The sequence below is a fragment of the Candidatus Methanoplasma cognatum genome, assembly GCA_009777615.1.
In the GTDB taxonomy this organism is placed as follows: Archaea; Thermoplasmatota; Thermoplasmata; order Methanomassiliicoccales; family Methanomethylophilaceae; genus Methanoplasma; species Methanoplasma cognatum.
This window is the reverse complement of record WRLM01000005.1, coordinates 57,672-115,086: the sequence shown is the minus strand read 5'-3', so window position 1 is coordinate 115,086 and position 57,415 is coordinate 57,672. Positions and strand designations below refer to the sequence as shown.

Here is a 57,415-nt window from a genome sequence, read left to right as displayed (position 1 = left end):
TTCTTTGTAATTACCCAGGGCATACTCGGCGTTCCCTTTCAAACGCCTCACCGCCGGATTCTTGCCGAACTCCCTTTCCTTCTCGATGAACATCTGTACCGCCTCCCTGTACTTGCCGTCGATGATCATGGACGATAAGACATTAACGAAATTCTCCGCTCTGTTGTCTGCTACCATCATGTCCTTGTACGAGGAGTAGGACTCCTCTCTCTTCACCGAAAGATTCGCCTTCGACAGGGTGTTCATGGCGTCGACGTTCCCTGGGTCCAGCTGAAGTATCCTGTTGCTCAGCCTTACGGCGTCCTCGCTCTTTCCGCCGGCGATCGCGATGTCCTTCATCAGAAGCAGCACCCCCACATTATCTGGGTCTGCTTTCTCCGCTTTCTCCAGTTCTGCCGCCGCTTTGTCCGCCCTCCCTGTCTTGAACAGTATCCTCGCCTTCTGACGCCTGACGTCTGCATTGTCTGGATTCTTATCGACCCCGTTCAGGACCGTCCTCAGGGCGGCGTTTATGTTCCCACTCTCGAACTCTATCTCCGATTTCAGAACGAATGCGCTCGGATCGCCCGGATGGGAAAGGAGGACCTTGTCCACCACCGACTCTGCGTCCGCATAGAAGGAGTTCGAGAACAGCACCTTCGCCCCCATGACATATGCCGCAAGGTCCGCGTTCTCGCTGTCCAGGTATTCTTTCGCGCATTGCGCCGCTTCCGCTTTCATTCCCAGCGCCGAATAGGTTTGGATCAAGCCTCTCATGACCAATGGGGAAACAGGGTCCAGTGCTTCCGCGTCCCTGTACATGGACAGCGCTTTCTCAAAGTTCCCTCCGGAGTAGAACGCTTTGGCCGCCTCGCATATTATGTAAACGCAGTTCGCGCTTTTTGTGAGGAGGGAGGTGTACATCATCTGAGCGGAGTGCCAGTCTCTCTCGTCCATGGACATCCTGGCGGATGCTAGCACATACTCCGAATTCTTTTTCTTGTACTCTTCGGACCTTATCATCGCTTCGGTGGCCTCGTCCCTGCTACCTTTGTACCAATCCCTGTAGATCTCATACAGCTTCTGAACGGGATTGGAGCCGGTGTTATCGCCGAAGGGTATCTGCTCCCTGCCGGCGGCCAGCAGTTCGATGTTCTGCCTGTACATCCAGCCTTCCGCCGGCTCCGCCTGCTGGATGAGCTCATAGAACATAGGAAAAGCGGGGTCGCTGCATCTTGCCCTCATCAGTTCCTTCTTTGCCTTCGGGGTATCGCCCGCCTCCATCGCTATCTTTGCCCTCACGCATCCCAGCATGGGGATGTTCTGAGCGTGCTTCACCGATTCCGCCATCTCTTCCGCCTTATCCCACCTGTCGACACCGGCATAGACAAGGGCCGCCGTCAGCGCCGGCATGCAGTCATTAGGCCTGCTTTTGGAAACAAGCTGGTCGATGAGCGGCTCCATCCCGCTGCTCTGCGTCTCGAATAGTTTCTCAATGAGCAGCGAAAGTATCGCGGAATTAGCGGATCTTTCGCGTTTTATAACGCTATTGGCGATGCCGATGAAAAAATCGCTCTTCTGCGATGCACTGTCCTTTTCGGAGTTAAGCCTCTTCCAGACGTTTACTTCAAAACTATCCTGGAACACAGGTTCGTGCATCATGTACCAGTATCTTCCGCAGAATAGATAAATCTAAGTCTTTTCCTTTAAAATCACGAATGCTTTCCTAACCCAGCATTACAGTTAAATATCAAGTACAAAATAGGGGAGGTCCGTTGCAACTGTAATCTAGCTGGTCAGGATTCAAGCCTTCCAAGCTTGCTACCCGGGTTCGAATCCCGGCGGTTGCACTCACTTTTACCCACCCAGCATCAAAAAGGGGTGCAACCGGCCTGTTTCACCACACCTCCTTCGCTTCTTATGAGGCTTTGCCTGACGCCAAAGGGGCAGGGAATCGCAATTCACTTGGAAAAGATACAACTGGTTTTGGAAAGATCCTGATTTCTTTACTCGAGAGAATATTTCCACTTACATTCTTAGAGAACCATTATTATTCATCGGCCAAATGACTTTTTCTTCCCGTTCAATTATTAATCTAACTCTGTGAAGATATGAATCATAATCAATCCTATCTATATCAATAAGTCTCCACAATTGAAGTTTTTCAGCAATCTCTTTACACAGTTCTGCAGACTTTTCGTCACACTCTTTCCCTTCATGAACCATGTTCTTTCTTATTTCATAACAATTGTTAATGTCTCTTGCCAAGAGTAACGGTATATACTTGCCACACAGTTTTGTCTTTCTCCTTACAGGTCTCCCATTTTGGTCTACGCCAATAAGTGAATTTATTGATTTTCTTGCACTGGGTATCCCATTGTACGATCTAAGATTTCTTTTCAAAAATAGCTCTATTTGTACCCAATATAATATAAAAGCCACATCATAGTTTTTTACAGACCATTGATATAAGGCTTCAAATTCTCTTTGATAAGAGACAGTATTTTTTGATTCATAAAAATGTTCAGCTAGTTCTACTATGGGCGCAATTGTGTCTTTATGAAGAAACTGCTTGTTGAAGAGAATGTTGTTAAACTCATCTCCAAGAATTGCTTTTGAGCATGCTGTTGCTCTTCCTATGGACACATGTGATCTAACCAATGGAATTGAATTACCTCTTTCATTCCTCATCGGATCTAAATCTGTGATCTTGCACGAAAAACATGTATGACCTGTCAAAAGAGCAAAGGAAAGTAAAAGTGAATTTACGATGCGTTTTGCTATCTCATAATCGTCTGTTTTCAAAATAATTGTTCCTGATGATGTAAAAGTAACATCGATCGGATTAACGTTTTTTGAAAAAGTATGTGATTCGATTGGATTGGAAATGAATTTTTCTACAATGTAATTAACATAGTCAGTATCATCATCTTCAATAACTCTCTTCCAACTGTTGAACTCCTCCAAATAATTTGACGAATAGAAAAATACAATAGGATACATAATATGATATAATTTTGAATCGTCTGAATCGTGAGTTACCATAATTCATTATAATCGATTATGTAGAAATATAATACTATAGTCGAATGGGGATGCCCCTATTCGACATTAGATAGATGTTCAAACCACGCTGTACAGGATCCGACCTCTTATTTCAGAGGCTCGAAAGTCAGGTTAAAAGAGATACTTCAATTGAAACCATAGTTCCAAAAGTCTTATTTTGACGGCATCAAATTTCTCTTGTGTTATAATGCCTTCATCTGTTGTGGAAAAAGTTCTCTGAGGGAGGACACGGAGGAATAGTTTAAGAGGATGTGACTATTTGTGTGGAGGAAACCTCACACTTTTTTATTTATTAACCATATTATAGTATGATGTGCAACGACTACATAGAGAAGATGGAAAAGCTCGCACATAAAATTGGTAAGATTAATCGTTTTAACTACAACTATTTTATTAGAAGATATGACAACCAAATCAAAGATTTATGTGAAGGAGCAAGCAAATTCAAATATGAATGGAAAGACTCTTCTTCAGACTGCAGAATGGGCATTTTTTATCAATTAGGTACCGATTCGAAAAATGAAAACGAAGCAAGAGTCCTATACGATATTTACCTAGAGAACCATTCTTTTCATGAAAGACGCAGTTATGAACAATATAACGAATCTCAACCCCTGTTTCAAGCCTTTCCTGAACTATTTGAAAAGATAAGTAAACAGGGTAGCGGCGAATACCTTCCTAGAAATATTTTTGATGATTGTGAATTGAGAGGAGGGAAATATGTGGACGATGGGGTTCGTTTTGGACCATTTATCGGAGTTAGTTACAAAGGACATTGCTTTGAATATCTTGAAAAGGATAAAATGATCCAACACATCGAAAAAACTTATGGAAACAACTATCTTTTACACATCGACCCATACTTTGTACACAATCTTTCAGATATTTCATATTATAAGGAAGCCGCTGTTATTCGCCCAATAGATCCAAAATGTATAAGTAATTTCAGACTACAAAAGAAATACACAGGGGGAGAGTACGATTGTTCACAAAAAAATGAAAAATTAGAAGACTTGCCTGAATACAAATCTACTTTTCAAAGCCAGAATGATGCGCGGCTTGAAGTTATTATCAAGACCAAGAACCGTAATGATATGGAAATGTACATCGAAGAAGTACATTTAGATAATTTCAGACAACGAGTAATCGGGAGATTTATACACTGTATCATTAACGATGCATATGGTAAAGATCTCGGAAATATGAATTTAAATCATCTCGATTTTTCTATTAATGTGTATCTAGAAGACAGAGCAGAACAGAGATGGATCAGCAGGCTATCCAATGGAGAGGACATTGTTAAAGCAACATATCGTACTCATGCGCTGAGGTTAGATGGCATTCCTTTTTTTGGTCTGATAACATGTGCGTATTTCTTCATTAAAAAAACATGTCTGGCTTTAGAATGGATTTATAATCAGTTTGGAATGGATATTTTGAATCTCAACCTAGCAAAATAAAAAATTAATGCCAATCTATTTGGTTTAAACAATCAATAAAATGATCCTTAATCATTCCTCTTCTTCTGATATTAAAAATTGATAGTGAAACATTATGCCCTCCCGTTTGTTCTGATGACTTTGCTTCTGATGCAGATTATTTTCGGTATAGCCCTTATTTCGCAAAGGTCACAGTCTTCCTCACATTTCTCGGGGTCACAGTGTGTGGCATTCTGTCTCTCTATCTCATCCATCATTGAAATCAATAAGTCACAGAGCACATCTCTCAGCATCTCTGGCAAATCTTCCTCTGAAAAACCCTCTAATTCTTCTTTGTCTTCTAAACAAATGAAGATATCTCCTGCCATTTTTCCCGATTGAAGTGCGAGAGTATCTTCAGATCAACGTATACGTTGCCTTCTGAAAAAGACATGATTAATGTCTTTTGCTCTTCATCGTTGTCTCCGATGTTCATCTGTCTGAAGTATATTCCTATCTTCTTGCCTAAGTTTGTTTCTACACTTGTTGCCATGTTTTCATGTTCCTTTCTGTTGTTTTGTTAAGAGATTTTCTAATGAGTTTTTGGATTTGATGCCTCAGCAACCACAGCTTACATGCCTGTCAAACGGTCAGAATTCCATCTAACCGAGTCGCTGAGAACACCCAAAAGTCTATGGTGAAACCGATTGATTTCGAATTATTGTAAAAATGCAGAATTGACCCTTATTTAGAAAACGCTGGCTAAGGGGGGTGTGAAACCCGGCGGTTGCACTCACTTTATCATAGCCAGCATCCAGATGGGTGCAACCTGCGTGTTTCATTATACTTCCTTCGCTCCTTAGATTACATTCGCTTGTGATTTCCTGCAGTAGTAGCCTTCGGTGGTCTTCGTTGAAGAGTGTCCCATCAGAACGGAGACGGCTTCGATGTTGAGGCCCTTGTCCAGATAGTTCTGACCGAAGCCTCTGCGGCAGTCTCTGAGCTCAAATTTCTCGCCTATTTTTACCTCGATTTTTGACTTGATCTTCCTGAAACTGTTGCCCGAAAGATGACCGTAACCGTCCGAAAACGAGAAGAATAGCGCCTTTGTTTCAGCGGAGTGGGACTTCAACCACTTGCTGCGTAGCAACAGGTATTGAATTATGAAATATGGGATTTGCGTTAGAAATTCTCGAGAGAAAGTTCTCCCTTTATGTCATAATGGCCGTCAAAGAGAACCCAGGATCGAAAAAGACAGAGATAACAAAGTTAGAGGGTGGAAATGAAAGAACGAAGTTCCTGAGGATCAATGACGTGATCGGAGAAGAGAATAAACAACACAATGCAATGAGGCTTTACCTGACGCCGAGGGGGCAGGAGGTCGCAAGCCACTTGGAAAAGATACAGCAAGTTCTGGAAAGAGTGAACAAACAGGAAGATATTAAAGAATGAGTCTTCTCATTTGCTTTTTCCAGAACCATATTTAGCATTATGGGCAATAATAGGCTCAATTATTTTTCCATATGAATTTTTTATTTGCAACAATATCTTGCTAATTTCATCAATTTCTTTAGGAGATCTAGCTTCTGTTATGTGATTAGTCAGGCTTTCGTATTGCTCAAGAAGTGTGTCAGACCATTCGACATCCTCCATTTTTGCATCCTCACAGCCATATTCTTCACATAAGTCATTATGATACTTGGTCAATAAATGATATTTTTTTGTAATTTTGAGAATTTTGATTGCATCACCGATGGTTTCAATGCTTAAAAATCGATCATCGTTCAAAGTGTTTCTGGTTATCTTTAAAACACTCCCCTTGTGTTTCAGTAGTGTCTCGCTTGAAGTGATTCCAGACATACTATGCGTAAATTCGATAACTATGCGTAAATAATCCAGTTGAAATAGGCCCTTTTCGTCTTTTTTTACGAGAGTATTTACAAATTTTTGTGGAATGTGTGTCAACACCTTTTCGCTAATTATTATCCTCGACCATATTGCTTTCTTAGATTCGAGCTCAAATGCCTCTATGAATGGTTTTCCCAAAATGAAATCATCAATGTAGCATTTCCCATACGTAATTGCCCCCCTTAGCAACAAATTTGAATGATCCATTATTGAATTTTGAAGATGTGCTAGTATATTGATGGTCAGGGTAACTCGCATCTCGTCCCGCCCATCTCCTTCTAACTCTACCGAGATGAAAATATTATCCGTAAACATCCTTAATTTTACTTCGTAGCTTACTGTACTTCCATCAGCCATAGTTAATTCGGGGTCAAAAAGAGCTTTAGCAAACATCCACCCTTTTCTTATTGAAGCAAATAGTTCTTTTTCACCATTTATTTCAACAAAATCCTTGTATCCCAGAACATCAAGATGAACGATTAAGTAGTCTTTTGAGTCTCTGTCAAATATTTCTCCGAATGTAGCATCATCATTGAAGAGGTCCTCATCTACTGTTTTTTCAGACATTGTTACACCAGTTCGGATCAACCGTTGTCATGTTCCTTTAGAAAATCCAATCCAAGATTAACTTTGCCTTTGTCTTTCTCAGCCCACCATGTATATTTTTCATACTCTGGACCAAAAAATGTCTCTTTCTTCGCTCTGTCCTTTTTCTCAAATTCGGATAAGTTAAACATTCCCCAGATGTTTCCACATCTTCTGTCGTTCGGCAAGCCTGTAAAATGCTTTAGAAGCGAGTCGGAATCATCTGTCACAAAGTACACTGGCCCGATCTGAGAAGCCATATGCAGAACCAATTTGTCTTGATATGATAACTTCCCGCTATTTCCTCCATAATCTCCTGTTGCTGCCTCAATAAGAAACTTTGTCAACAAACCTGTTATTTCTGCAGAAACGTAATTATGATCAGAATACCCAGGCCGCTCGGATTTCATCGTAACAGACTGCTTTTTCGAACCTTTTGTTGAGAGTACCTGTAAAGTTCCATGTTTTGAATCATGTAAAACAATATCGGCATATAATTCGCCTTCTGCGGCAATTGGGAAATGACTTGCTAGATTGACTTTTGGACATGTTATTGTGATTGAATATTTCAGAATGAAATCACGTAAAACATCTGTAGCTTCTTCCCTTGATAGACCTTTTTTTCGTGTTGCCACATCAAAATACTCACCTATTACCATGGGAGAAATGTAGATGTACATTCCCAGATACTGGTCTAAAATGTAGTCAATACCAGGTATTAAATCTGGTCTATCTCCAGTTAGTTTAGCAACAATAAGGTTTGAGTCGAGGTAGCATGATCCAAAAATTGTGCCCATGTATCTTCTTCTTTCTTTGAACCATTCCATAAATGTTTATGACTTTTTTAACAGATAAAGCTATTCGACTCGAGTTATAATGATATCGTGTAGTCTAATGAACCTTAGTATTGCTTATGAGCAAAAGGAGTTCTGCAATCCTTCAGATCGTGCCTCCTCGTCCTTGTCCTGTGTCTGTAAGATTGCTTTCTCTCGTACCTCCGAACACCCATACTCTTATCGGAATTTAAGTTTGGGCAGTCTTGTTTCCTGAAGATCAATGAATTGATCGAAGAACGAATAATCATCATCGGGAAGAGAATAAACAACATAACTCAATGATACTTTACTTGATGCCAGAGGGGCAGGAGATCGCCAGACACATAGAGAAAATACAACAGGTTTGGAAAGACCCTAGTCGTTGAGACAGCGAATATCACAAATCATAATTTATTTCCCATTTATTTTACATTTATTTTCCCCAATTAAATTCATAGATTCTTATTTGCTGGCTATTTTAACTACTGCTATAAAATGGCATTTGCTTCTCGTTTGTTTTACGTTTATTTTCCCGATATTTTCGGATTGATCTTCAGATTTGTATATCATTTCATCGCACCAAAAAATACCCATGAACCAGTCTTTTTGGAACCTATTCTTCTAACGGTACCCTTTTCGGTAAGCAAAGAAATGATGATGTGTGTCTGACGTGTAGTAAGCTTAAGTTCTTTGGACATCTTGATAATAGTTATTCTGACATCGATCGAAATTAGTTCGCAAACTCTTATCTCATTCTCGGTGAGTCCGTGAGTGAGTTTTATGGGCATTCTATCGGGTACTTCCTCGATGGTCAATGTGTGCATCAGCGGCCGTTTGAATGTGACCTTGAAGAACCCTGTCGATTCAAATACCGAAGCTTCCAGTCCCGCATCCTTCATAAGGTCTCGATCTCATGTGGCCTTATCCGGGGCAAGTCACCCGATAATGATTCCAGCATAATAAAATTCCCATTTTTTTCCAATAATTATTCCCATTTTTTTCCAACAGCTTTTCCATCACGTTGAAAGGGCCTCTGCATGTGAACATCGCCGGAAGTATGCATGTTCCTGCCAACGGCTGAGGCATGCCACATATTATATACGACTAATTTAATATTGAATATTAAATTAGACGGAAATTGACATGTACTTAAAGAGGCACCTGGAAGACGTAGTAAAAAAAGCATCGGCGATGTTTGGTTCCATACTTGTGACCGGGCCAAGGCAGGTCGGTAAGACCACAATGCTCCGGGAGGTCACAGAAGGCATCAGATATGTCTCATTAGATGATCCGCTTCGTTTGTCGTCAGCTGTCAACGAAAGTATCACTTTCTTCAAGGATTTCCCGCCGCCGGTGTTCGTTGATGAAGTGCAGCGCGCACCTTCCCTCTTCATTGTAATGAAGATGATCATCGATGAGAGGAAGAAAAAAGGCCTGTTCTACTTATCCGGTTCGCAGCAGTTCCGTATGATGAAAAATGTGAGCGAGTCGCTTGCCGGCAGGATCGGCATCCTTAATATGCTGGGGTTATCGATGCGGGAGATGTCCGAGATCCCATTCAACCGACCGTTCTTACCGACCGAAGATTATTTCATTGAGAGATCTGAAACATATAGGCCTGTGGATCGGGGCCACCTCTGGGAGACCATACAGAGGGGATGTCTGCCGGAGCTTTTCATGAACAGGGAAATGGATTGCCGGATGTTCTATTCATCTTACGTGGCCACATACATAGAGCGGGATGTGAGAGATCTGATAAACATCGAAAACGAATTGAAATTCATCAGTTTCATGACAGTTATCGCCGGACGTACCGGCACCGTGCTTAATCTGTCGTCGGTGGCGAACGACGTGGGGATAAGCGTGCCCACGGCCGAACGCTGGCTGTCCGTGCTCAGGGCATCCAATATCATCTACCTGCTTCAGCCGTACCACAACAACATCACCAACCGTACCATCAAGGCGCCTAAGCTGTATTTCCTTGATACGGGCCTGGCCGCTTATCTCACGCGGTGGAATACGCCGGATGTCCTACGAGACGGCGCCATGGCAGGCGCTTTCTTTGAGACATATGTAATTTCCGAGGTCTTGAAAAGCTATTACAACGCGGGCATCTCGGACCCACACCTGTATTATTACAGAGATAAAGAAGGTAACGAGATCGATCTGATCATAGAGGAGAACGGCCTCCTGCATCCGATCGAGATCAAGAAAAACTCAGACCCAGGCAAGAAGGACATCAGAGCGTTCAGGATCGTAGACAGACTCGGAAAAAGGGGGCCGGGCGGCATCATTTGCACATATGACGACCTGCTCTCGCTCGACAGCAGCGATAAGATAATCCCTATCGGCATGATATGATCAATATAACAGTGCAACTGCCATGCTGCACTCACTCTCCGGCTCCTGCGAATTAGTATTTTTGCTGGCCTGCATTTATTGGAGTAACAATTCCCATTTTCACTGCATTTAGAGCAGTATTTCCGTACTTTTGATATTGCTGCAAACGGCCATTTTACGGATAATTAAAGAACATGGAATAAATATACATCTTTGTGCGGCCCAGCACATAAGATCTGGTGAAAAAATGAAGATAGCTTACCTTGGACCTGAGGGGACATTCACAGAACAGGCGGCGGACTTTTTCGTAAGATCGACAGATCATTTGGAGGCATTACTTTTTCCGCTTTCTTCTATAGAAGATGTCTTCGAGGCTGTTGAGAACAATAAAGCGGATTACGGAGTAGTTCCGATCGAGAATTCGATCGAGGGGGCGGTGAACACGACCATCGACACGCTCATCTTTGACTCCAAGCTTTTCATCTCGAAGCAGCTGACTCTGCCTATTGTGCAGAATCTGATGGTCGGCGAAAAGAACGCCGGCGGCAAGATCACAAAGATACTGTCGCACCCTCAGGCATTGGCGCAATGCAGGAAGTTCATAAACAAATCCTATCCGGACGCTGTCGTTGAATTTGTCAGTTCTACGGCTGAGGCCGCGAAGCTCGCCGCTTCCTGCGACGGAGAAAACGGAGAGATCATTGCGGCGATAGGTTCTAAGGTCTCAGCTGATCTCTATGATCTCACGACCATCCACGAGAATATCCAGAACAATAAGAACAACACAACCCAGTTCATTCTGCTGACAAAAGCTAACACGTCGCTGCCGAAGGCCGGCTGCAGCACATCAATCGTGTTCTCGACCGAGGATAAACCCGGAGAGCTCTACAAGATCCTGGATATCTTCGCAATATGGGATCTGAACATGACGAAGATACTGTCGCGCCCGACGAAGAACAGGCACGGAGAATATGTGTTCTTTATCGAGATCTCCGGATACGAGAACACTTCCGACGTTTCCGACGCGCTTACCATGATAAAGAGAAAAACGAGCTTCTTCAAGAATATGGGCTCTTACCATACGATCAATATGGGGTGATGTTCAATCGTGCTCGGAGGGCGGATCGCCGAGTATGTGATCGGATAAGGACGATTGCCTGCTTTTCGTTTCAAATCTTCGCAGATATTCGAGCACCTCGTCCATTTTATAGAGCATATTGTGCTCTTTGCAGACGTCTATAAAGATATCCGTCAGCCGGGCGTTGTTGGGGCTGTTGCAAACGTACGAATCCCCGAAACGATCAATGTACTTCTGCTTCACGCCGGGGAAGAGTCTGTCGATCGAATGATAGAAGTATTCTCTGTCGCCCTCTCTCAATGTCACGCCGAAACCGAAACACAATATTCCGCGGACCTTTGCTTCAATACAGTAATCGAGCAGCCCCCGAAGGTTCTCCTCAGAGTCATTTATGAACGGAAGTATGGGACATAGCCAGACAACTGTAGGTATTCCGGCTTCTCTCATAGTTTTTAAGACTCGGAAGCGTTCAAAGGTTGTGGAAACGTTGGGTTCTATCTTTCGGCATAATTCCTCGTCGTATGTTGTAAGGGTGACCTGCACCACGCATTTGGCCTTCTCGTTGATCGATTTCAGGAGGTCCGTGTCGCGCAGTATGCGGGAGGATTTCGTTAAGACGGAGACGCCGAAACCATATTTCTCGATCACGGAAAGGCATTGTCTGGTCATCTGCAGATCTTCCTCCAGATGGATGTACGGGTCGCACATCGCTCCCGTGCCGATCATGCATTTGTTCCTTTTCCTTTTCAATTGGGATTCGAGGATCTGCGGGGCGTTGCGCTTTACCTCTATGTCCTCAAAATCATGATCCATGCGGTAGCAGGCGCTGCGGCTGTCGCAGTATATGCAGCCGTGTGTGCATCCCCTGTATATATTCATCCCGTTGTTGGGGGAGAGGATCGTTTTGTAGTCGGCGTAGTGCATTTTGGTCATACCTTCTCTATGTAACGATTAGACAAATCGTCTATACTCTAATAATTAATACCACGTCTAATATCTCCCTTTATGAAGTCCCCGGTACCTGCCGTCAAGAAATTTTTCATTGGTGTGCTTGTAGGCATCGCATCTACGGTACCGGGCGTGAGCGGGGCGGTCCTTGCCGTCTGCTTCGGGATCTATGAGCGGCTTATATCGGACATCGCGGACATTGCCCATAAGATCAGGGAGGACTTCGGATTCCTGATGGTCGTAGGAGTGGGCATTGCCTTCGGCATTGTGGTCTCCTTCAAAGGGCTCGATTGGATACTGGAACATTACTTGGTCGCCTCCATGATGCTGTTCACGGGGATGATACTGGGACAGCTTCCGGAGCTGTGGAAACACACAGAACGGGAAAGCAAACCTTCTAAGACGAACGTCTTGGCATTTGCGGTCGGCATTGTCATAACCTTGCTGTTCTTGGCCATGGCCATGATGGAAGCGGAAGAGATAAAACTCTCACACGATGCGGTGTCGTGCCTGTGCATGGTCCTCATCGGCATGATCTTTTCCGTATCTCATCTTGTTCCGGGGATAAGCGGTGCCACGATACTTTTGGCCATGGGCCTGTACCCCCAGCTGATAGAGACGATAGCCTCGTTCGATGTCGTTCTGATGGTACCGCTTGTGATAGGAGTCTTCATCGGCTTGATCGGTTTCTCCAAGGTCGTAAGCTATGCGCTTACCAGATACCGCAGGTCCACCTACCTGATGATATTCGGGCTGACGATAGGTTCCGTCTTTGTTATATTATATGAGGCTGCGGCCGCCGGCCCCGGCGTCACGGACATCGCGCTGGGTACCGTTGCGTTGGTCGGAGGCATAGCGCTGAGTCTGTTGTTCTCAAAGCTGGGTAAGGAGACGTCAAAGGAATTCTCCATCCGATGAAAAGGAAGAAAAAAGGACAACGGGGCGGATGGAATGGGATAGAACCCCGTTTTCCTGAAGTATCCTGTGCTTCTTGGGGATGCACTGTGATCTTCAATACAATCATGGCAAGGAGAATATATAAAGAAAAGCGGGGGAGGTCACCGAAAGTACCCGAAAGTACAGAAAATGAAAGATCGTCACTTTCTTTTGTGCCTTACCTTGACTGCTATCCCTCTTTTGAGGTCCGCCATCTCCTTGCCGGACATCATCGCGACCCCTACTGCTATGACATTCCCGTTCAGAGTGACAACTGCTTCGTCGCCCGGCCTGAGTCCGGGGTCGGCATCCTTCACACCGACGGCAAAGAGGTTCCCTTTCATCTCGAAATCCGTCATCTCAACGATGTTCTTGCCTGTCCCTGCGATGATCTCCGCGCCCTCTATCGTAAGGGATACCATGCCCCTCTCCGGCGTAAGCATCCCCAACTGGATCTTGTCCTTGCCGTCAGGACTGTTCCTCAATATCTTCCAGTAAGGGAATTTGCCTATTGCGTAGCTTCCGTCGCTCATCAGAGCATCGGCGGCCTCCTGCCCCAGCTGGAATGCCAATATAGATCTCACAGAACCTATCCTCTCGACAGAATAATCGGCAGGTTCCATGCCTTTTGCGGCCCTTCTCAGCGCCTCATCCAGATTCTTCAGCGATGCGGGGGAGGTAGGATCTCCGACGACGGTCTCCTCCATATCTGCCAGATCCTCGACCAGTTCCGCCGAATCACCCAAGTGGCATATCACCTTGTCATAGCCCTGCGAGAGTATGCCGGACACCATCGACCTTATCATCTCCCGCTCCTGGCATTTCCATTCTCCGGTGACCGGTATGTCATATGAGTTGGCAGGATAGAATATATCCAGCTCCCTCGGTACGATGCCGAGAGGGGATGTCACAATGACCTCGTGCACAAGGGTGTCGTGCTGTGCCGTGTGTATCGCCGATGCGAACGCTTTGTGTGTCTTCGAGATGTGGTAAGGCTTCTTCGCCGAACAGGGAAGCAGCAGCAGTATACGCTTATGTTCCGGCTTCCTGTATCTTTCGGAGATCTTATCGCGGTATATCATAAGGTCCGGTCTTCTTAGAGCCTGGGTCGTGTTGCACGCGAACCTCGTCCCGACGGAGGAACAGCATTCCTCCTGATACCTGTAGCCGACTTCGTCGAAGATCCTCAGTGCGGCGACCGAAGACGGCGACGACGGCGCCCTCTGATCGACCAATTCCCTCAGCCTTCCCGCTTCCGTGAACGCGATTATCTTTTCGCACTCCTTACTTAGGTCGGCGATGTTCTCATCCGAAACATCGCTGCCGGCGCGTATCTCTCCTTCCGGGATCAGACGGATCATTTTGGAACCCGCCGCTTTTGCCAGAGAATCGTCGAACACATCCGCCCCCATGTACGTCAGTAGCGCGACCGTGGAGGGCTCGGCGATACCGATCATGCAGAGGAGTCTGTTGTATCCTATTTTCTCCCTTATTTTGATCACGGAATCGATGAGTTTTCTCGCGTCATTCCTAAGTTCGAATGCGTTCGGCACCACGATCACGTCGGAATCATCTGGGATGTCATGTTCGCTGCTGAAAGGAAGCCTTACGACGCACACTCCGTCTTTGCAGAATGGCGCCGTGTCCTTTCTTGAAGATACTGAAGTGAGCAGTTTTTGGTCGATGGGGATCTCTGAGCCGAAGAAACGGAGTGTCCTGCCTTCGGCTCCGGCCGAAATGCGGATGTCGGGGTCGTCGGAACCTATTATGAACGGCGTCTTTATTGACCGGTCCCCTCTGGAATACTCGCACGTCCTTCCTCTTTGAGACCTTCCGATGACACTCAGCATGACCCCTCGATTCATCGCGCGTTAATTAATATTGCCTCAAGGAGGGCGTTAGCGATACTGCTGTGACAAGCATCGCTGCTGCTCCAAAGAACAAGGCAGCCCCTTTTGCTTTGCCTTTCCCGACTCTGGCTCCAGCAGACGCCCCGCTTTCATTAAAACGCGACCCGCGAAATTAATGAGGGCCGGTCCGTTCAGATGCTCTCCAGCATATCCAGTATCGCTGTTGCTTTGTACAACTTTCCTTTCCTTTTGCCTTCCATAACATCCAACACATCATTCCACAGAAGGACGTCGATCAACTTTCTTGCAGTGGGCGCACTTACGCCCGTCCTGTCCGCGATGTCCTTTGCAGTTATGAAGGGGTTCTCTATCAGCATGCCGCCGATCACGTCCAAAGCACTGCTCCTCTCCCTAAGCGCCAGCTCCCGCATCGTTTTCTTATATGACTCCAGAGAATCAAGAAGCTCCATCGACCTCTTTGTTTGAGAGTCTAATGCATCAAGGAAGAATTCCAGCCAACCCTGCAGGTCTCCGTCTGTGCGCACCTCGGTCAGATGACAGATATACTCGCCCCTGTGCTTATTGAAATATTCGCTTATGTAAAGAAATGGGTTCTCCATTATACCTTCTCTGTAAAGGAGGAGCATTATCATCAGCCTCCCTATCCTCCCATTCCCGTCCATGAATGGGTGTATGGTCTCGAACTGATAATGGGAGACTGCTATCTTCCTGATTGGATCATCATCATTTTCGTTCATGTAATTTATGAGGTCGTCCATCATATATTGTATGGCAAATGGCGGGACCGGGACGAACTCTGCCGTTTCCAGCGTGTCTTTTCTGCCTCCGACCCAGACCTGACCGCTTCGATAGGAACCTGGCTGTTTACCGCTACCCCTGACCCCTTTCAGCAATGTCCTGTGCATCGACAGCATTATCTCCTCGGTTATCGCGCCCCTTCCGGAGACTGCTTCGATCCCGCTGCGGAGTGCTTCTTTATAGTTCCGCACCTCTTGATTGTCCAACGCTTTTTCTCTGTCCCTTTCTTTCTCTTTTTCTTCCCTGAATATATCGGACACCGTGGACCTGGATCCTTCTATGGCGGAGCTGGTCGTGGCCTCCTTTACTGCAAATGCGTTGAGGATCACGACCCGTTCTTCATCCGGGATGCCGGATATCCTTCCGTCCAATTTGGACACTGCGGACACCGTGCGGAATGTTCTGTTGGTCAGACCGTCGGCCTTTATGTCAAGAGGCAAAGTGTTAGGTCTGAAATAACAGAACTGTCCGTTGTCAGCCCATTCGATCCGTCCCGCCTTATCGCTGTGAAGGCTGTTCTCATCCATAGGGCCGCATGAGTTTGTGCATATAAATCCTTATTTGAAGAAAAATTCACTCAATACTTTTTCTCAAGCGATTTTAAAGAAATTTTTACTCCAATTTTTTCTTGAAATTTTTTTGAAGAAAAACTTTTTCCAATATAATGTGCGTAAAAAAACTTCTCAAGGACAGCTTTCTCAAAATTGTGTGAATATTCCGGCGGGCAAATATGACCAAGGAAGCCTTCGTTGCTCTTTTTCATCACAAAGAAAAAGAGTTATATTATAAAGTTCGGATAAGGAAACATGGACTTCTATGACAAGGACCTTGTTTCCATACGCGACCTTGACCGAGAGCAGATAAATTATCTGCTTGACCTTTCCGAAAGGATGATACCTTACGCCAAAGGCGAGAAGGTGAAGAAAGTGCTGGACGGCAAGGTGCTCGGCAACCTGTTCTTTGAACCATCCACCCGGACAAAACTGTCATTTGAAAGCGCGGCCGGAAGACTCGGCTGCACGGTCATAGATGTTTCCGAGATGTCCATGACCTCCATGTCAAAAGGGGAGACTCTTGCCGATACCATAAAAATGGTGGACGGGTACTGCGACGTCATCGTCCTGAGGCATCCTCATGAGGGTGCCGCCAGGCTTGCGGCGAAGTTCTCCGAGAACCCGGTGATAAACGCCGGGGACGGGGCCGGCTCCCACCCCACGCAGACGCTGCTCGACCTTTTCACCATGCGGTCCGCCAAAGGATCCCTCGACGGCCTGAACATAGTTTTGGTGGGGGATCTGAAATACGGCCGCACCGTCCACTCACTCGCCGAAGCGCTGACGATGTTCGGCGCGAAGTTAACGTTCGTAGCGCCGGAATCGCTGCAGATGCCTGCGGACACTTTCAACCACATCGTCGAGAAAGGGTGCAGGCCCGCGAAGACGCATGTCCTGGAGGATGCGATAGGGCAGGCCGATGTACTCTATGTGACAAGGATACAAAAAGAAAGGTTCCCGGACCCCGCCGAGTATCAGAAGGTTGCGGGGACGTACAGGATAGACAACGCGATACTCCGCGAGGCGAAGAGCGACATGATAGTGATGCATCCGCTGCCGAGGGTCGACGAGATCATGCCCGAGGTGGATTCCACTCCCCATGCGAAATACTTTGAGCAGGCGTTCAACGGGGTGCCCGTAAGAATGGCCCTCCTCTGCGCCATACTCGGAGGTGACATCGATGGATAACAAGATCGCCGAGACCAAGATACCGCCCATCAGGAACGGCACCGTCATCGATCACATCGCCAGCGGTCAGGCTCTCAACGTCCTTAAGATACTGGGGGTCAACGAGCATAACATCGACTCGGTGATAAGCATCGGCATGCACGTCCTGTCTACCAAGACCCAAGGATGGAAGGACGTGATAAAGGTGGAGGACAGGGAACTCGACCATGTGACGGTGGGGAAGATAGCGCTTATCGCGCCGGACGCGACGATATCCATCATAAGGGATTATTACGTGGCAGAGAAGTTCAAGGTCAGGCTGGACGACCATATCATAGGGCTGGCCAAATGCAGCAACCCCAACTGCATCACCAACAGGGGGGAGCCCGTCATTCCGGAATTCATAGTGGGAGAGCGCAACCCCCCTAAGCTCAGATGCGTCTACTGCGACAGGATATTGACAAACATCTCTGAGAACCTCTTGTGACATGAAGATCATTATAGTCACCGGGATGCCGGGAGCCGGCAAAGAAGAGTTCCTTTCGGTCGCAGGTTCGATGGGGATCCCGTTCGCGCGTATGGGGGATGCGGTAAGGGAAGCGTATCCGTCGTCGCCGGAATGCGGCATGGGATTGAGCGTAGGGCAGTTCGCAAGTGCGGAAAGAGAACGGCACGGAAAGAACATCTGGGCAAAACGGACCATCGAGCGTATGAGCGGCGGCCTGTTCCTTGTGGACGGTTGCAGGAGCATGGACGAGGTCAGGTCCTTCAAAGAGCTCAGCGGGAACGTCCGGATAATAGGGATACACTCCCCTCCTGAAGTAAGATACGAAAGGCTCGTGAAAAGAGGGAGGGAGGACGCCCCCCAAAGCAGGACGGAATTCAGCGAAAGGGACTCCAGAGAGATATCATGGGGATTGGCCGAGGTCATTGCCCTGTCCGACATAATGATCATCAACGATTCAAGCCTCGGTGAGTTCCGTTCCGCATCCGAAAGGATACTGAAGGAGTTCAGATGAGGTTCACGACCATGCGTCTCTGCGGCGGAGAGGCCCTGATGGCGATATCGGCGGACGACCTCGATCTTGATATCGGCAAGGTCTCCGCCGTTCTGGAGGGAATGGGATGCACCATCAGACAGAAGGATGATATGATGGTCATCTTGGACTGGGAGGGACTGGAGACAACGATATACCCCCAGGGCAAGGTGATGTTCTTCCCCCTGAAGGACCGTTCATTGTGCATCAGATACGCAACGGATATCCTCGAGAAGCTGATCTGAGCTCCACCTTACTTTTATATCCTTATTACGTATGTCCCCTTCATGGAATTAATTACCCAGATGATACTTTCTGGCATATTGTCGGCGGCCTTGTCGATAGTTGCCTATAAGTTCAGGATGCTGACGTCCTCAGGGGCGATAGCGTCGTTCTTGGTCGGGTACGTTGTGGGTGTGTTCGGTTCCGTCTATTGGCTGATACTCCTTGTCGCCTTCACGCTTGTCGGTCTTGCCGCGACGAAGATGAACATCAGCGACAAAAAACAATACGGTCTGCAGGAAGGCGATTTCGGAGAGAGAACGCATAAGAACGTTCTGGGGGTGGGTTTCCCGGCATGCCTGTTCGCATTCCTCTACGGATTCATGCATTTATATTTTAACAAGGAGTACGACCTGGCGATGACCGCTGCGTTCATAACCGTCCTCTCGGTCGCCGCTGCGGACACGGTTGCGAGCGAAATAGGGATCAGGGACAGGAAGGTTTGGCTCATAACGACCTTTGAAAGAGTTAAACGCGGGACGGACGGAGGAGTGTCCGTACTCGGGACGCTGTCATCCATTGCGGCAGCGGCGTTCACAAGCATTGTGGGGTGGCTGCTCATCTTCGGCGGCCTGGGCGCCGACGGCATCTACATCCTAGTACCGATAACGATGGGCATCGCCGGGAGCTTGATCGACAGCGTGCTCGGCGCGACCCTTGAGAGAAAGGGAAGGATCACGAAATACACCAACAACTCCGTCAGCGCGCTTGCCGCCGCATGGCTCGGAGTGGCCATCATCCTGTTCCTCTGATGTATACCCGAAACTAGTTCTGAGTTTTTCTGACGGCCCATAATGCCGTTTATTTCTCCGAGAAAAAGGCAGGCGGAGTGCGATGGGTCTCCACTTGCATTGGCAATATTGCAATGGTTTTATGCTGAGTGCCATATTTCTGCCTAATAAGTGATTTAAAAGACCAATGGCAGGAGGAATTACACAAAGGGCGATATTCATCAGATGCTGTATGCAACATAATTGCGCTCAATTTTTATTAGATCATCCTTTGTCAGTAAACCCGCATCATATGCCTCTTGCAGACTGTGGAAATTTCCGTCTTCCCAAACTAGAATTCTGTTTGAATTTCCATAGTAGAACGTTACTCCACCTACGGTCTCGCTGCCTGTTGCAGTAAGATATCTGCTCAAACTATAGTCCATCATTACCGCTACGCAGCCATCATATATTCCGCAACATCCAAGGAGCCACACATCGTCCGCCGTCGCATCGGGGTTGATATGCTTTACGTGAAAATCCAAATAATCTTGTTTTATCTTCATTTCTACGTCTTTACCCAATGGCGTAGGTTGGTCCCATTCCATCTGGTCACTATCCTGCGTATTGTCACTCTCCTGTGTGTAAATCGCTGCTATGGCAATGGCGGCGACAACCGTTATTAAAACTAGCGAAAAGATCAATATTGTAAACTTATTCATAATAACTTTTCACATCCTGCTGAATTTCCGGTAAATTTACATGATATCGACCATATATATCATCGACCGATGCGAATTTCACACATATGCGTGAAATGTGTAGATCACGTAAATATCCAAAAAAATTGGAAGAGGGCATCGCCCCCTGTTTATCCTTAAAGTTTACAAAGTTTCAGGAGAGAATCCCACTTCTTGTCCACATCCGCCTGCATGCTCTCAACGACGGGCGCCCACTTCTCCTCTTTGAGGTGGCTGAATCTGCCCTGGGAGTTGATCCACTCGGTTATCGGCTTCTTCTCCGCCTTGCCGTCGGCTATCCTCTGGCTTTCCGCTGACAGCGTATAATCGGTGCCGTTCTCTACCTCATAGAGAGGCCAGACGCAGGTCTCGACCGCAAGTCTCGATATCGCGATGGTCTCGTCTGAGGGGAATCTCCAGCCTCTCGGACACGGCGTTATCGCGTTGATGAACGAAGGCCCGGACAGACTGAACGCCTTCTGCGCCTTCTGGACCATGTCCCTCCACGCGTGGGGCGCGGCCTGGGCGGCGAACGGTATCCCGTGGGCGGCCATTATTCGGGTCATGTCCTTGGGGAACTCCTTCTTCCCGGGCATGACGCTGCCGGCCCAGGATGTCGTCGTGGACGCTCCTTTACCGGTCGCGCTCGACCTCTGGATGCCTGTGTTCATGTACGCTTCGTTGTTGAAACAGACATAAAGCATGCTGTGGCCCCTCTCCATTGCGCCCGACAGCGCCTGGATACCGATGTCGTATGTTCCTCCGTCCCCGGCAAAGGTCACGAACTTTATGTCCTCTTTCACTTTGCCCTGTCTCTTAAGGGATTGGTATGCGGACTCCACCCCGGCGCACGTTGCCGCCCCGTTGCCGAACGCGGTGTGTATGTACGGAGTGTTCCACGAGGTGTACGGGAATATCGTCGTCGATACCTCGAAGCACCCTGTGGCGCATGACACCACGACGTCCTTGTCCGTCCCCATAAGTATCTGTTTTGCGATTATCGATTCCGAGCATCCGGCGCACAGCCTGTGGCCGCTTGCCAGCCTGACCGGTATCTTGCTTAGGTCCTTCAATGCCAATGAGCTCATTCTTTCACCCCCAGGAAGTTTATCCTCTTTGCCTTCCCTCCGGCCACGTCCTTGAACATCGACACGAAGTCGGAGACCATTGTGTCCACTCCTCCGAGACCGAATACGTAGTTGTACATCTTCGGCATGGATTCGTTCTCCAGGGCCGCAGCGACGACCTCGGGGAACATCGGACCGTATGCTCCGATGCTCAGGTGCTTGTCCATGACAATGACCGTCTTCTTCCCTTTCATGAGTTTTGCCAGCCCTTCGATCGGCCAGGGTCTGAAAAGACGGGGCATCGCCGCTCCGACCTTCAATCCTTCCTTGCGGAGCTGGTCGATCGCTTCCTTCATGGTCCCGAATGACGATCCAAGAACAATCGCGATGCATTCCGCGTCCTCGCACTTGTATTCTTCAATAATGTTGTATCTTCTGCCGGAGATCTTCTCGAACTCCTTGAATGCATTCTCCGTTACTTCGAACGCATTGTCCATCGCCACGACCGACTGGTATTTGTGGGCGAAGTAGAACATCGGTCCGTCCAGAAGGTTGTGGGATATGGGGTTCTTCACATCCAGAAGCGGATAGATCGGCTTGTACTCTCCGACGAATTTCCTGACGGCCTCGTTGTCGAGGGGGGATATCCTTTCTATTGCGTGTGTGAGTATGAACCCGTCGAGGTTGACGAGTCCGGGGAGCTGGACATTGGGGTGCTCGGTTATCCTGGGGGCGATCACCGACATGTCATACGCCTCCTGGACATTCTCCGCGAACAGCGATATCCACCCGCAGTCCCTCGCCGACATGACGTCGCCGTGGTCATTGTGGATGTCTATTGGTCCGCTGACCGCTCTGTTCGCGACCGCCATTATCAGCGGGACCCTCATGGCCGCCGCTATCGGCATCATCTCCCACATGTAGGCCAGACCCTGCGACGCCGTCGCCGTGAACGTTCTGGCTCCGGCGGATGCGGATGTGGTGCACAGCGTAAGGGCGCTGTGCTCGGATTCGACGCAGACGAACTCCGTCGACACTTCCCCGTTCGCTACGTACTCGGCGAACTTCTCGACTATTATGGTCTGAGGCGTGATGGGGTATGCGGCGCAGACGTCGGGATCTATCTGTTTCCACGCAAGCGCGACCGCCGCGTCTCCGTTTATTGCGATATGGTTGCTCATGATCACTCCTCCTTCATCGTTATTATCTTCTTGGGGCAGACCTTCGCACAGATACCGCAGCCCTTGCAGTGGGACATCTTTATCCCTATGAATTTGCCGTCCTCCACGATTATGCTGTTATCGGGACAGTACACCCAGCAGGTGAGACAGTCTATGCATTCGCTTTTGTTCACAACGGGAACGGAACTTCTCCAGTCCCCTGTGTGGAATTTCTCGGAACTTCCGGGTTCGATCACGCGGTCTCCGATCACCATGTCCTTGTAGTTAGCTATGTTGGCCATCACTGCACCTCCTCAAATGCTCTCTTGAGCGCTTTCAGGTTCTGCTCTATCGCCTTTTCCTGAAGCTTACCCTCGAATTTTGTTCTGATATGGCTCTCCAACGCCTCGTAGCGGATGATCGGCCTTACTTTTACCAAAGCACCGAGCATTGAGGTATTGACCATGGGGCGGCCTATCTCTTCCAGAGATATCTTCGTCGCGTCCACGGCATGACATTCTGCGTTCGTGCCTATGGCCTTCTGAAGATCGGACGAAGAACCGGAGTAATTCGCGATTATCGTCCCTCCGCTCTTGAGGCCTTTCCCGACGTCTACCTTGCCTATCAGCGTCGGGTCGATCACTATGACAATGTCGGGATCATAGACCTGTGTGTGGATCCTTATAGGGCTTTCCGATATCCTTGCAAATGCTTTTATCGGGGCCCCCATTCTTTCCGGTCCGAACTCCGGGAAAGCCTTGACGTATTTCCCGGCGTTGATGGACACCTCGGCGAGTATCTCGTTTGCCGTGACCACGCCTTGACCCCCTCTTCCGTGCCAACATATTTCTGTATCCATGTTGAATCAACAAAAATACCGAATACCTGTATCTGATTTAAATCATACGTTCATTGCCGAAGAAGCAAAGAAGTGATTTACTTTGCTTTTGACCTTTATCGCATTTTTTTCCAATAATTATACGAATCATGCTTAATTTTTTTCGAATTTCGAATTAATTCGAGACCGCGCCGTACGACCTCGTAGTTTTGTAGTTACCAAAAAATTGGTTGGCTCAAAAAAAGATATTATAATAAAACCGATACCGTTACTCAGTTGTAGGGCAACGGTCCTGCGCTGAAAAACTCCTTACAAGAGTGTAATTGCCATGGACAAGAAGATAGTGGATATCAACGAACTGCGCGTGGATGACTTACCTTATGTCGGCGGAAAAGGAGCGAACCTCGGCGAGCTCACCTCCGCCGGTTTCCCGGTCCCCGGGGCATTCGTTCTTACGACCGTTGCCTATGATCATTTCCTAGAAAGAAGCGGGATCTCAAAAGACATAGAAAAGGAGCTCAAAGGCATAGACAGGTCCTCGGACCAGAGCCTCACCGATGCTTCCAAACGGATCAGGGCTCTGTTCGAGACCTGCGGAATACCTGACGACCTGAAAAAAGAGATAGCCTCCAGCTACAGGCTGATAGTCCCCAAGGGTGAGATCGGTTTCGTGGCCGTAAGATCAAGCGCGACGGCCGAGGACCTCCCGGACGCAAGCTTCGCGGGCCAGCAGGAGACATACCTGAACGTTGAGAGCGAGGATAGCCTGTTCGATAAAATAAGGAAATGCTGGTCCTCCCTGTTCACGGCCAGAGCGATAGCCTACAGAGAGAAGCAGGGATTTGTCCACAGCGCCGTGAAGATCGCCGTCGTCATACAGAAGATGGTCAACTCCGAGGTGTCCGGGATAATGTTCACCGTGGATCCCCACAGCGGGGCAAAGAACATCATCATCGAGGGCGGATACGGCCTCGGCGAGGCAATCGTCGGAGGGGAAGTGACCCCCGACACATACGTCATCGACAAATCAAAGATGACCATAACCAAGAAAAGGATATCCAGCCAGAAGTGGAAATATGTCAGAGGGCCGGACGGAGGGTGCCTGAAGGAAGACGTTCACAACGGCGATGACAAAAAACAGAAGATGGAGGACGCCCGCATACTGGAGATGGCGGAGATCGGCCGCCAGGTGGAGATACACTATCAGAAGCCCATGGATATAGAATGGTGCATCGAAGGGGGCAAAGCGTACCTTGTGCAGGCGAGGCCCATAACGGCCGTCGGAAACTCCGGAACCAAAGGAGAGAACGACGCCTCCAGCGAGGACATACTCCTCACCGGGCTCGGCGCAAGCCCTGGTTTCGCCACAGGAACGGTCAGAATATACGAAGAATCCATGAGCCTTGATGTGGTGAAGGACGGGGATGTCCTCGTCACGAAGATGACAATGCCGGACATGGTCCCCGCCATGAGCAGGTCCGCCGCGATCGTCACCGACGAGGGCGGGATGACCTGCCACGCCGCGATAATATCAAGGGAATTGGGAACGCCCTGCGTCGTAGGGACGGGGAGCGCGACCGAGGTCCTGAAGGACGGGGATACGATAACGGTCGACGGAACCACCGGCACCGTATACAGAGGCGCGATAAAGAAGAAAGAGGAATCCGGCGGCCAGACCGCGGACGTGATCTCGGCGGAGTTCGTCCCCATCACGGGGACCAAGGTCATGGTGAACATGAGCATGCCTTCGAAGGCCGATGAGATCGCGAAACTTCCATGCGACGGCGTCGGCCTTATGAGAAGCGAATTCCTTTTCACAAATTACATTGGAGAGCACCCCTGCGCCGTCATAGACGAGGGAAGATCGGAAGAACTGATCGACAAACTTGCGGAAGGCATGTCGAAGGTCGCGAGGGCATTTTACCCCAGGCCGATAATCCTAAGAACATCGGACTTCAAGACGAACGAGTACCGCGACATGAAAGGCGGCGTTGACTACGAACCGAACGAAGAGAACCCGATGATAGGATGGAGGGGATGCTCGAGGTACATATCCGAGAATTACAGGGAAGCGTTCATGTGCGAACTCAGAGCAATAAAAAAGGTCCGCGACGAGCTCGGACTGAAGAACCTGCACGTGATGCTGCCTTTCGTCAGGACGATATTCGAGGTCGAGGACATCATCGCCATGATGAACAGCGTCGGCCTGAGAAGGAGTCTGGACTTCAAACTATACTTCATGGCGGAGATTCCCGTCAATATCTTCATGGCCGAGGAGTTCTGCAAGTACTGCGACGCGTTCTCAATCGGGTCCAACGATCTTACCCAGCTCATACTGGGATGCGACCGCGACTCCGATATACTGGGACGCATGGGCTACTTCGACGAGAGGAACCCCGGCGTGAAGGCTGCGATATCCCAGCTGATCAAGATCGCTCACAAGAACGGAAAGACCGTCGGAATATGCGGACAGGGTCCTTCGGTATACCCGGAGTTCGCAGAGTTCCTCGTTGAGGAAGGGATAGATTCAATCTCGCTCAACCCGGACACTTTCGTGAAGACCAAGAGGAACATAGCGTCGGCCGAGCAGAAGATATTGCTGAAAGGTCTCAGGGAGCTTAACGAGAAGCAGTGATCAGTGATCAGGGCTATTAGCATCCGACCCGCTGATGAGTCTCTCATTCAGGCCGTTGGCCTGCTCCTGCGGGAGCAGCATGGTCGTTACTTCCATGAACGGGTGCTTAGACCCGTCTATTATTCTTATATCGCCGAGGGTCTTGAGGCCCCACTTCTCCGCCGTCTTCTCCAGCCCGAGCTTGGCGTTAAGATCGTTCGGCTCAAGCACGATCGCGTTGAAAGTACCGAGACCCAGCTTCTGTGCGGCCAGGATCCTGTGGTGGCCGTCGACCACCAGGTACCCGTTCCTCCTTTTTATCACGATGAGGGGTTCGTTCAGCCCTCTTTTGATCTCATACTGACGGCCGATAAGCTCGTCCATGTAGACCTCCTTCTGGGTTGGTATGAGCTCGCTTATCGGAACCTCCTGATTGGATATCTTGAGTCTTATCCCGTTCTGCTGTTCCAGCAGGTTCTTCACAGACATCACTTTGGCCGGCCTCGATCTTTCTATCTGGGACCTCACCACGTCTATGTTTGAAATGATACCGACTATCTTCCTTTCCTCGTCCACCACCGGCAGGTTCCTGAGTCCGTATCTGAAAAGTATCCTGGTGGCGTCCTCGATCGACATGGACGGAATGGCACAGAGGGTCCCGCGGTTCATTATCTCCCTCATCTTAGCGTCCGGCCTGTCCATGACCCTTAGCAGCTCCTTCGCCGTGACATATCCGAGCAAGTACTCGTTCTCCACTATAGGGAAGCCGTGGAAACTCGATTTGATTATCTTTTCCCTGACCTGCCTGACGGTCATGTCCGGTGTCACTGTCTGGACGTCCCTTATCATATAGTCTGCGACTGTCGGCGACGGCATCTTATCGGTACCCTATCTTACAGGAGAATGAAAAACCCTTTGCTTTGACGGACATGCGCGTCATATTCAGGAACAAAGGACATCTTGCGGAATAACGTACGATATCAAACGTTTCGACTTGACGCGGTCGTCGATGCGATCGAAGGTCGCCGCAAACGGTCTGGTCCTTTGACGAGAACGCAAACCGCCTGTCGGATCCGGCATAGTTATGACTGTGATACAAATTATTCCTATGGAAAATGTGGTAAAATTGCTAATTATTCGTGTGGAAAATGTGTGCCAGCAAAAATACCAATAAGCAGAACACAATTTATGTTCATAAAAAGGCTTGCAAATGGCGACTTCTGAAATTGAAGAACAGCAGGGCCCGCAAACCTCCGCTGCTTGAAAGCGTAAGACAATGCGGTAAGACGTATATACTCAGAGAATTCGGAGAACGGGAATACGAGGATGTCGCCTACTTCACATTCTTGGACGACCCCGTCATCTACAACATATTCCAGACGGGTCTCAAACCGAAAGGATGCCCGAAGTTTTACCATTGGGTCGAATATAATTATATACATTGAACATGTTACGAAATAGCACTAAATATATGATTCGTAATATGGGGGAAAATAATGAATGTTAAAATCATTTTACTGGTCTCGGTTCTGATCACATTTTCTGGAATGTCGGTGATCGCGTTCGACGATGTCTCCGACGGTGCTGATCCTGCTGATGCAATAACCGATGGCACCGGGGATGCCGAACCTGTAAAGTACATAGCGGCACTGGGTTATGCTCCGGCGCTTACTGTTGCAATGGTGGGCGAGATCGACAAGATAATCGCCGTTACCACATATTCAACATATGAATACACAAAGGACGAACGTTTGAAGGATCTTCACGCAAAGGACGTAGGAAGCATATATTCTGCTATCAACAACGATTATGTTCTGACTTGGCTCCTCCAGTGGGCAGAAGCCAATAACGTTGACAAGAACGACATAGGCATAATACTGACAGGATATCCTAACGCAATAGTCCTGGGTAATGTGCTCTCTTCGTTTGGGTTCAATAATGTGTTGGCATATAACAACATAACTGAATGGGATGATATCATCGATTGTGTGAAGAAAATATCGATAATGGCAACCGGAGAAATATCCTCTGTTGTGGAAGATATGGAACTCGTGAAGGCTACTATCGATAAGGGACTGGAAGGAATCACAGAAAAAAGGAAGGGGCTTGCAGTATGGTACAGCACAGCCAACGGAGAATATCAGGTAAATAACACCGGGTCCATCTCTGTTTCATTGATCGAGGCTGCGGGAGGAATAAACATCGCATATAATCCCTCTATCAGCGGCCAAAGATACGGCGATGTCACAACTGTAATTCAAATGGCAGAAGCGAACCCGGACATGGTGATATTCATTGCCAACCAAAGTGTGTCTAACTTCAGATCAGCGGCGCTTCCTCAAAACAGTGACGTTACTGTCATTGCGGTGAATCCTAACTGGAACAACTATGCTCCTGATGCCGCCGAAGGGCTTTGGGCTTTCGCTTCCGCACTGTATCCGGACCTGTTCGAAGGGGATGTTCAAATTATAGATGATGAACAGTCTAATCCTGATCTGCTTCTTTATGCAGCGGCCGGAATTATGGTAACGATGGTCATTATAGGATTGGCATACTTTTTCATGAGGAAACCGTAAGCCAATTAAACAAGGGGGATCATCCCCCACCATTCTTATTCAAGGGCATATTTATGATATCAGGCGTCGGGAAAAAGAAAAAGTTAATTCTTATCATAATTGCACTTGCCGCAATATTGTTCTTATCAGTACTTCTGGATCTCACTTGGGCCGCCTACCATTTGTCACTGCGGGATGTGTGGGATGTCCTGATGGGCAACGGCACTGGCGCGAACAACCTAATTGTCAAAGAGGTCAATGCTCCAAGGGTCATATTCGGTGTCTTCGTAGGAGCCGGCTTAGGAGTAACAGGCGGTGTGATGCAGGCGGTCTTTAGGAATCCTTTGGCATCGCCCTATCTTCTTGGATTATCTTCCGGAGCTTCGTTGGGTGCTGCTATTGCGATCTTATTCTCGGTGCCTTTCATTCCCCTTGCAATAGTCCAACCCACACTGGCATTCGTATTCTGTCTCGGAACAATGTTCCTTGTTTACATGCTTGCCAGAGGCGGGGGCAGCATCAGGACTGAGACGCTGATACTTGCCGGCGTAGCAGTATCATCATTGATCGCTGCAGCAGTATCATTCCTGACATATATTGCACCAAGCGAAAAGATGGGAGATATCGTCTTCTGGACCATGGGCAGCCTTGGCAAGGTCACCTGGGAGGAGATGGCATTTGCGATACCCATAATTGTTGCGGGGATCATCCTTATGCTTACACAGATGAAGAACCTCAACGCCATGATGCTTGGAGACAATCACGCTATGGACCTTGGGGTCGATGTAAAAAAAGTCAGACTTTTCCTTCTGATAGTATCATCTCTTGTTGTCGCGGCAGCAGTAGCATTCGTCGGAGCGATAGGTTTTATCGGGTTGGTCATACCGCATATATTCAGGCTTCTGCTCGGACCGGACAACCGTTTGATCTTACCGTTAAGCACATTCGGAGGTGCAGGCTTCATACTGTTATGTGACTCTGTGGCACATGCTGTCTCCCCGGTCGTGACGACGTTACCGGTAGGCGTCGTAACGGCATTCATCGGTGCTCCGTTCTTCATTTACCTTTTATCAAGAAAAAGAAACGAGGTGGGATGGTGAGCCTCCTCAATATCGATTCTTTATCATACAAATATAATGAGAAAGTAGTGCTCGATCAGATAACGCTTGGCATAAAGGGCGGAGAGGTGATAGGAATACTGGGGCCGAACGGCTGCGGTAAAACAACGTTGCTGAAAAATCTGAACAGGAACCTAAAACCACATGGCGGATGCGTCATGATAGACGAAACCGACATAGATGACATCTCAAAGAGAGAGATCGCACAGAGCATAGCGGCGGTTCCTCAATCCAATGAGATAAGATTTGCCTTCACTGTCAGGGAAATAGTAACAATGGGCAGAATGCCCTTCCAGGAACCATTCCGCGGAGAGACCACGGACGATCTCAGGATAATTGAAAAGGCAATGGAAGAGACCGGCTTAACGGAGTTTGCCGAGAGATACATAAACACACTGAGCGGAGGAGAGAGGCAGCGCGCGATAATAGCCAGGGCGATAACCCAGACTCCGAAGATAATACTGATGGACGAGCCGACCCTGCATCTTGACATCAACATGCAGTTCGAGGTCCTGGATCTCATCCGGGACCTTTCGAAGGAGAACGGCCTTGCCGTGGTTATCGTATCTCACGACCTTCCCATGGTGACGAGGTACTGCGACCGCATAGTGCTCATCCACGATCACAAAGTGTTTGCGATGGGAACTCCGGAAGAGGTTCTCACCAAAGAGAACATGAGGATCGTGTTCAACGTCGACGCCGAACTGGAGAAGGATCCCCGCACCGGGAAGAACACAGTGCGCCTTTTCGGGTCATGCAAATAATGGGAATCTGGCATTCCGTTCGGTGATAAAAGAACCATTAAATATTATCTCTTATTATCAGGGCATACTGCCCTGGTAGTGTAGTGGCCTATCATGAAGCCCTGTCGAGGCTTCGACTCGGATTCGAATTCCGGCCAGGGCGCTCATTGTTCTGATTTCATATTGCAATCGTCGAAGCGTACATACCAAAAATTCTTTTTATCATGTGCGTTACCTATTATCATGCGATGGATGCTCAGAAGCAAGATCCATAGAGCGACGGTCACAGATACCCGGCTAGATTACGAAGGCAGTATCACTATAGACGGGGAACTTTTGGAGAGGGCCGGAATATGGGTGGGGGAGAAGGTCACCATAGCAAACGTCAACAACGGCGCGCGCTTCGAGACCTATGTCTTCAAAGGCGACAAGAGCACCGGCACGGTGGCGATTAACGGTGCCGCCGCCAGACTTTGCGAGAAAGGCGACAAGATCATAATCATGGGGTATGAGCTGACCTCGGAACCTATCGGCTCAAAGGTGATCCTTGTCGACGACAACAACAAAATAATCAAGGAATTCGTGTATTGATGTACCGAATATTCTCAGACGGAGGATCGCGGGGCAACCCAGGCCCTTCCGCTTATGCGATAGTTGTCACCAAAGATGACAAGATCATTCACCAGCATTCCGAGTTCCTGGGTATCAGGACCAACAACTACGCCGAATACCGAGGGCTGATAGCGGGTCTGGCTAAAGCCATAGAACTGGGAGCCGAACGCGCGGAGTTCGTGATGGACTCCGAGCTCGTGATCAAACAGATGACCGGCGAGTACGAGATCAGGAGCGGCAGCATCAAAGGCCTGTACCTCGACGCGATGGCCCTCTCGTCGATGATCCCCGATATCACTTTCAAAAACGTACGGCGTTCCGAGATGCTCATACCGATGGCCGACGCCTTAGTGAACAAAGAGCTGGATACGCATCAGTGACCGCGTATCGCTGCTGGAAGATCTGCAACTTTGATAAGTCTCTGTTCGCCTGATGTCATATCCCTCAGCGTGACGGAACCGCTCTTCATCTCTTCGCCGCCGACTATCACGACGAACTTTGAGCCCACCGAAGAGGCATGTTTCATCGCTTTGGCCATTTTCCTGTCCGCAAGGTCTATGTCCGCCGATATCCCGCTCCTTCTGAGCATTCCGACCGTCTCGAACGCTTTCAGTTTCATATCATCGGACACAGCGATCACGTATGCGTCCATTTTATTTGTCGGGTGGACCGCACCCTCTTTCTCAAGTGCCAGAAGGACCCTGTCGAACCCTATCGCAAACCCGGTTGAGAACACTTTCTCACCGCCGAACAGTTCTGACAAAGTGTACGACCCGCCGCCGCATATCTGTTTCTCAGCACCCAATACGGGCGCCTCTATCTCAAAGACCATCCCTGTGTAATAGTCCAGACCGCGCACCACTCCCAAATCTATCTCCGGGGCGTCTGTGCCCATCGCTGACAGATAACCCAGGACCTCCTTCAGATACTCTGATTCTTCGCCGTCGATCTTGCTCAGTACCTCGGCGCCTCCGGTTGTGCCGGTAAGCTCGAATAAGAGTTCCGCTTCCTCTCTGGACACGCCGGCGGTCTCCATGAGGGGCCAGGCCTCCTCATACATTTTCTTATCGAGTTTTTGAAGTATCTCCGGCATTTCGTCTTCCGGGATCCTTGCTTTCAAGAGCTGCTTCCTCAGCACCCCTATATGGCCTATTCTCGCCTTGTATCCCTTAAGACCCAGCGCTTTCACCATCTCCAATGCGGCGGCGATCACCTCCGCATCCGTCTGCGGGGTTGCGGTACCGATGATCTCCGCGCCGAATTGGAAGAATTCCCTGTATCTTCCGCTCTGAGGCCTTTCATATCTGAAACATTGGCCGAAATAAAATATCTTGATCGGTTTTGGGTCATTGCTCATGTTGTTGACGAACGATCTTATCGCCGGTGCCGTCATCTCCGGTCTGAGGGCCAGGTCCCTATCGCCTTTGTCTTTGAAAGCGTAAAGCTCGTTGAGTATGTTCGGTCCAGACCTCAGAATGAAAAGCTCCGCCTCTTCGAAGATGGGGGTCTGTATCTCCCTGAACCCGGCTCTTTGAGCGATCTGCCTCAGGACACCCTCGTAGAATCTTCTCCTTTCCATCTCGTCCGGAAGGAAATCCCTTGTGCCTCTGGGGCTCTGCATCATAATCGGACCGATGGTTTGAGAATATATTAGATTGTTGTTGCGGATTCCATTCAGGAAAAAATGATCCTTTCACCTTTTCACAATTATCGAGAGGATGTCCTCATCCTCCACCACATGGTCCAGCCCCACGGTCTGGCCGGGGAACTTGGCGCTCCTGCCCCAGACCATGGCATACCTGAAATTGTTCCTGAAGTCCCTGTGGATCACTTCGCAGATGTCCCCTACGTTATTGCCTCTCTTGACTATCAACGGCTCTATGAGGTCCGCTTCCTTACCCTGCGGTTTGAGGTATATGCGGATCATCTCGATCGTGTCGTAAAGCGTCTGCTTGAGCTCTTCTATCCCGTATCCCGTTGCGGCGGATATCGGCACCGTGGTGTAATTCGGATACAGTGCCAGCGCAGCCTCCAGCTCCCCCGGCTTCGCCAGGTCCACCTTGTTTATCGCCACCACGCATTTGACATAAACGCGGTTCCCTGCAAGAACGTCAAGCATCTCCTCCACGTCGATATCATCCCTCACTACTATGGTGGCGTTGATGTGTCCGTACGCAATGGCCATGTCCTTTATGGTCTCCGGGTCGATCTTGGTGAGTTTGACCGTCGGTTTAACAAGGATCCCTCCCTGCGACGAACCCGATATTACGACATCCGGCTTGGTCTGGTTCATCCTTATGGCCGCGTTGTACAGTTCCTTCCTAAGAATATCCATCTTTGGGTTGAAGATGTCCACGACCAGCAGGATGACGTCCGACGCCCTTGCCGCGGCAATGACCTCTCTTCCTCTGCCTTTGCCTCTCGATGCGTCCTTTATCAGCCCGGGCATATCAAGTATCTGGATCTTCGCGTGGTTGTATTCGAGCACTCCGGGAACGATATCCAGCGTCGTGAAGTGGTATGCGCCCACTTCCGACTTGGCCCCCGTCAGCTGATTCAGGAGGGTGGACTTTCCCACGGACGGGAACCCCACGAGGGCGACCGTAGCATCGCCGGCCTTCTTGACATAGAATCCTTTGGTAGGCCCTTTGGAGGACCTTCTCTTCTCATCTTCGGCGGTAAGGCGCGCTATCTTCGCCTTCAGCTTTCCGATGTGGGCCTCCGTGGCTTTATTGTATTTGGTGTTGGATATCTGCTCCTCCAACTCCTTTATCTGTTCCTCGATGGTCGCCACTGTGCACTCCGATTGCGTGATATGTAACAACTATAATTATGCTTTATTGAATTATCCGCTGCAGAACGGCCTTTACGCCCGATAGTTTTTAATCAGTTCATTGTTTGGGCCTCTGCATGAACAATGCCGCAGGTACAAAGACCATGAATCTGAAATGGTTCGGCACCTTAACGCTCAGACAGATACTGGGGCTGATCGCAGCGTTCGTTTTCGCTCTCGCTCTGACGCTGGTCGGGTTCGGATACTCATGCATGTGCTTCGGGATGCTGCTGATCGCAGTCATACTGTACATGCTGCCCCGCACGTTCGGGGTGGAGAATATCAAGCTTATGACGCTGGTCGGGGTCTTGTTCACGGCGGCAGCGGTCCTGATAGGCGGGTTCGTCACGGCGCCCGGCCTTGTGGATGCAAATCAGGGGGACCCTCCGGATAACGAATATTTCATCGATGTGGAATATACTTATACAGCGGGCGGGGTCGAGATAGAGGCCGTCCTCCTTAAGGACATAGGTACCGGCGAGGTCTTCTTCAAATACATAGCGGTAACAAGCATCGGGCTCGGAATGGCAGTGGATATCGCCGCCACCTTAGACGGCGATTCCATGGCGAGCGCCCACATGGACGTGGCCGGCAGTTTGGTTAGCGGCAGCGTATCGTTGGACAGCGACAGACTCTACTTAGGGTATCTTATGGTGGTGGAGACCGACGCCTCCGGTGAAGAATCTACCGTCGAAAATTCCGCTACATCGGCGCGTTTCCTGACCGGAGCATATGACGGAGATCTGACTCCGTTGTGCCTGTTAGGCTGCTTCGTCGGAACGCTCTACATAACGATCGTCTTCTTCCTGATAATGGTCTTCTCGAACTTCATGAGAGTGAGGGTGGAAAAGACCAGAGAGAGGATGGAGAAAGAAGGAAGGCTCTACCCCCAAGGATACGGAAGATGCGATGAATGCGGCGCCATGGTCCTTCCGGGAGAAGTGAACTGCAGGAAGTGCGGCGCATATATCGACCGCCCGGACGAGATGAAACCTAAGAAGAAAGACTTCTTTGAATGCAGCGACTGCGGCGCGGAAGTTCCGATGGATGCTAAGACATGCCCCAAATGCGGGGCGGTGTTCGAAGAAGATGAATTCGAAGTCGTGCATTCGGACGGAACCGTGGAGATAACCGGAGAAACATTCGCGTGTCCGGAATGCGGGGCGGTCTCACCGGCGACCGCTACGTTCTGCGTAAAGTGCGGCGCGAAGTTCGGCAGAAAATAAACCTCTTACCATCATTTCTTCTGCTCCTGGCAACCGGCGGGGAAAGTTAGAATATTTTAACGCGGGTTTGAAGAAAGAATAATTGTTCAGCGCTGCCGTTCGACAACAAACTAAATAACTTTCCAGAAGATACAGTCTTGGATGCACTCGGAAAATATTGATGATTACGCCAGCGGGAACACGAACGCCCATAAGATGGCGGCTAAGCAGCAAGAGATATCGGTCACGGAGTTCTTCGAAAAGAACAAACATATCCTGGGGTTCGATTCCAGATCAAAGTCCCTTCTGATGGGGATCAAGGAGGCCGTGGATAACGCTCTGGACGCCTGTGAAGAGGCCGGGTTCCTGCCCGATATATTCGTACGGGTGGAACGTCTCCCGGAAGAGGAAGAATACCGGATAACCGTGGAGGATAACGGTCCGGGGATCATACACAAGATGATGCCCAACGTTTTCGGACGGCTCCTCTACGGCTCAAGATTCCACGCCCTCAGACAGTCGAGGGGGCAGCAGGGGATCGGGATCTCCGCCACCGTCATGTACGGGAACATCTCTACCGGCAAACCGGCGCATATCGAGTCCAAAATAGAGGGCGCGGATGAAGTGGCATGGAAAATGGATATCACCATAGATACGAAGACCAACCGCCCCATTGTCACCAACGACACCGCATTCACCTGGGAAGGAAAGGAGCACGGAACCAGGGTCGAATACACCACAAAAGGAAGATACATCACCGGCAAACAGTCGATATTCGAATACCTGCGGAACACCGCGATCGTCAACCCCCACGCAAGAGTGGAATTCCATGATCCGGAAGGGAAGAGGTACGTTTTTGAGAGAGCGACAGAACAGATGCCTCCCAAGTCAAAGGAGATCAAGCCCCACCCGGAGGGAATGGAGATCGGCGATCTGATGAAATATGCTCAGAACACTCAGCAGAAAACGGTCAACGCATTCCTGAAGAACGACTTTTCCAGGATAACGGACAGGATATCGGAGGAGATCCTTACCAAAGCGGGGATCGACCCCTCTGCGAAACCGCTGTCCCTTACCAGAGACCACTGCAAATCGATCATTAACGCGATCGCTCAAGTGAAGATAATGGCTCCGCCCACTGACTGTCTTTCCCCTATCGGGGACGCCCTGATAAAGAAGGGGCTGATGCACGTTCTGGATGGATTGAGGCCGGATTATTATGCCACGCCGGTCACGCGTCCTCCGAAATCGGTGAACGGGAATCCCTTCGTCGTGGAGGCTGGGATCGTCTACGGCGGTGAGATACCCTCGGACGAGCAGGTGACGATACTCAGGTTCGCGAACCGCGTCCCGCTGCTGTACCAGCAGGGGGCATGCACGATCACCAAGGCCCTATCGGAAGTGGACTGGAGAAGGTACGGACTAGAGCAGAGGGGCGGAAGGGGCATCCCCTTCGGCCCGGCGATAATACTCGTCCATGTCGCGTCCACAAAGGTGCCTTTCACATCAGAAGGCAAGGAAGCTGTGGCGTCCTTCGCCGAACTTCAGAATGAAATTGAGCAGGCGCTCAGGCTATGCGCCAGGAACCTTAAGAGCCATCTGAACAAGATGGAAAGGAAGTCAAAGACCAGCGCGAAGTTCGAGATCGTCCAGGAACTGATCCCCGCAATGGCGAAGAAGGCATCGTCAATGCTGGGAAGACCTATGCCCGACCTCAGCAGAACGATCAGCAAGATCATGAACGTGGTGTGGGTGGAATCCGGCACGAAGAAGGAGGGCAAGAATGCTCTCAACGTTACCTATACGATATACAACTACACAACGAACGAGCGCACGGTCAGACTTCATGCGCAGCTTCCCAAGGAATGCGTCAATCTGACCCTTTTCAGCAATCCGCATTTCATAGAGATGAACGACGAGGGCAAATCTACATGGGAGATCAGAGGGCTTCAGCCGTCCGCATCGCTCAAGATCCCGTTCGAACTGAAAGGCGAGCTGGCGGATACCTTCGACGCCGAAGATATCTACATCTCGGGCATAAACCCGGTCCTGGTCATGGGGGCCGAAGCGCTTCCGGGGGACTGGGGGATCAAAGGACTGGAAATAACGGAAAGCGACGACGTCCCCGTCGATGAGGAAGAGGACACAGAGGAGGCGGAAGACCTTGGCGACGAATGAAAGACAGAAGACGGCGATGAGCAACCTCACATCCATAGTCGGGAACATCTACGATCAGCTCGACGCCGGGGATGTGCCGGTCATGGAGCTCCCCCTCAGGTCAAAGAAGAATATAGAGTTCAATACCCAGCACAACGTTTGGACATACGGGGACCTTCGGACCACCCGTACCTCGAAAACGGTGCAGGGAGCTCAGATGATGCTGAGGACCATCTACACGGCGGACTTCATCAACGAGATGATACGCGACAACAAGTCATCCACTCTAAGGGAGATGTATTACATTTCCGAGGGATGGGAGCACGCAAAGTTCAACAGCCAGGATGAAAGCAACCTTTTGGCGGAAGACCTTGAGATCATCTCGAAATGTATGAGAGAGGATTTTAAATTAAGGCCGGAAGAGAGCGGCGCCCATGTCTACGGGAACCTGAACGTAAGCACCCTTACGAAAAAAGGAATGAAGAGGTTCAACTGCATGGACGATGTTGCTGAGACCGGATTCGCGGTACCTTACAATGTGGAAAAAGAGAACTTCGAGATCGTCGGCACCGATGCGAAATTCGTCATGGCTATCGAGACCGGCGGTATGTTCGCAAGACTCATCGAGAACGGGTTCCCGGAGAGGTACGGCGCCATCCTCGTGCACCTGAGCGGACAGCCCGCAAGAAGCACCAGGCGCCTGATCAAGAGGCTGAACGAAGAGCAGGGACTGCCGGTGACCGTGTTCACCGACGGCGACCCCTGGTCATTCAGGATATTCGCTTCTGTGGCCTACGGAGCGATTAAGACCGCTCACATCTCGGAGTATCTGGCGACTCCCACAGCGCAGTTCATCGGGATAACCGCATCAGACATCCTGAATTATGACCTACCAACAGATAAGCTCTCTGACAAGGACCTCGGAGCCCTGGCGGCGGAACTTTCCGACCCGAGGTTCAAAGATGAGTTCTGGGTCAATGAGATACAGGCCATGCAGGATATGAAGAAGAAGTCCGAACAGCAGGCGTTGGCCAAATACGGCCTCGACTTCGTTACGGACAACTATCTTCCGGAGAAACTCGGAGATATGGGCATCTTATGAGCCGTGTCTGGAAGCTTGGATGAACCTGTTTATCACGAACTGCTTGTCCATGCTGGCAAGGAACGGGCCCAGCCTCGGACCGGCCTCCTTTCCGATGAGCACCCGATAGATCACTTTGAATCCGGTCTTCAGCCCGATGGGGGACTCCTTTCCGGTGTCCGATATTATTTGGCTTATCGCCTCTGCCTCCCAGTTGGCGTCGTTCATTCTTTCCACCAGCTTCTGGAAGAACGCCTTGTCGCCCATCGTGAGTTCCGCTCCCTGGGGGATCGTCGGATACACCGAGAACTTCACCTGGTCGGGTGCGAATCCGTTGAGCCAGAATCTCACGCAGCCCACTCTTCTCCTGAGCCGCTTCATGTCCTCATCGCTTGCGCCAGACATATCTATGGTCCTGCCCAATACTTCCAGGACCCCTTCGAAATCGTCCGCCATCTGCGCCACGTTGACAAGGTGCCTGTACGGGATCTGCAGAGGCAGCTCTTTCGGGACGTGGTTATGCTGCGCTATCTCATACGCGCGGACGGAGTTCTCTTCCGCTTCTGTGTACCCGCCGGCGAAGAACAGCCTTTCCATCCTGTCGTGTTCGTCGGCCATGTCCAGAACCCCCAGCCCTGAATCGTAATCTATGGCTTTGTTGGGATTGACCCTCAGGAACAGATAGTTCAGGACCTCCGGCGGCGTCATGTTGATCGCATCCAGTCCGGATACGGAGGATCCCGTGGACTTATGCATCTGGCCCACGCCTTTAAGCTGAACGAACTCATAGTTGATGGGGTACGGTGCTTTGCCGCCGTATATCTCCTCCACGATCCTCTTGCCGGTATCGTATGACCCTCCGGCTGCCGCATGGTCCTTGCCGAACGGTTCGGCCGAGGTTCCGAATATCTTCCACTTTGCGGGCCATTCCAGCCTCCAGGTCAGTTTCCCGTCCCCTTTCCTTATATCTGCTGTGCCGCGGCATCCGCATGTGCAGGTGTACTCTATGGTCGGATACGAGTATGAATCAAATATCGGATTGGCGAATCTTCCGCACTCTTTACATATCGGAGCGTACGGCGCATAATCTCCCTTCGCTTCTTTCCCCGAAACCTCATGGAGTATCTTGATTATTTCCTCTCTCTTCTTGAAACAGGTATCTATGGCCTCGGCAAATGCTCCTTTCTCATAAAGCTCGTGGGTCCATATGACTTCGCAGTTCACTTCCAGCTGCTCTATGGCATCCAGGAATGGCTGTACGAAGTGGTGTGCGTAATTATTGTGTTTGCCGCAGGGACACGGTATGTTGCATATGGGTTTCCCCACGTGCTCATCATACCATTTGGGCAGGAAGTCGGCGCGCTTTTTCAGCTGATCAACGGAATCTATCAGATATATCAGGCGTACTTCCTTATCCAATCCCTCGACCGCGCTTCTTATCGATTCTCCGGTTATGGCCTCCCTCAGGCTCCCCACATGGATCGTGCCTGAAGGGCTGATGCCGTTGGCTATCAGCGGTTTCTCGAATGAATCGGCGATCTCTTTTGCGATTACGTCTGCCCAGTGCATTATGACCAGGCGTTGTAATATGCCATCCATAAAAGAGACTTTCGGTCATTTGTCCGACGATATCGTGTTTTTATAAGGGAGTATTCCCGTCCGACTCCGTTGCCATGCGGTTCTCTGATCTGGATTTGATCTCCTTTGATTCGAATACATCAAACAACAAAATTCCTGCAAAGGCTCCAACAAATATTGCATGCATGTTTGTCATCGCCAAACCATAATCCACCATGTCCCGATAGAAGATTATTACGAAAAGAACAGAAAGAAATAGAGGGATAGCATAGATTATGACCCTTGCTTTTTTCATGGCAGAGAATGCCTCTTTTCTACATGTTACATATTTACTTGAATAACGAAACGCAATGAGCATTAATGCTATCAATGCAAGAGCCAGGGCTGTCGCCATAGTCAAAATACTTAGGGGAACAATTGTTTCAAATGCTATCGAGACCGCCTCCTTATCGCGTAAATATTCCGTATCCGCTATATATAATGCCAAACGGCATATTAATGCCTGTTTACTCCGGGGTTCTTCTGAAATTTTCAGTGATGGTCTGGTCGGCAGCATTGGCTTGGGGGATGAACGCGCTCCTTCCGTGGGTCACCGTATGTTGACAGATCGGACGGGGTCCGATGACCTTTTCGTATCCCCGCGGGCGATTACAGTTTCAACGCCTCCTGAATAAGAGATAGGATGCATCTGATACAGTACGGGAACTTCACGGTAGGTTTTTATATGGATTCAGGATTCCATTATCAATGGCAAAGAAAGAAGACAGCGGATTCGCATCATCTGCGGGATTGATGAGGTACTTCGACACCGAAGATGACAGAGGGATCAAGATCAACCCCAAACTGGTCCTCGGCGCCGCCATAGCTTTTACGGTACTGATCTTGCTTCTGCCCGTGTTCTTCCCGGTCTGAGCTTGTCCCTTTTTTATCGGTCATAACTGACTCAAATCAGGTCATCCTGAGTAAGCTTGTACTCTGGCGGATACTCCTTTCTGAACGCCCGTGCGAACAGAGGCGGGGCGATTATTGTGGTGGCGACCGCCATCACTATCACAACTCCGTAGAGTTCCGAAGACATAGCGCCCGAAGCAAGACCTATCGCGGCGATGATGATCCCCACCTCTCCCCGGGGCACCATGCCGAACCCGATGATGTTCCTGGATCCTTTTGAAAGGCTCTTGTCCCCCCATACCGCGCCCAGGTTGCAGCCGACGTACTTCGTCGCCACCGCAAGCAGTATAACGACGACAGCCAGCAGAATGGCCGACACGCTTGTCAGACTCCCTATGTCCACCTGCATACCCACATTCAGGAAAAAGAACGATATGAACAGCGTTGTGATGGATTCTATCTTCTCTTCCAGTTTCCACTCCCATGCGTATTCCGCAAGCAGCATCCCGCCCAGGAATGCGCCGATTATCGCCGCCAGCCCGATCATGTCTGCGAAGAACGAAAACCCAATACAGACCGCTATCGCGAGTACGAGCTTGTTTATGCCGGAATGAGAACTTCCGGTCTCGGCGAATTTTTTCTTATTCCTTTCCTCAAAGTATCCATATATTCTGGGAACTACCCACAGCGCCGCCGCCAGGATCGCTACGACGAACAACAGGGCCTCGGCGGATATCAGAGCTATGTTGGATACGGATATGCCGTCGGATGCGGTCATCCCCACAACAATGGCAAGGACCACCATACCCAGCACGTCATCTATGACCGCAGCGCCGATGATGATCTTTGCCTCTTTGGTATCGATCAGCTTCATGTCTTTGATCACACGGGCGGTTATGCCTACGCTCGTCGCGACCATCGCCGCACCCAGGAACAAAGCGTGGTGCATATTCCCGTCATATACCAGTATCAGCGCGATCCCTGCTACCAGAGGCACTATCACTCCCATGACCGCCACCAGCATCGCCGCCTTGCCCACGGAAAGAAGGTCCTTCACCTTTGTCTCCAGGCCTACTGCGAACAAGAGGAATATCACTCCCAGTTCAGCGAACAGCTCGACTATCTCATAATTCTGGCTCGGATCGTCTCCCATTTCAACGTCCAGCATACCCAGGAACGACCAGTCCCCTATCGTCAGGTTGGCGATGACTATGCCGATCACTATCTCTCCGATCAGTCCGGGTACGCCGAAACGGGAGAACACGCCCGAGGCTAAGCGCGCCAGAACGATCAGCGCTACCAGCATCAGGAGTATGGAGCCGAAATCCATGGAATGGTGATAATGCTCATTATTTATAACTCTGGTTCATGAAAAAGTGAGTAATATGTTTAGCGAATGGGTTTATGGAGCATGAAGCTGACGGACGGGGATCGATCACAGCCCTTTATCTTCTGTTCCATAGTATACGGCGCAGGAGACGCTCTCTTCTTTGACCGGCATCCTCAGCGGCTCGAATTTGCAATCGTATGATTCGAGGCCGTCGTCCGGGATCGTCGCTTCCGTATCCTGAGCAAGCTCCGAGAGCATTTCATCGCTCATATGCAGTCCGGGGATGGTGAGTTTCATTATGTCCGCGACGAGATCGACGACATCCACCGTCTTCGGGATGTCCGCGATGGTTTCCGACGTCTCTTCTACGGTTATTTCGACCGCGTCTTCCACAGCTATTTCAACTGAATCCCCTACAGTGGCTTCAACTGCATCTTCCACAGTTATTTCGGCTGTGTCTTCCACAATGGCTTCAACTGCGTCCTCTACAGTGGCTTCGACTGCATCTTCCACAATGGCTTCAACTGCGCCCTCTACAGTGGCTTCGACTGCGTCTTCCACTGTTATCTCGACTACATCCTCTACAGTAGCTTCAACTGTGTCTTCCACAGCTATCTCGGATACGTCCTCTACAGTAATTTCAATTGTATCTTCCGCAGTCGTTTCGACCGTGTCTTCCACAGCTATCTCGTCTGCTTCATCCGTCTTTTCCAGAGTGGGCAGATACCCGAAATATTCGAGCGGCGATTCCTGCAGGACCATGACCTGCTCTATCATCGGCAGGGTGGCCGCCGACGTTACGGCCACATCGGCTTCCATCGGCGCCTCTATGAACATCGGGTGCTCTTTCTTTACTCCTGCGCCCGCCTCGGCCCTGTTGACAGCTCTGTGTCCGTCAACATACAGCCCTGCTGGCACATCAGTGACCGGCGGCGTCTCGACGAACATGCCCCTGAAAGGTGCTTCCTCGACAGTGTATTCCGGCACTTCTTTATACCCCGTGAATGAGATCTTCGGGGCCTCGACCTTTGCCGCATCCGTGGATGTCTTTGCTATTTCGGGCTCCCTGCTTATCTTGAACGTCTCTTCGAACATCGGTTCATAGACCTCTTCGAAAGAGGGTTTGAAGAGCACAGGTGTTTCTTCGATCTCCTCTTCAAAGGAGTCGTTCTTCTTGATTATTATCTCGTTGAAGTCTATCTCTTCATATTCGTCTCTTCTGGCGGCATTGGAGAATATATCCGCCGGCTGAACGTATTTGACAGGTTCCGATTCCGGCTCGGTCTTGAGGGGCACCTCTGCAGAACTGCCTTGCTTGGCGCCGACGAAGCTGCCTCCGGCCATCTTTACCATCTTGGGTTCCTCATCCTCAAAGAACGCCGATTCCGGCTGGATCGTGATGTATACGTCCTGCTTCTCAGGAGTATTGAACACGACATATCCTTCTTTGCTGAGCTGTTTGACTGCCGGAGATATCACCACCTCCTGCGGCTTGGACATCCTCCCGGGCGTAACCGTGGAATCGGTTGATACGACGAACCCTGGGTGTCTTTGCTTGACTTCCGATTGCTTTGCGCCTTTGCCCTGATCCTGACTGAGCATACGCTTGAAAAAGCCCTTCTGCGGGCTACCGCTATTGTTGCTAGAGCTGTAACTCATGCTATCCCATCCAAGCTAAGTATAAGCATTATAGGGTATTAAAAGTTATAGTCGCACCTTAACTCTTTACAAACGTGACATAGTCCGCTTTTCCAGTCGAATGTATCTCTTTGAGCATAGCCGACAGCTTTTCCGCCTCGCCCGAGATGACCATTACCTCCAAACACTTGTGGTCTCTCAGGTGGGAATGGAGCTGCGTCTTGATCTCGTTCTCATGCTTCGCCTGCACGAGGTTCATCCAGGGGTCGCTGTGATCCTTTTTGACGATTATCAGCACCCCTTCTATCATTCCTTCCATTCCCTCGATCACTTTCGCTTCCGCCTTCGCGGCGTTGATCGCCACCCTCACAGCTTCGCTTCTTCCTTTGAGCCCGAACCTTCTCTGTATATCCTCCAGCGCCTCGATGCTCTCATCATTGAGTGAAATGCTGACTATTCCCATGACCTCACCTTGTTAACAATGAATGGAAAAACAGTACAAAGTTAATAACTTTATCATAAACTTTTAATAAAAATCCATCTATCTTTTGAACATGGACATAACGATCTCGTTCCTCATATGTACGGCCCTGATACTCCTCGTGTCTTTCGCCGGAGCCTATCTTCCGATGACCATCAGGGCCACGGACAAGCAGATACACCTCATGATCGCATTCAGTGCCGGTGTCTTCCTGGGAATATTGCTCCTTATACTCCTGCCGGAAGCCCTTCACGAAAGTGAGGAGGGGGGATTCGATGAGATGCACGTTATGTATCTGGTCCTCGCCGGCTTCCTGATAATGTTCATTGTTGACTTCTTATTCAAACACTACAAGACGTCAAAATGCGGCTGTGATGAATGTATGGACCACCATTCGCATGAGGTCACATCCATTTCCGCGTTCATAGGTCTGTCCATACATGCGTGCTTTGACGGCTTGGCGCTTGCCGCCGCTTTCCTCATCGGAGAGGAGCTGGGACTCATGATGCTGGCCGCCGTGTGCATCCACAAGGCGGTGGAGGTGTTCTCGCTTTCGTCAACATTTCTGCTTGCAGGGAACAGAAAGAGGTCCCTTTGGTATCTGACGGCATTCTGCCTCGTTACGCCCATCGCGGCGGCGGCTTCCTACTTCATCCTCGGCGAGGTGGGGAGCGAGATCACAGGCCTTGCCTTTGCGTTCTCCGCGGGAGTGTTCATGTTCGTCACCATGCTGCACATGATACCCGAAGCGTTCCACAGGAAGAGTATAGACGTCAGGTCGCTGGCGCTTCTGCTGATCGGACTGCTGATCGTGGTTTGCATCGTGATGCTCATGGGGCCGCACGCCCATTGAAACATTTTTCCTCCTCTTTTTTTTTATTTTTTCGACATTTGCCGAATACGACCACGTACAGCTTTATAAATGATAAGCGAATCCCACCGGGTATGGTTGATAACGAATCATCATCCGTGAACAAGATCGCCAACCCGGCAGGGCTCGGCCTTCTTGCATTCGGAATGACAACGGTATTGTTGTCACTGCACAATTTGGGACTGTTCGGATTGGATTCGACCATCCTCTCCATGGGGATATTCTACGGCGGACTCGCTCAGATCGCGGCGGGAATGTTCGAATTCAAGAAAGGCAACACCTTCGGAGCCACGGCATTCACCTCATACGGATTCTTCTGGCTTACGTTCGTACTGATCAACAACGGACTGACGCTGGAAGCCACTACGGAAAGCGCTTCCCTCGGCGCATACTTTGCGATCTGGGGCGTCCTTACGCTGTTCCTTTTCATAGGTACACTGAAATCCACCCGTGCTCTCCAGGCTGTCTTCCTTACCCTGACGATATTGTTCTTCGTCGTTGCCATCAAAGACGTGACGGAGATATCCAATATCGCATATGTCGCGGGAGCCGTCGGAGTGATGTGCGGAGGTACCGCGATGTACACCGCATTCGGCGAGGTGCTGAACGAGCAGCACGGAAGGACCATACTGCCTTTGGGCTGATATGGCACAGCAAACCTTTTACAACATTTTAACGACTTTTTATATCATTGTTGGATCCGCATTGGAATTAATATCGCCGGAAAGAGCGGGCGCTGCTACGCTGCGTTGATGAAATAATCAAAATGATTAAGAGCATATGGGGCATTGACAATGAATGGGTCAAACGTACGCCTGCGGTGCGTATAAAGGATCAAAAGGACAGGACAATGAATAAGGTCAGTTCAAAGGCGGACATCCTCAGCCTGCTTCGGGAAGTTGAAGCGGGCGCCATCACGCCCGATGAGGCGCTGGACAGAATGCAGACGCTGCCGTTTTCAGATCTGGGTTATGCTAAAGTAGACTATCACAGAGGGGTGCGGCAGGGAGCGGGCGAAGCGATCTACGGTCAAGGAAAGACCCCTGAACAGATATTGGGCATACTTTCCGATATGCGGAACAACGGAGCAAACAACGTCCTGATCACACGGATCGAACAGCGGACTGCCGACTACCTTATCGATGAGAAGATCCCTCTCGATTATCACCCTGTCCCGCAGCTGGGAATAGCGATGCCGGAAGAGCGGCAGAAAAGGGGCAGTGTCATCGTTGCGGGCGCCGGAACCAGCGACATGGCGGTGTGCGAGGAGGCGGCGCTGACCGCCGAAACACTTGGCAACAATGTGACACGTCTGTATGATGTGGGCGTCGCGGGTCTGCACAGGCTGCTGTCGCATCAGGAATCTCTTATCAGAGCAAGAGTGATCATAGCTGTAGCCGGAATGGAGGGGGCGCTGGCCAGCGTCGTCGGCGGACTCGTGAGCTGTCCGGTCATCGCAGTCCCTACAAGCATTGGGTACGGTGCGAATTTCAACGGATTGTCTGCGCTCCTTGCCATGATGAATTCCTGTGCGAACGGGATATCGGTAGTGAACATTGACAACGGCTTCGGAGCCGGCTTTTTAGCCAGCCGCATCAATCAGATGGAGGGCATAAAATGAGAACGCTTTACATCGAATGTAATATGGGCGCGGCCGGAGATATGATCATGGCCGCTTTGCTGGAACTGATCGACAGTAAGGAAGCGTTCCTGAAACAGATGAACGGTTTGGGACTGAAAGGTGTGAAGTTGAGCGCAAACCGATCTGTCAAGCATGGCGTAAACGGCACCGCCGTGTCGGTCACTGTGGACGGCCGCGAAGAAGTAAGCATCGATGTTGACATGGAAAAGGACCAAGGATACGGCTTTGATGAGACATTCGGGGAAGAGCATTCCCATCATCATTCCCACCGGCATTCCAGTCTAGCAGATATAGAAGCCGTCATTCTGGGTCTGCCGGTCTCGCAATGGGTCAAGGATAATGCATTGGCGGTGTACGGTCTGATCGCAGAGGCAGAATCCCGCATTCATAAGGGGCCTGTCTCAGAGATACATTTTGACGAGTTGGGCGGCATGGACGCCGTCGCTGACATAGTGGGCGTGTGTCTTCTGATGGAACGGCTTTCGCCGGACAGGGTGGTTGTTTCCCCCGTTCATGTGGGAAGCGGTCTTGTCCGCTGCTTCCACGGCATACTGCCGGTGCCCGCCCCCGCTACTGCATATATTCTGCAAGGCGTCCCGACTTACGGCGGAATGATCAAAGGGGAACTGTGCACGCCGACCGGGGCGGCCCTGCTGAAACATTTCGCGGGGAACTTCGGCCCGTTGCCGGAAATGCGCATACATAAGATCGGGTACGGTATGGGAAAAAAGGACTTTGCGGTCGTGAATTGCGTCCGTGCCTTCTTGGGTGAAGGCAATGCCGCAGGCGGCGCGAATGATACGGTGGCGGAATTGCGCTGCAACATAGACGATATGAGCGGTGAGGCGCTCGGCTTTGTTTGCCGAAAACTTATTCAGGAGGGAGCTTTCGACGCGTTCACAACCGCCGTGGGAATGAAGAAGGACCGTCCTGGAACAATGCTCACCTGCATCTGCGGCGTTGAAAGAGCGGACGAGTTCGCCGCCATGCTGTTACAGCATACCACAACGTTCGGCGTGAGGAAGGACACGCTCAGTCGATATACGCTGGAACGCGAAGTGCGGCTTGTGACGACGCCTTTCGGCCAATTGCGCATTAAGGTGGGGAAAGGCTACAATGTCGAAAGGGCAAAATTCGAATATGAGGATGTTGCGGCGCTTGCCGACGAACAGGGCGTTCCGATCGACGAGATGATCCGAAGATTATGGAAATATGTGGGCGAAGGGGGGCATGACCGATAAACGTGCATCAAAAGCTCGAGGTCCTCAGATCATATCTGTCCGAGCTCGAAAGCGTTGCCGTTGCCTTCTCCGGAGGTGTTGACTCCACTTTTCTTCTCAAGGTTGCACATGAAGTGCTGGGAGACAAGGCTGTAGCCGTGACCGCTCGTTCCCGATCTTTCCCGAAACGTGAGGAAGAGGAGACAAAAGCGTTCTGTGAAAAAGAAGGAATCGTGCATGTAATATGCGATTGCGATGAGCTGAGCATAGATGGGTTTTGCAAGAATCCCATTAATCGCTGCTATCTTTGTAAGAACGAGCTTTACAAAAAGATCCGGGAGGTCGCCGAACAGTACGGCGCCGCTCATGTGGCGGAAGGTTCGAACATGGATGACATAGGCGACTACCGCCCTGGCTTGACCGCTGCGGCTGAACATGGCATAAAGAGTCCGCTTCGCCAGGCGGGGCTTTGCAAAACGGATATCCGTCTCCTGTCAAAGGAAATGGGCCTGCCCACTTGGGATAAACAGTCCTTCGCCTGCCTTTTTTCCCGCTTTCCGTACGGGGAGGAAATAAATCCGGAGCGTCTTGACATGATCGATCGGGCGGAGCAGTTCCTGCTGGACATGGGCTTCCGTCAGGTACGCGTGCGTTTCCATGAGAATCTTGCCCGCATTGAAACAGATAGAGATGGATTTACAAAAATGGAGGACGCATCCGTCAGGAAGGAGATATATGACGAATTCAGAGCAATAGGATTTGTCTATGTTTCTCTGGATCTGATCGGATACCGCACCGGGAGTATGAACGAGACCCTGCCGCCTGATGTCCTGTCGAAATGAAAATGCACAAACCTTCAATTTTTTGATCAGACCGATGACGAATACTGTCGTCATCAGAATAGATGGCAGCTTTCGATTCAATTATGTCCGGAAAATGCAGTGTTTCCGGCGGATAAACGTTAGGAAAACGAGAGCTGACAAATCATTAATGATCATGATCGAAAATAATCGCATCGGTGGGCTGAGGGGGTGATAAGTGCTCCCATCGGGATTTGAACCCGAGTCGAAGCCTCGAGAGGGCTTCATGATTGGCCGCTACACTATAGGAGCTTGTTCCCCAAGATTACGATGTTACTAATAAAATTTTCTAACTTCTGGACTGTGTAAACCCCTTCGAGCGTGCTACGGCCAACGGCGATCGCGGTTCCCTCTGCGGCACAAATCGGCTTTTTACGGAACAACGGAGCCGGAGGCCTAAAAGACTTTTACGCCCGGAAGCATATGGAGAACCGGCGATGCGCTTGGAGATAAATAGGGCCGACAGGAGTGATCTGCGGGAGATACTTGACCTGCAAAAGCTTGCTTTCCACGAGACAGCCGTACTGTATGGTCTCTTCGATATACTTCCTCTCACGCAGACCATGGAAGAACTCATAGAGGAGTCGGAGAGTGGTGTGATCCTTAAGGCGGTTCAAAACGATGCGATAATAGGCTCGGTGAGAGGCCGTCTTAAAGGAGAAGGTTGCTACATAGGCAGACTGATAGTACACCCGGACTGCAGGAATCAGGGAATCGGGCGCAGACTGATGACCGCAATCGAGCGCGAATTCGATGTCCGGGTGTTCGAACTTACGACTGGGCATCTGAATTACAAGAACATATCGCTTTATGAAAAGTTGGGCTATGAAATATTTGAAAGGGAAAGGAGATCCGAGGGTCTGTTCCTTATCCATATGAGAAAACAAAAGACCCGGATCGAAAGCATGAAATGAGCGGCATTTTTTAATCCTCGATCATTGAGGGTCGTTGAACGCGATATCCGGGCGAGGCGCGGGCAGCCTTTTGTGCTCCATGTTTCCCACCCGCTCTCTCACTTCCGAGACCTTTGAGATGTTTATGCCGACGTCTTCCGATATTTGCTCATCCGAGAGACCGAATGTAATTCCGTTCAGCACGAGGTCCAGGTCGCGATAAGTGATTCCCATTTCTTCCTCATCGGTCTGCCCTTCCCACAGCCCCGCAGTGGGGACCTTTTCTATTATGTCCTTAGGAACACCTACCAGCTCCGCTATCTGCCGCACCTGCGTCTTATACAGATCTATGATCGGCATGATGTCCGAAGCCCCGTCTCCGAACTTTGTGAAGTAGCCCATCATGTATTCGCTTCTGTTGGATGTCCCCGCCACAAGATAATCCAGCTTCTTTGCTCTGTTGTAAAGGATTATCATCCTGCATCTGGCGGAGATATTCCCTTTTTCCAGCGGCGCTTCGACGTTTGAGAAGAGCATTCCCGTGAATGTGTTTATTGCGGGCTGTACGTCTATAACCTTGTAATCTACCCCCCACGCCCTGCTCAGCTCCCTTGTCTGAATGTAATCTGCGGGTGGCGTGATCACCGACGGCATGAATATGCTGAGGACATTCTCCGCGCCTATGGCTTTGATGCAGAGCTTCGTTGTCACGGCGGAGTCCAGGCCTCCGCTGGTGCCCACTATCAGGCCTTTGCATCCTGCTTTTTTCACAACATCGTTTATAAAACGGACTATGGAATCAACGTCTTCGTTCGTGATATCGTGAAGTTTCTTACCGACCATGCCACCTAATGGTCGTCCGCGTATTATATTACTCCTCCGCCCGCATAAGTATATGTCCTGGCATAACGATATAGGCTCATGGGAATGAGATTGGCTTTATGCCAATGCCAGTCGGCGGTCGGCGATGTCGGGGCGAATCTCAACAAGATAATGGCCACGATCTCGCAGACAAGGTCGGACGTATACATCTTTCCGGAACTGTTCCTGACGGGATACGGGGCGGACTATTTCGCGCTTTATGAGGATGTTCACTTCGCAATCGACAAAATGAAGCTCTGGTGTATGGAAAGGGATATTGCGATATTGGTCGGCGCTCCTTCATACTTCTCCACCGGCGTAAGGAACTCCCTTCTTTTCATCACTCCTAATGATGTGGCGAGATATGACAAACTGTATCCGGCACGATTCGGCGCCTCTTCCGAAAAAGAATTCACGAAAGGCGACAGACCGGTGATATGCACATTCCGGGACATGACGTTCGGACTTTCGATATGCCACGACATATTCTTCCCGGAGATATACAGGAAATACGCGCTTTCGTGCGCAGATGTGAACATATGCGCCGCGTCATCAGCGGTCTCCTCCAAGCCATACTTTGAACGGATCCTGCCCGCGCGCTCGCTTGAGAACCTTATCTATACGGTATTTGTCAACAGCGTCGGAACCGCGGGAGATCTGAGATTCTACGGATCGTCCAAACTGATAGGTCCTCTGGGTGATACGCTCGCGGATCTCGGCGATGACGAGACAGCGGTCTGCGTATATGTGGATAAAGATGTCGTCAAGAACGCGAGAAAAGAAAAGAAGCATCTGGAGGATAGGCGTATTGACATCGACTGGTCTCCGGATATATTGTGATCATTCGCATATATTTACGACCGCTCCCATCCAATCATTTACGGACAGGGCATGCTGATACATGTATGTCCCGAAAGCATTCCTGCGTATCATCCCGTCCCTATTCCCGAACGGACCGCCGCCCCTCAGGATATCGAATCCGAATTTGCAATCGGGTTTCGTATAGACGGTTGAATAATGATACGAGTGGCCCTTTACAGTCCCGCTGAAGAGTCTGCACCTGTCATTGGCTCTGCCTGTCACGTACGAAGGGCCGTGTCTCCTCCCGATCATGTCCGCTTCGGCGTCAAAGATGCCTGCGGCCCCGTAGACCTTGCCTCCTGACCGTATCGTTGAACATAAAGATAGCATTCCTCCGCACTCGCCTATTATTGCTTTGTTATCGTCACAAGCCGTCCTCAGACCTTGGAAGAAATCCGTATTCTCGGACAACCGTTCCAGATGCAGCTCCGGATATCCTCCGCCCAGATAGTATATGTCCGCGTCGGGGAGTCTGTCTCCGTTCAGCGGGCTGAAGTGTTCGATCCTTATCCCGGATGCCATCATACACTCGATGTTCTCCCTGTAATAGAAACAAAAAGCGTCATCCAGAGGTACCGCGGCCGTAAGTCCCGAATCTCTTTTCACATAGGGGCAGTCAACAACCTCTGTATCCGGCCCGTAACACCTCTCCATCAACTGATCCATATCTATCCCGTCGGCCATACTCTCCATGCCGTCAAGTATCATTTTATCGGACGACCCTTCCGTGCTAAGACCCAGATGCCTCTTCGGCGTCATATATTCAGCATCTCTTCTGATCATGCCTAGCACTCTTATGTCGGAACCGGACATCGCATCTTTCAATTTATTCTCATGCTGAGTCCCGGATACGTTATTGAGTATCACTCCCGCCAAATCAATATCTTTGTCATAAGCCCTGAAGCCGTTTATGATCGCTGCGGCGCTTCTGGTGAGGGATCCTGCGTCGACGACTAGCACGACCGGGAACCCCAGCAGTTTCGCTATCTCCGCCGTCGAGCCGGAATCATCCTTTCCTGAGGACCCCTCATATAATCCTCTCACTCCTTCTACGACGGAAATATCCGCACCTTCCGAGCCATAAGCGGCGATGTTCTTTACGACATCCTTTGACATCATGAACGAATCCAGATTCCTGGAACATCTTCCTGTGGCCGACGTGTGGTACATGGGATCGATGAAATCCGGACCTACTTTGAACCCTTGAACCTTCATTCTTTTGGACAGTTTTCTCATCAGCCCGGTTGCTACGGACGTCTTGCCGACGCCGGATCCCGTGCCGGCGATGACCACGCCCCTCATCGGATGTCCCTCAGCATTTCTCTGATAGTGTCCCCGGTCTCTGTCGGCACTATCTTTCTGACGTTCATTACCATCGAGTGCGAGGATATCTCTCCGACCGCGTCGTATCCCTTCGAAAGATAGTTCGACAGCTGCCTAGGCTGATCCGTTATCAGGATGTGGCTCCTATCAAGGTCTGGATATGCGTGAGGTATACCTGCTATCACAAGAAGGTCCGGACCGAATTCATTGACCTTCTCTCTGACTTCCTCTCCGATCACCGCATACTCATCCAGGCCTCCCGCTATTTCCGCTGATATCCCGTTCCTGCCCAGCTCGGATAATATATCGGATGCGTACCTTCTGACCCTCGGAAGTCCTTTTTGAGGATCTATGTTAGCAATGAATCTTGTCGTTCCGCCTAATTCTCTCCTCGCTTGGTCAACTGCTAAGAAAAGATCCGAAAACCGATATGCCAGCTCTTTTTTTGATATGGAGACGAGAGCCAGTCTGCCGCCGGCGGATAGGCAGTGTATTATCCTCTTCGCGACGCCCATCTTCGTTGGGCCGTTGGAGGGAGGAAGATATGTGACCGACGCCATGCCTTTCTCCTTTTCCATCTTGGTGGCCATTGAAAGGAGGTGCTTCTGACGCTCCGCCTCCTCTTTTGGTATGATGCCCGCCTCCGCCGAGGCTTCGACCGCCTTTATTGCTCCGGCCGTGTTGTCTCCCATGCAGCCGTGGCAGTCGATGGCTATCACCTTACAGCCGACACCCGATCTTCTTACGGATGCTTTCATGTCCTCTCCTATTATCATGCTGGAACATGTACCAACGACCGCTATCGTCCTGGGGGAGAACATCTTTTCCGTTTCTTTGAGCACTGTCTCCAGTTTCTCGGACGCCCCGAATATCAGATCGTTGTCGTTCATTGCTGTGGTCAGTACCCTTATACCGGCATCTTCGATCATCCTCGACGCCATGAATCCGCATCCCGACGGCCCGTGTATCACGACGACATCTATGTCGATGTCCCTGAGCATGTACATCGCGGCTATTATCGGATTCGGACGCGGGTGGATGTTCACTGATATCCCTCCTTTATCAGCCTTACGATCACGCTTTTGCCGGCGGGCGCGTCCCCGCCGTCACAGGCAAGACGAAACTCTGCGCCCCTCTTCTCCGCAATTTCCCTTATTTGTTCCGCATCCGTCCTTTCACAGACCTTTCGGTTCACCGGATCCAGGATCACCAGAACGTCTTTGAGGATATGCATCCTCTCCAAAGTATCCAGGGTCTTGGCCACCGATATAAGGGATATCCCCGGATTCCTGTCCATTATCTCCCATCCTTTTTCGGAGCGTTTCAGCTCCCCCCTTCCCGGAACTCCGTTGAATGTCTCCAGCCCTCTAACGACCTGTTCCGCGGGGATCTCTGACTCCGAACACGCCTCCAGTACCGCCTCGATTGTGTCGATGTATTGGAGGTGCAGGTAGCTCTCCGGCAGGCTGAGCTCGTATCTGCCGCCATATTCTATCGATATCCTAGTCGGTTTCCCGATCTCTGTTCCTTCAAGGATGGTTATTCTTTCGCCAAAATATATCAGATCGCTGCGGTATTTCGACCATATGTCCGATTCCGACCTGGGAACGATGTTCTTACCTTGAGAAAATATCGAGGCCTTAGCTTCGGAGGCCTTCTTAGTGTTCGCAGCTATTCCGTAGTCATCGGCAAGGTTCGTGATGATCGTGAGTTCCGCTTTGCCGCTGCCGCCCAGGGACACCTCCGCTATCACCGTATCATATCCTTCGGGAAGTCTCAGCAGGGAGGGGGGCGCTATGCTGACCCTTTTTTCTATGATGTGTTCGCCGCCGCTCCATTCGCCCTGGCCCCTCGAAGTATGCAGGAATACGCTTCTTCCATCCAGCGAAAGTATGTGCGCCAGAAGATAGCAGCAGCTTGTCTTCCCCTTCACTCCGGTCACCTCTATCCTTGACCTTCCGTCGGAAAGCCCGCCCACCGCTTCGGAGAATGTTCTTTTTTCTTTGTACTCCACGCCCTCGAGGAATGAGTCAGGACAATGCGCCGGCATCAGAATAAGATCGTAACGGCCCTTCGGCACTTTTCTGTGTGCAGCCGCCCCCATTTCCATCAGTTTTGACATGACGTCCTCTCCAGCTATGCCGTAGACATCCACACAGTCTACCGAATGCCCCCTCTCCGAATATTCTTGGGCGAGGATCTCTCCCCCGTGCACAACATCCAATATAAGTACGTTCATGGTCACCCCCTGCCGCGAATCTTCTCCGCGATTATATCGGTGAGCCTGGGGTCGCTTCCGATGGGTGCGGCGTACCTTACCGTTACGTTACGGCCGCCGTGAACGAACACCTCCCCCGCCATGCCATCCCTGATGTGTATCTTCCGGGGGATATCGTGTTTAAGATGGGCGCCCAAAGAAATGAAGAGGGGCAGGACTATTATTTCATCGGCCCCGCCGGACACCATCTCTTTGAACACGTCCTCGACGAAGGGTTCATCAAACTCGTTGAACGCACACCTGACGTTGTCATACCCCTTCCGCCTCAGCAGGTCCGCCTGGAAAAGGACGGTTTCTTTGTTATGAGGAAGCCTTGATCCGTGCCCTATGACCATTATCCACCTGTTCTTGCCGCCGTTGCTCAGTTCCTCTATCCTCTCGGAAAGTATGGCCGCCAGCATGGGGTCGCTGCCGAACGGCCGCTCATACCTTATGGAGATCTTTTTGCCTTTGATCTCGGCAACGTACGTGTCTGCGCAGGGAGGTATGCCCAGCTTGTTCGGTATGTCCCTTGCTATATGGAGGCCGGAAGCTATGAAGAAGGGGACCGCCACGATTTCCTCCACGCCGTCCGAGACCATGTCTTCAAGAGCATCGTTCACCAGAGGAAAGGTCGTTTCATTGAATCCGATATATACGTTCCCGAACCCCTTTTGTTCAAGTCTCTTCTTCTGCTCCTCCATGATCCATTTGTTATAATTGTATCTGGACCCATGCCCGATTATCAATATTCCTTTTTTCATTTCGTCCCCTCTGCGCCGCAGCGCATGCCTCCCTCGGCGTCGCTTGAGTGTTCGATCACCCTGTCTGCCAATTCCGCATATACGAAGGAAAGTTCGGAATCGGCAGCCCCCTCGACCACGGTCTTGCCTATGGACTCGCACTGCTGCACCGTCTTGTCTCTGGGTATCCTCGTTATTATCTTCGTTCCCATCTCGAAGGCAGCTTTATCCACCATTCCATCTTCATGGTCTATCCCTCTTGAATTCTGTATTATGCCTCTCAGCACCGCATATCCGTCCCCATCCGTGTCCGATATAGCGGTCGCAATGTTGTTCGCGGCGTATAGGGACATCATCTCTCCAGACGACACGATGAAAACATCTTTGGCATAGCCGTTCCTTATAGGCATCGCGAACCCTCCGCATACCACGTCGCCCAGCACGTCGTATATCAGGACATCCGGGGAAATCTCTTCGATCACGTTCTGCCGCTCAAGATGTTCAAAGGCTGCGATTATCCCTCTACCAGCGCAGCCGGAACCGGGTCTCGGGCCTCCGCATTCAGCGCAATAACATCCGTTCGCCCCTCTGCGAATCGATTCTCGGAGGGGGGTGCCGTTCTTGACTGCATCCAAAATTGTCATCGGCGAATCTCCGCCAAGCAACAGTTTGGTGGAGTCCGCTTTCGGGTCGCATCCGATCTGTAGCACCCTGTACCCTTTTTTCGAAAGAGATGCGGTAATGTTCGATGCGACCGTTGATTTTCCAATGCCGCCCTTACCGTAAAGTGCTATCCTTCGCATAACAATGTATCAATAAAATCATATTTAGTAATATTTATTGCCCATATTCATGTTACTACACTAAATAAAAAACGCACTTTTCCGCTGATGAACATTAAGCAAAAAAAACAAGAAGCCAGGATCCGTATACGCCTTTGATAGCGGGCGTGGGTAACATTAAATAGAAATTCGTGTTACTTCGCATTATGAACAACAAGATCTTTGCTGTCGCGGTCGTGGCCGTTCTGGCTGTCGCAACGGTCGGCGCATATATCGTTACGCAAAACAACGGAGAAGGCGGCGACCGTCCCGACACAGCGGGCCAGCAGGTCATTGACGCCGTCGGGAGGGTCGTGACCGTGCCGGATACACTTGAGAACGGGATAGTCACTGTGGGGAGCAGCGGACCGCTGAGGTTCCTTTCCTGTTTTGACGTATATGATCTCATCATAGAGGTCGACGAGGGTGACATTAAGGATCAGAAGAACGGAAGGGCCTACTCATATGCCTACCCTTACGACAAACTTACGAGATATCATGCGGATAATGCGCTTGAGTCCGGCACCACAGAGGCGATTGGGAACCTCGGCCCCAGCCTTGTGATCATCCAAGAGAATATTTGGAACAGTTACAGGGCCAACTGCACCGCTCTCGCGAGCAAATGCACGGTCGCCGTCATAAAGACACAGGACATGGCGACCATGTGGGACAGCGGTTACGGGCTTTCTAAGGACATGAAAGACACATTCAACCTCCTTGGCACGCTCCTCGGGAAAGAGGAAAGAGCTGCGGAGATCATCGGAGGTATAGAATCGATAATAAAGGACATCAGGTCCCTGACGGGCAGTTCATCCAAGAGTGTGTATGTCGCGGGCGTGACGATAAACGGCAGCAATACCCTGAACACCACATTCCCCGTCTACATGCCTTTGTCACTGATAGGAGGCAACAACGCATACAAAGGGAATC

General features: G+C 50.1%; 60 protein-coding genes and 3 tRNA genes (2 of these 63 only partly in view). 31 read left to right on the top strand and 32 right to left on the bottom strand.

Annotation, left to right across the window (positions count from 1 at the left end):
- A protein-coding gene (locus FWG96_06740; GenBank protein MCL2032942.1) for a tetratricopeptide repeat protein crosses the window boundary here: on the bottom strand, positions 1 to 1,641 show its 5' portion. It extends 1,290 nt beyond the left edge of the window; the window shows 1,641 of its 2,931 coding nt (coding positions 1-1,641); it begins with the start codon at positions 1,639 to 1,641; its stop codon lies beyond the left edge, outside the window.
- A 115-nt stretch (positions 1,642 to 1,756) separates the two neighbouring features.
- Here FWG96_06740 and FWG96_06735 point away from each other — a divergent pair.
- Positions 1,757 to 1,829, top strand: a tRNA-Gly gene (locus FWG96_06735).
- A 178-nt stretch (positions 1,830 to 2,007) separates the two neighbouring features.
- Here FWG96_06735 and FWG96_06730 read toward each other — a convergent pair.
- Positions 2,008 to 3,024: a hypothetical protein gene (locus FWG96_06730; GenBank protein ID MCL2032941.1), complete on the bottom strand. Its 1,017-nt coding sequence runs from the start codon at positions 3,022 to 3,024 to the stop codon at positions 2,008 to 2,010.
- Positions 3,025 to 3,380: 356 nt separating this feature from the next.
- On the opposite strand from FWG96_06730, the gene FWG96_06725 reads away from it, so the two are divergent.
- Entirely contained in the window at positions 3,381 to 4,505 is a 1,125-nt protein-coding gene (locus FWG96_06725) for a hypothetical protein (GenBank protein MCL2032940.1), read from the top strand.
- A gap of 92 nt (positions 4,506 to 4,597) precedes the next feature.
- On the opposite strand, the gene FWG96_06720 is transcribed toward FWG96_06725, so the two are convergent.
- From FWG96_06720 to FWG96_06710, 3 genes are all read right to left on the bottom strand, one after another.
- Entirely contained in the window at positions 4,598 to 4,852 is a 255-nt protein-coding gene (locus FWG96_06720; GenBank protein MCL2032939.1) for a hypothetical protein, read from the bottom strand.
- On the bottom strand, positions 4,825 to 5,016 hold the full coding sequence (locus tag FWG96_06715; protein ID MCL2032938.1) for a hypothetical protein: 192 nt from the start codon (positions 5,014 to 5,016) through the stop codon (positions 4,825 to 4,827). Before FWG96_06715 ends, FWG96_06720 begins: the two co-directional genes overlap by 28 nt.
- A 306-nt stretch (positions 5,017 to 5,322) precedes the next feature.
- A complete protein-coding gene (locus FWG96_06710; GenBank protein ID MCL2032937.1) occupies positions 5,323 to 5,595 on the bottom strand; it encodes a site-specific integrase in 273 nt (90 codons plus the stop codon).
- A gap of 38 nt (positions 5,596 to 5,633) precedes the next feature.
- Between FWG96_06710 and FWG96_06705 the strand changes: the two genes are divergently transcribed.
- The gene (locus FWG96_06705; GenBank protein ID MCL2032936.1) at positions 5,634 to 5,915 is read left to right on the top strand and encodes a hypothetical protein; all 282 of its coding nucleotides are present in this window, start codon (positions 5,634 to 5,636) and stop codon (positions 5,913 to 5,915) included.
- A gap of 6 nt (positions 5,916 to 5,921) precedes the next feature.
- Here the strand turns inward: FWG96_06705 and FWG96_06700 are convergent, their stop codons facing one another.
- From FWG96_06700 to FWG96_06690, 3 genes are all read right to left on the bottom strand, one after another.
- A complete protein-coding gene (locus FWG96_06700; protein MCL2032935.1) occupies positions 5,922 to 6,938 on the bottom strand; it encodes a hypothetical protein in 1,017 nt (338 codons plus the stop codon).
- Between the two features lie 17 nt (positions 6,939 to 6,955).
- The gene (locus tag FWG96_06695; protein ID MCL2032934.1) at positions 6,956 to 7,783 is read right to left on the bottom strand and encodes a hypothetical protein; all 828 of its coding nucleotides are present in this window, start codon (positions 7,781 to 7,783) and stop codon (positions 6,956 to 6,958) included.
- 554 nt (positions 7,784 to 8,337) lie between these two features.
- Positions 8,338 to 8,670, bottom strand: coding sequence for a hypothetical protein (locus FWG96_06690; GenBank protein MCL2032933.1), 333 nt, complete (start codon positions 8,668 to 8,670; stop codon positions 8,338 to 8,340).
- Positions 8,671 to 8,914: 244 nt separating this feature from the next.
- On the opposite strand from FWG96_06690, the gene FWG96_06685 reads away from it, so the two are divergent.
- Positions 8,915 to 10,132: an ATP-binding protein gene (locus FWG96_06685; protein MCL2032932.1), complete on the top strand. Its 1,218-nt coding sequence runs from the start codon at positions 8,915 to 8,917 to the stop codon at positions 10,130 to 10,132.
- 226 nt (positions 10,133 to 10,358) lie between these two features.
- Positions 10,359 to 11,210, top strand: coding sequence for a prephenate dehydratase (gene pheA, locus FWG96_06680; protein MCL2032931.1), 852 nt, complete (start codon positions 10,359 to 10,361; stop codon positions 11,208 to 11,210).
- Positions 11,211 to 11,213: 3 nt separating this feature from the next.
- Here the strand turns inward: pheA and FWG96_06675 are convergent, their stop codons facing one another.
- The gene (locus FWG96_06675; protein MCL2032930.1) at positions 11,214 to 12,122 is read right to left on the bottom strand and encodes a radical SAM protein; all 909 of its coding nucleotides are present in this window, start codon (positions 12,120 to 12,122) and stop codon (positions 11,214 to 11,216) included.
- A 72-nt stretch (positions 12,123 to 12,194) separates the two neighbouring features.
- On the opposite strand from FWG96_06675, the gene FWG96_06670 reads away from it, so the two are divergent.
- A complete protein-coding gene (locus FWG96_06670) occupies positions 12,195 to 13,055 on the top strand; it encodes a DUF368 domain-containing protein (GenBank protein ID MCL2032929.1) in 861 nt (286 codons plus the stop codon).
- 179 nt (positions 13,056 to 13,234) lie between these two features.
- On the opposite strand, the gene FWG96_06665 is transcribed toward FWG96_06670, so the two are convergent.
- The 3 genes from FWG96_06665 to FWG96_06655 all read right to left on the bottom strand — a co-directional run bounded on the left by FWG96_06665 (position 13,235) and on the right by FWG96_06655 (position 16,505).
- Complete coding sequence (locus tag FWG96_06665; GenBank protein ID MCL2032928.1) at positions 13,235 to 14,923, bottom strand: DUF5591 domain-containing protein; 1,689 nt, start codon at positions 14,921 to 14,923, stop codon at positions 13,235 to 13,237.
- Between the two features lie 191 nt (positions 14,924 to 15,114).
- A complete protein-coding gene (locus tag FWG96_06660) occupies positions 15,115 to 16,269 on the bottom strand; it encodes a Fic family protein (GenBank protein ID MCL2032927.1) in 1,155 nt (384 codons plus the stop codon).
- A 50-nt stretch (positions 16,270 to 16,319) separates the two neighbouring features.
- Entirely contained in the window at positions 16,320 to 16,505 is a 186-nt protein-coding gene (locus FWG96_06655) for a hypothetical protein (protein ID MCL2032926.1), read from the bottom strand.
- Between the two features lie 43 nt (positions 16,506 to 16,548).
- Between FWG96_06655 and pyrB the strand changes: the two genes are divergently transcribed.
- From pyrB to FWG96_06630, 5 genes are read left to right on the top strand one after another with little or no spacing between them, the layout of a single operon-like run.
- Positions 16,549 to 17,484, top strand: coding sequence for an aspartate carbamoyltransferase (gene pyrB / locus FWG96_06650; GenBank protein MCL2032925.1), 936 nt, complete (start codon positions 16,549 to 16,551; stop codon positions 17,482 to 17,484).
- On the top strand, positions 17,477 to 17,950 hold the full coding sequence (gene pyrI / locus FWG96_06645; GenBank protein MCL2032924.1) for an aspartate carbamoyltransferase regulatory subunit: 474 nt from the start codon (positions 17,477 to 17,479) through the stop codon (positions 17,948 to 17,950). Before pyrB ends, pyrI begins: the two co-directional genes overlap by 8 nt.
- A gap of 1 nt (position 17,951) precedes the next feature.
- Positions 17,952 to 18,482 carry an AAA family ATPase gene (locus FWG96_06640; protein ID MCL2032923.1) on the top strand — a complete coding sequence of 177 codons (531 nt, stop codon included), beginning with the start codon at positions 17,952 to 17,954 and terminating at the stop codon, positions 18,480 to 18,482.
- On the top strand, positions 18,479 to 18,745 hold the full coding sequence (locus FWG96_06635) for a hypothetical protein (GenBank protein ID MCL2032922.1): 267 nt from the start codon (positions 18,479 to 18,481) through the stop codon (positions 18,743 to 18,745). The genes FWG96_06640 and FWG96_06635 overlap by 4 nt, the downstream gene beginning before the upstream one ends.
- Before the next feature lie 42 nt (positions 18,746 to 18,787).
- On the top strand, positions 18,788 to 19,534 hold the full coding sequence (locus FWG96_06630) for a DUF92 domain-containing protein (GenBank protein MCL2032921.1): 747 nt from the start codon (positions 18,788 to 18,790) through the stop codon (positions 19,532 to 19,534).
- Between the two features lie 200 nt (positions 19,535 to 19,734).
- Here the strand turns inward: FWG96_06630 and FWG96_06625 are convergent, their stop codons facing one another.
- The 5 genes from FWG96_06625 to FWG96_06605 form a co-directional block, all read right to left on the bottom strand.
- Positions 19,735 to 20,214 (bottom strand): hypothetical protein, encoded by a 480-nt coding sequence (locus FWG96_06625; GenBank protein MCL2032920.1) that lies wholly within the window; start codon positions 20,212 to 20,214, stop codon positions 19,735 to 19,737.
- 155 nt (positions 20,215 to 20,369) lie between these two features.
- A complete protein-coding gene (locus FWG96_06620) occupies positions 20,370 to 21,320 on the bottom strand; it encodes a thiamine pyrophosphate-dependent enzyme (GenBank protein MCL2032919.1) in 951 nt (316 codons plus the stop codon).
- Positions 21,317 to 22,480, bottom strand: coding sequence for a pyruvate ferredoxin oxidoreductase (gene porA / locus FWG96_06615; GenBank protein MCL2032918.1), 1,164 nt, complete (start codon positions 22,478 to 22,480; stop codon positions 21,317 to 21,319). Before porA ends, FWG96_06620 begins: the two co-directional genes overlap by 4 nt.
- A gap of 2 nt (positions 22,481 to 22,482) precedes the next feature.
- Entirely contained in the window at positions 22,483 to 22,761 is a 279-nt protein-coding gene (locus FWG96_06610; GenBank protein ID MCL2032917.1) for a 4Fe-4S binding protein, read from the bottom strand.
- On the bottom strand, positions 22,761 to 23,276 hold the full coding sequence (locus FWG96_06605) for a 2-oxoacid:acceptor oxidoreductase family protein (protein MCL2032916.1): 516 nt from the start codon (positions 23,274 to 23,276) through the stop codon (positions 22,761 to 22,763). Before FWG96_06605 ends, FWG96_06610 begins: the two co-directional genes overlap by 1 nt.
- A 349-nt stretch (positions 23,277 to 23,625) precedes the next feature.
- On the opposite strand from FWG96_06605, the gene ppsA reads away from it, so the two are divergent.
- Positions 23,626 to 25,932: a phosphoenolpyruvate synthase gene (gene ppsA, locus FWG96_06600; GenBank protein ID MCL2032915.1), complete on the top strand. Its 2,307-nt coding sequence runs from the start codon at positions 23,626 to 23,628 to the stop codon at positions 25,930 to 25,932.
- Here the strand turns inward: ppsA and FWG96_06595 are convergent, their stop codons facing one another.
- Positions 25,933 to 26,787: a CBS domain-containing protein gene (locus FWG96_06595; GenBank protein MCL2032914.1), complete on the bottom strand. Its 855-nt coding sequence runs from the start codon at positions 26,785 to 26,787 to the stop codon at positions 25,933 to 25,935.
- 350 nt (positions 26,788 to 27,137) lie between these two features.
- Here FWG96_06595 and FWG96_06590 point away from each other — a divergent pair, with 350 nt between their 5' ends.
- The 7 genes from FWG96_06590 (at position 27,138) to FWG96_06560 (ending at position 31,319) form a co-directional block, all read left to right on the top strand.
- Positions 27,138 to 27,356, top strand: coding sequence for a hypothetical protein (locus tag FWG96_06590; GenBank protein MCL2032913.1), 219 nt, complete (start codon positions 27,138 to 27,140; stop codon positions 27,354 to 27,356).
- Positions 27,357 to 27,407: 51 nt separating this feature from the next.
- Entirely contained in the window at positions 27,408 to 28,487 is a 1,080-nt protein-coding gene (locus FWG96_06585) for a hypothetical protein (GenBank protein ID MCL2032912.1), read from the top strand.
- A gap of 116 nt (positions 28,488 to 28,603) precedes the next feature.
- On the top strand, positions 28,604 to 29,566 hold the full coding sequence (locus FWG96_06580; GenBank protein ID MCL2032911.1) for an iron ABC transporter permease: 963 nt from the start codon (positions 28,604 to 28,606) through the stop codon (positions 29,564 to 29,566).
- Positions 29,563 to 30,348, top strand: a complete 786-nt coding sequence (locus tag FWG96_06575; GenBank protein MCL2032910.1) for an ABC transporter ATP-binding protein — start codon at positions 29,563 to 29,565, stop codon at positions 30,346 to 30,348. Before FWG96_06580 ends, FWG96_06575 begins: the two co-directional genes overlap by 4 nt.
- Positions 30,349 to 30,417: 69 nt before the next feature.
- Positions 30,418 to 30,490 (top strand) — tRNA-Asp (locus FWG96_06570).
- A gap of 89 nt (positions 30,491 to 30,579) precedes the next feature.
- A complete protein-coding gene (locus tag FWG96_06565; protein MCL2032909.1) occupies positions 30,580 to 30,918 on the top strand; it encodes an aspartate 1-decarboxylase in 339 nt (112 codons plus the stop codon).
- Positions 30,918 to 31,319 (top strand): ribonuclease HI family protein, encoded by a 402-nt coding sequence (locus tag FWG96_06560; GenBank protein MCL2032908.1) that lies wholly within the window; start codon positions 30,918 to 30,920, stop codon positions 31,317 to 31,319. The genes FWG96_06565 and FWG96_06560 overlap by 1 nt, the downstream gene beginning before the upstream one ends.
- On the opposite strand, the gene hisS is transcribed toward FWG96_06560, so the two are convergent.
- Both hisS and FWG96_06550 read right to left on the bottom strand, forming a co-directional pair.
- The gene (gene hisS / locus FWG96_06555; GenBank protein ID MCL2032907.1) at positions 31,313 to 32,563 is read right to left on the bottom strand and encodes a histidine--tRNA ligase; all 1,251 of its coding nucleotides are present in this window, start codon (positions 32,561 to 32,563) and stop codon (positions 31,313 to 31,315) included. The genes FWG96_06560 and hisS overlap by 7 nt on opposite strands.
- Positions 32,564 to 32,632: 69 nt before the next feature.
- Entirely contained in the window at positions 32,633 to 33,733 is a 1,101-nt protein-coding gene (locus tag FWG96_06550; GenBank protein ID MCL2032906.1) for a GTP-binding protein, read from the bottom strand.
- A gap of 116 nt (positions 33,734 to 33,849) precedes the next feature.
- Between FWG96_06550 and FWG96_06545 the strand changes: the two genes are divergently transcribed.
- The 3 genes from FWG96_06545 (at position 33,850) to FWG96_06535 (ending at position 38,236) form a co-directional block, all read left to right on the top strand.
- Positions 33,850 to 34,998, top strand: a complete 1,149-nt coding sequence (locus tag FWG96_06545; protein ID MCL2032905.1) for a zinc-ribbon domain-containing protein — start codon at positions 33,850 to 33,852, stop codon at positions 34,996 to 34,998.
- A 141-nt stretch (positions 34,999 to 35,139) separates the two neighbouring features.
- Positions 35,140 to 37,155, top strand: a complete 2,016-nt coding sequence (locus tag FWG96_06540; protein MCL2032904.1) for a DNA topoisomerase VI subunit B — start codon at positions 35,140 to 35,142, stop codon at positions 37,153 to 37,155.
- The gene (locus tag FWG96_06535; GenBank protein MCL2032903.1) at positions 37,142 to 38,236 is read left to right on the top strand and encodes a DNA topoisomerase IV subunit A; all 1,095 of its coding nucleotides are present in this window, start codon (positions 37,142 to 37,144) and stop codon (positions 38,234 to 38,236) included. Before FWG96_06540 ends, FWG96_06535 begins: the two co-directional genes overlap by 14 nt.
- Here FWG96_06535 and lysS read toward each other — a convergent pair.
- The gene (lysS, locus tag FWG96_06530) at positions 38,231 to 39,814 is read right to left on the bottom strand and encodes a lysine--tRNA ligase (protein ID MCL2032902.1); all 1,584 of its coding nucleotides are present in this window, start codon (positions 39,812 to 39,814) and stop codon (positions 38,231 to 38,233) included. The genes FWG96_06535 and lysS overlap by 6 nt on opposite strands.
- 40 nt (positions 39,815 to 39,854) lie before the next feature.
- Positions 39,855 to 40,349 carry a hypothetical protein gene (locus FWG96_06525; protein ID MCL2032901.1) on the bottom strand — a complete coding sequence of 165 codons (495 nt, stop codon included), beginning with the start codon at positions 40,347 to 40,349 and terminating at the stop codon, positions 39,855 to 39,857.
- Between the two features lie 191 nt (positions 40,350 to 40,540).
- Between FWG96_06525 and FWG96_06520 the strand changes: the two genes are divergently transcribed.
- Positions 40,541 to 40,705, top strand: coding sequence for a preprotein translocase subunit Sec61beta (locus tag FWG96_06520; GenBank protein ID MCL2032900.1), 165 nt, complete (start codon positions 40,541 to 40,543; stop codon positions 40,703 to 40,705).
- 31 nt (positions 40,706 to 40,736) lie between these two features.
- Here the strand turns inward: FWG96_06520 and FWG96_06515 are convergent, their stop codons facing one another.
- From FWG96_06515 to FWG96_06505, 3 genes are all read right to left on the bottom strand, one after another.
- A complete protein-coding gene (locus FWG96_06515; GenBank protein ID MCL2032899.1) occupies positions 40,737 to 42,014 on the bottom strand; it encodes a cation:proton antiporter in 1,278 nt (425 codons plus the stop codon).
- A gap of 105 nt (positions 42,015 to 42,119) precedes the next feature.
- Positions 42,120 to 43,673: a hypothetical protein gene (locus FWG96_06510; GenBank protein ID MCL2032898.1), complete on the bottom strand. Its 1,554-nt coding sequence runs from the start codon at positions 43,671 to 43,673 to the stop codon at positions 42,120 to 42,122.
- Positions 43,674 to 43,731: 58 nt separating this feature from the next.
- Entirely contained in the window at positions 43,732 to 44,115 is a 384-nt protein-coding gene (locus FWG96_06505) for a ribbon-helix-helix protein, CopG family (GenBank protein ID MCL2032897.1), read from the bottom strand.
- Positions 44,116 to 44,206: 91 nt separating this feature from the next.
- Here FWG96_06505 and FWG96_06500 point away from each other — a divergent pair, with 91 nt between their 5' ends.
- From FWG96_06500 to larE, 5 genes are all read left to right on the top strand, one after another.
- Complete coding sequence (locus FWG96_06500; protein MCL2032896.1) at positions 44,207 to 44,986, top strand: ZIP family metal transporter; 780 nt, start codon at positions 44,207 to 44,209, stop codon at positions 44,984 to 44,986.
- 92 nt (positions 44,987 to 45,078) lie between these two features.
- Positions 45,079 to 45,648, top strand: a complete 570-nt coding sequence (locus FWG96_06495) for an acetate uptake transporter (protein MCL2032895.1) — start codon at positions 45,079 to 45,081, stop codon at positions 45,646 to 45,648.
- Positions 45,649 to 45,770: 122 nt separating this feature from the next.
- Complete coding sequence (larB, locus tag FWG96_06490; protein MCL2032894.1) at positions 45,771 to 46,625, top strand: nickel pincer cofactor biosynthesis protein LarB; 855 nt, start codon at positions 45,771 to 45,773, stop codon at positions 46,623 to 46,625.
- Positions 46,622 to 47,887, top strand: coding sequence for a nickel pincer cofactor biosynthesis protein LarC (gene larC, locus FWG96_06485; protein ID MCL2032893.1), 1,266 nt, complete (start codon positions 46,622 to 46,624; stop codon positions 47,885 to 47,887). The genes larB and larC overlap by 4 nt, the downstream gene beginning before the upstream one ends.
- 2 nt (positions 47,888 to 47,889) lie before the next feature.
- A complete protein-coding gene (larE, locus tag FWG96_06480) occupies positions 47,890 to 48,708 on the top strand; it encodes an ATP-dependent sacrificial sulfur transferase LarE (GenBank protein MCL2032892.1) in 819 nt (272 codons plus the stop codon).
- Between the two features lie 197 nt (positions 48,709 to 48,905).
- Here larE and FWG96_06475 read toward each other — a convergent pair.
- Positions 48,906 to 48,978: transfer RNA gene (locus FWG96_06475), tRNA-Glu, on the bottom strand.
- Between the two features lie 185 nt (positions 48,979 to 49,163).
- Between FWG96_06475 and FWG96_06470 the strand changes: the two genes are divergently transcribed.
- A complete protein-coding gene (locus FWG96_06470) occupies positions 49,164 to 49,640 on the top strand; it encodes a GNAT family N-acetyltransferase (GenBank protein MCL2032891.1) in 477 nt (158 codons plus the stop codon).
- Positions 49,641 to 49,661: 21 nt separating this feature from the next.
- Here the strand turns inward: FWG96_06470 and FWG96_06465 are convergent, their stop codons facing one another.
- On the bottom strand, positions 49,662 to 50,462 hold the full coding sequence (locus tag FWG96_06465) for an NAD+ synthase (GenBank protein MCL2032890.1): 801 nt from the start codon (positions 50,460 to 50,462) through the stop codon (positions 49,662 to 49,664).
- Positions 50,463 to 50,540: 78 nt separating this feature from the next.
- Here FWG96_06465 and FWG96_06460 point away from each other — a divergent pair, with 78 nt between their 5' ends.
- The gene (locus tag FWG96_06460; protein MCL2032889.1) at positions 50,541 to 51,320 is read left to right on the top strand and encodes a carbon-nitrogen hydrolase family protein; all 780 of its coding nucleotides are present in this window, start codon (positions 50,541 to 50,543) and stop codon (positions 51,318 to 51,320) included.
- Here FWG96_06460 and cobB read toward each other — a convergent pair whose 3' ends face one another.
- From cobB to FWG96_06435, 5 genes are read right to left on the bottom strand one after another with little or no spacing between them, the layout of a single operon-like run.
- Positions 51,321 to 52,643 carry a hydrogenobyrinic acid a,c-diamide synthase (glutamine-hydrolyzing) gene (gene cobB / locus FWG96_06455; protein ID MCL2032888.1) on the bottom strand — a complete coding sequence of 441 codons (1,323 nt, stop codon included), beginning with the start codon at positions 52,641 to 52,643 and terminating at the stop codon, positions 51,321 to 51,323.
- Entirely contained in the window at positions 52,640 to 53,710 is a 1,071-nt protein-coding gene (gene cfbD, locus FWG96_06450; GenBank protein ID MCL2032887.1) for a Ni-sirohydrochlorin a,c-diamide reductive cyclase catalytic subunit, read from the bottom strand. The genes cobB and cfbD overlap by 4 nt, the downstream gene beginning before the upstream one ends.
- Complete coding sequence (cfbE, locus tag FWG96_06445; protein ID MCL2032886.1) at positions 53,707 to 54,903, bottom strand: coenzyme F430 synthase; 1,197 nt, start codon at positions 54,901 to 54,903, stop codon at positions 53,707 to 53,709. Before cfbE ends, cfbD begins: the two co-directional genes overlap by 4 nt.
- Positions 54,904 to 54,905: 2 nt before the next feature.
- On the bottom strand, positions 54,906 to 55,685 hold the full coding sequence (locus tag FWG96_06440; GenBank protein ID MCL2032885.1) for a sirohydrochlorin cobaltochelatase: 780 nt from the start codon (positions 55,683 to 55,685) through the stop codon (positions 54,906 to 54,908).
- Entirely contained in the window at positions 55,682 to 56,467 is a 786-nt protein-coding gene (locus FWG96_06435) for an AAA family ATPase (protein MCL2032884.1), read from the bottom strand. The genes FWG96_06440 and FWG96_06435 overlap by 4 nt, the downstream gene beginning before the upstream one ends.
- A 185-nt stretch (positions 56,468 to 56,652) precedes the next feature.
- Between FWG96_06435 and FWG96_06430 the strand changes: the two genes are divergently transcribed.
- A protein-coding gene (locus FWG96_06430; GenBank protein ID MCL2032883.1) for an ABC transporter substrate-binding protein crosses the window boundary here: on the top strand, positions 56,653 to 57,415 show its 5' portion. The gene runs 455 nt beyond the window's last position; the window shows 763 of its 1,218 coding nt (coding positions 1-763); it begins with the start codon at positions 56,653 to 56,655; its stop codon lies beyond the right edge, outside the window.

Coding starts and splice junctions, on each gene's coding strand:
- FWG96_06620 (MCL2032919.1), bottom strand. CDS start 21,320: ATGAGCTCATTGGCATTGAAGGACCTAAGCAAGATACCGGTCAGGCTG.
- FWG96_06625 (MCL2032920.1), bottom strand. CDS start 20,214: ATGAATAAGTTTACAATATTGATCTTTTCGCTAGTTTTAATAACGGTT.
- FWG96_06595 (MCL2032914.1), bottom strand. CDS start 26,787: ATGCCGTCGCCGACAGTCGCAGACTATATGATAAGGGACGTCCAGACA.
- ppsA (MCL2032915.1), top strand. CDS start 23,626: ATGGACAAGAAGATAGTGGATATCAACGAACTGCGCGTGGATGACTTA.
- FWG96_06465 (MCL2032890.1), bottom strand. CDS start 50,462: ATGGTCGGTAAGAAACTTCACGATATCACGAACGAAGACGTTGATTCC.
- larB (MCL2032894.1), top strand. CDS start 45,771: ATGATTAAGAGCATATGGGGCATTGACAATGAATGGGTCAAACGTACG.
- FWG96_06585 (MCL2032912.1), top strand. CDS start 27,408: ATGAATGTTAAAATCATTTTACTGGTCTCGGTTCTGATCACATTTTCT.
- FWG96_06730 (MCL2032941.1), bottom strand. CDS start 3,024: ATGGTAACTCACGATTCAGACGATTCAAAATTATATCATATTATGTAT.
- FWG96_06705 (MCL2032936.1), top strand. CDS start 5,634: ATGGGATTTGCGTTAGAAATTCTCGAGAGAAAGTTCTCCCTTTATGTC.
- FWG96_06630 (MCL2032921.1), top strand. CDS start 18,788: ATGGAATTAATTACCCAGATGATACTTTCTGGCATATTGTCGGCGGCC.
- FWG96_06510 (MCL2032898.1), bottom strand. CDS start 43,673: ATGAGTTACAGCTCTAGCAACAATAGCGGTAGCCCGCAGAAGGGCTTT.
- FWG96_06685 (MCL2032932.1), top strand. CDS start 8,915: ATGTACTTAAAGAGGCACCTGGAAGACGTAGTAAAAAAAGCATCGGCG.
- pheA (MCL2032931.1), top strand. CDS start 10,359: ATGAAGATAGCTTACCTTGGACCTGAGGGGACATTCACAGAACAGGCG.
- FWG96_06665 (MCL2032928.1), bottom strand. CDS start 14,923: ATGCTGAGTGTCATCGGAAGGTCTCAAAGAGGAAGGACGTGCGAGTAT.
- FWG96_06565 (MCL2032909.1), top strand. CDS start 30,580: ATGCTCAGAAGCAAGATCCATAGAGCGACGGTCACAGATACCCGGCTA.
- larC (MCL2032893.1), top strand. CDS start 46,622: ATGAGAACGCTTTACATCGAATGTAATATGGGCGCGGCCGGAGATATG.
- FWG96_06670 (MCL2032929.1), top strand. CDS start 12,195: ATGAAGTCCCCGGTACCTGCCGTCAAGAAATTTTTCATTGGTGTGCTT.
- cobB (MCL2032888.1), bottom strand. CDS start 52,643: ATGAGGGGCGTGGTCATCGCCGGCACGGGATCCGGCGTCGGCAAGACG.
- lysS (MCL2032902.1), bottom strand. CDS start 39,814: ATGGATGGCATATTACAACGCCTGGTCATAATGCACTGGGCAGACGTA.
- FWG96_06545 (MCL2032905.1), top strand. CDS start 33,850: ATGAACAATGCCGCAGGTACAAAGACCATGAATCTGAAATGGTTCGGC.
- FWG96_06515 (MCL2032899.1), bottom strand. CDS start 42,014: ATGGATTTCGGCTCCATACTCCTGATGCTGGTAGCGCTGATCGTTCTG.
- FWG96_06675 (MCL2032930.1), bottom strand. CDS start 12,122: ATGACCAAAATGCACTACGCCGACTACAAAACGATCCTCTCCCCCAAC.
- FWG96_06435 (MCL2032884.1), bottom strand. CDS start 56,467: ATGCGAAGGATAGCACTTTACGGTAAGGGCGGCATTGGAAAATCAACG.
- FWG96_06660 (MCL2032927.1), bottom strand. CDS start 16,269: ATGGATGAGAACAGCCTTCACAGCGATAAGGCGGGACGGATCGAATGG.
- FWG96_06695 (MCL2032934.1), bottom strand. CDS start 7,783: ATGGAATGGTTCAAAGAAAGAAGAAGATACATGGGCACAATTTTTGGA.
- FWG96_06715 (MCL2032938.1), bottom strand. CDS start 5,016: ATGGCAACAAGTGTAGAAACAAACTTAGGCAAGAAGATAGGAATATAC.
- porA (MCL2032918.1), bottom strand. CDS start 22,480: ATGAGCAACCATATCGCAATAAACGGAGACGCGGCGGTCGCGCTTGCG.
- FWG96_06500 (MCL2032896.1), top strand. CDS start 44,207: ATGGACATAACGATCTCGTTCCTCATATGTACGGCCCTGATACTCCTC.
- pyrB (MCL2032925.1), top strand. CDS start 16,549: ATGGACTTCTATGACAAGGACCTTGTTTCCATACGCGACCTTGACCGA.
- FWG96_06725 (MCL2032940.1), top strand. CDS start 3,381: ATGGAAAAGCTCGCACATAAAATTGGTAAGATTAATCGTTTTAACTAC.
- FWG96_06635 (MCL2032922.1), top strand. CDS start 18,479: ATGAGGTTCACGACCATGCGTCTCTGCGGCGGAGAGGCCCTGATGGCG.
- FWG96_06525 (MCL2032901.1), bottom strand. CDS start 40,349: ATGCTGCCGACCAGACCATCACTGAAAATTTCAGAAGAACCCCGGAGT.
- FWG96_06700 (MCL2032935.1), bottom strand. CDS start 6,938: ATGTCTGAAAAAACAGTAGATGAGGACCTCTTCAATGATGATGCTACA.
- FWG96_06655 (MCL2032926.1), bottom strand. CDS start 16,505: ATGAAAAAGAGCAACGAAGGCTTCCTTGGTCATATTTGCCCGCCGGAA.
- hisS (MCL2032907.1), bottom strand. CDS start 32,563: ATGATGCAGAGCCCCAGAGGCACAAGGGATTTCCTTCCGGACGAGATG.
- FWG96_06690 (MCL2032933.1), bottom strand. CDS start 8,670: ATGAAGGATGCGGGACTGGAAGCTTCGGTATTTGAATCGACAGGGTTC.
- FWG96_06640 (MCL2032923.1), top strand. CDS start 17,952: ATGAAGATCATTATAGTCACCGGGATGCCGGGAGCCGGCAAAGAAGAG.
- FWG96_06495 (MCL2032895.1), top strand. CDS start 45,079: ATGGTTGATAACGAATCATCATCCGTGAACAAGATCGCCAACCCGGCA.
- FWG96_06560 (MCL2032908.1), top strand. CDS start 30,918: ATGTACCGAATATTCTCAGACGGAGGATCGCGGGGCAACCCAGGCCCT.
- FWG96_06440 (MCL2032885.1), bottom strand. CDS start 55,685: ATGAAAAAAGGAATATTGATAATCGGGCATGGGTCCAGATACAATTAT.
- FWG96_06610 (MCL2032917.1), bottom strand. CDS start 22,761: ATGGCCAACATAGCTAACTACAAGGACATGGTGATCGGAGACCGCGTG.
- FWG96_06540 (MCL2032904.1), top strand. CDS start 35,140: ATGCACTCGGAAAATATTGATGATTACGCCAGCGGGAACACGAACGCC.
- cfbE (MCL2032886.1), bottom strand. CDS start 54,903: ATGAACGTACTTATATTGGATGTTGTGCACGGGGGAGAGATCCTCGCC.
- pyrI (MCL2032924.1), top strand. CDS start 17,477: ATGGATAACAAGATCGCCGAGACCAAGATACCGCCCATCAGGAACGGC.
- FWG96_06505 (MCL2032897.1), bottom strand. CDS start 44,115: ATGGGAATAGTCAGCATTTCACTCAATGATGAGAGCATCGAGGCGCTG.
- FWG96_06720 (MCL2032939.1), bottom strand. CDS start 4,852: ATGGCAGGAGATATCTTCATTTGTTTAGAAGACAAAGAAGAATTAGAG.
- FWG96_06520 (MCL2032900.1), top strand. CDS start 40,541: ATGGCAAAGAAAGAAGACAGCGGATTCGCATCATCTGCGGGATTGATG.
- FWG96_06460 (MCL2032889.1), top strand. CDS start 50,541: ATGGGAATGAGATTGGCTTTATGCCAATGCCAGTCGGCGGTCGGCGAT.
- FWG96_06470 (MCL2032891.1), top strand. CDS start 49,164: ATGCGCTTGGAGATAAATAGGGCCGACAGGAGTGATCTGCGGGAGATA.